Here is a 57,205-nt window from a genome sequence, read left to right on the forward strand (position 1 = left end):
AGCTTAACTCCCGGGGTCTGCTAGGGCCGGCGCGGGCGGGGGGGGGGGGGCGGCGCCCCCCCCCCCCCCCACCACCCGTCTGCATGTCCCGGCCTCCTGCGCCGGACGTACGACTTCAGGTGATGCAGCACCGCGAGGACCCGGCGGCTCTACTCCGTGGTGCGCGGCAGCTCCAGCGTGTCGAAGACGGAGCCGAGGTGCTTCTCGAGCGAGCTCGGCGACAGGTGCAGCCGCTGCGTGATGGCGTGCGCCGGCTCCTGCAGGACCGTGTTCCCGGGGGGTCAGCCCGGCAGGCGGATCGCTGTGACAACCTCGCTCGGCAGCGGCGGAAAGAGGTTCTCCAGGGTTCTCCAGGGCGACGGCGATGCCCGCGCCTGGAGCACCCAGGGTGTCCACGAGATCGGCCGCCCAGCCGGCGATACCGTCCGCGGGCTCCTGAGAAGGGCGAGTGGTGCGTGATCCATGAGCGGTCTCCTGGCCGGTGGCACGAGACGCGCGAGGTCCGCCACGCCTCTCCAGGAACGCCAGGGAGCGCGTTGCGGCGCCGGTACGAGGGTCGCCGTCGCGGCCGTTGGGGTCCACCGCACGGGGACACTGCGGTTCCCGCAGGGTGGGGACGAGAGCCGGGCAGCGGATCGGCCCCGGAGCCGGGCAGGTACGTGCGCCGCGTGGCTCCGGCGGTCGGGCGGGGCGCCGGGCGGGGCGCATTCCGGCAGGGGCGCGTCCGCGCCGGCTGGACCGCTGTGACTGGTCTCGTACAGGTTCGTCGTCCATACTGCCCGCCGTGGAGCAGCGCATAGATTCGAACACGAAGCCCGAGTTCGCCGCGGGAACAGACCCGGCGTACATCCCCGGCCTGACGGCCCCTGCCCCCGCGCGGACGGAGGGGGATGCGGAGAAGGAGCCGGAGGAGTCCGACGTGCTCGAGGAGGTCGACGGCGAGGACGATTCCACGGCTGTCGCCGACGAGGCGGAGACGCCGCAGGACGCGGAGCCGAAGCCTGACAGCCGGGGAAAGGCGGGGGAGCCCGCCGAGTCCTCGGACAAGGCGACGTCCGCGGACGAGGCGGAACCGTCGGACGAGGCGGACGGTCCGGTCTTCGAGGTCAGCGACCGGCGCGGATCCATCAGGGTGGCCCGCGAGGGTGTCCGGTTCCGGCTGGACGACCAGGAGGCGGAGTTCGACTGGGCGGAGATCGGCGCGGTCGAGGTCAAGACCGGCCGCTTCGGACGCCGGTTCACCGTCACGGTCCACCTGTCCAGCCGCCGGTGGTTCAACGCCGAGGTCGAGGCCGGAGCCAGGAGCAGCCTCAAGGAGTGGACGGCGGAACTCGACGCCGTCCTGGACGCCTACTTCGAAGAGGCCTGACCGCTTCCTTCGGCCGTGCGCCGGACCGTGCGCCGGGTGGAACACCCGCCCGCCGCACGGTCCGTCGGCATGCCGGTCAGGCTCCGGCGGCCCAGTAGAGGACCACCGACCGGGTCAGGTGGCGGGGAAGGTCGGGGTCGAGGAAGCAGTCCAGTATCCCTTCGGGCAACACGCACGCGAGCGGTGGACCAAGGACCAGTGGTCCAACTGTTTTCGGCCATGCTCAGTGGGTAGTCGGCTCAATCGGGTTCCGTTGCAACCGGCTGGGTATCTGCCGCGCGGTGCGAGGTTGAAGGGTGAAATTCCGGGGAAAGGCCGGAAAATCCTCCGTGTATCAGGGGTCGGGCGACCCCGGACGGTCACCACGGTGAGATGTGCGTCCGGGTGGAGGGGCGATTTTGCGTCATTGAGCTCCCCAGTTGGCCGAGTTCGAACACGCGGCCGGATCCCTGTCGGCATAATCGCCCCATGTCGATCACGGGTGGGGACGTCGCCGACCTCGGCAGGGGCCTGTATGCCTGGCTGCCGCCGAAGCGGGGCTGGGGGCTGGCCAACTGCGGCCTTCTTGTGTCGCCGCGCGGAGCGCTCTGGATCGATACCCCGTACGACCCCGTGCTGGGCGGACAGTTCCTGGCGGAGAGCGAGAAGCGGCTGCCCGACGGGGTGACCATCGACCGCGTGATCGTCACGCACGCCAACGGGGACCACTTCTGGGGCGCCGGAGTGCTCCCGGACGCCGAGATCATCGCGACGCGCGAGGCGCGGGAGCACATCCACTACGAGCCCACCCCCAAGCAGCAGCACGCACTCGTGGCCGGCAGCGATCCGGGCACACCCCTCGGCGCCTACCTCGGCCGCCACTTCGGCGGCTTCGACTGGTCGGCCACCGAACCGGTGCAGCCGACCACGTACTTCACCGGCGAGCTCGAACTGACCCTGGGGGAGTACCCGGTCCAGCTGACGGCCCTGCCGCCCGCCCACACCACCGGTGACCTGATCGTCCATCTGCCCGCGCAGCGCGCCGTGTTCAGCGGCGACATCATCTTCTCCTCCACCGCGCAGCAGCCGGGCGACCACCCGATCCACTGGGCCGGCCCCCTGAGCAATGTGATCGCGGCCTGCGAACAGGTACTGGCCACGGGCGCCGAGGTGATCGTGCCCGGCCACGGGCCGGTGCTCGATCCGGCCGGCGTGCGCGAGCACATCGGCTACCTCTCGTACGTACGCGAACGCGCCCACGCCTTCCACGCGGCGGGAGTGCCCGCGATCGAGGCCGCACGCCGTGTGATCGGTGAGGGCCGCTACCCCGCACTGGGCCTGGCCGAGCGGCTGGTGGTGACCATCGGAAGCGAGTACCGGCACCTGGACGGCTCCGAACTCCCCGGCGTACTGCAGGTGATGTCCGATGTGGCGACGCTCGCGCACGAGACCGGGCGGGGACCGTCCGGCGGCGAGCCGGAGTGACCGCGGGCCGGAGCGACAGCCTGGAGTCCCGCCGCCCCACGGGGTTCGGCCCCAGCCCGACAAGAGAGACACGGTGACGCTGTGGTGGCTTGGATCGTGGCGCTGATCGCCGTCATCACGGCGATGGCAGCCGTCGTGCGGGCCCATCAGGCCGGCCTCGCCGCGTACGGGGCCTCCGCGCGCGCCGAACTGGCCGACCGTCAGGCGCGGGCGGCAGAGGCCCGCACGCTGGCCCTCACCGAGGAGATACGCCAGCTGGCCGAGAAACGGATACCCGCCGCGGCGACCGCCCTCTCCCACCCGACCGCACCGGTTCCCGGACTGCGGGAGGCCGCCGGGATCGAGGGCGACGCCGCGCGCCTGCTGACCGAGACCGTCCAGGCCGCGCGCGACGCGGTCATGGAGGAGCGGGGGCGCGTCGACGCCGCCGCCCGGTCGGCCATGCGCGGTACGTCCGCCAAGATCCAGTCGCTGCTCAACCAGTCGCAGCACCTGCTGCAGGAGCTCCAGCACGAGTACGACGATCCGCGGATCCTGCAGCTCGACTTCCGCAACGAACTGGCGCTGCGCCGCACCCAGGCCACCGCCGTGCTCTGCGACGCCTGGCCGGGCCTCGCCCGGCAGAACTCCTCGCTCGTCGAGGTCGTGCTCGGAGCCCAGTCCCGGGTCCCGGGATACGAGCGGATCAAGGTCGCCAACCATCTGCGCCAGGAGCGGCTCGCACTGGTCGCCCGGGCAGCCGAGCCCTACGCGATCGCCCTCGCCGAACTGCTGGCCAACGCGACGGCGTACTCCCACCCGGACACCGAAGTACCCGTGACGGTCCAGCAGACGGCGGGGCGCGGTGCCCTGGTCCTCGTCGACGACGCCGGGATCGGCATGGACGAGGACGCGCTGAAGCGGGCCCGCGCGCTGCTGGCCGGGCCCTCGGAAGTACTGCTGACCGAGCTCGGGGATCCTCCGCAGACCGGGTTCGCCGTGGTCGGGCGGCTCGTCGCGCGGTACGGCTTCAGCTGCCACATCGAGTCGTCGCCGTACGGGGGCATGCGCACGATGCTGCGTATTCCGGCGCATCTGCTGACCGTGATCGACGACGACCGCACCCTGTCCGTGCTCGCTCCGAAGCCGGTGCAGACGCGTGCGGTCGCGGCCGGTGCGGGTGCCGGTCACACGGCCGGCAGCGCGGACCCCGGCTCGGCCGACGAGGAGGCCGGTACGGAGGACGGTTCCGCAACCCCCGTCATCCCCGCGGCCTCACCGGACGAGCACCCCTCCGCACTGCCCAGCCGGCGCCGTAGGAACCGCCGGGCGGCCGCCCCGGACGCCGCCACGGCCGTGCCGGGCGCGGCGGCGGACGAGCCCGTGCTCCGTACGCCCGAACAGGCAGGAGCGTCCTGGACCGCCCTCCAGCAGGGCACCGTCAGCGGCAGGAACGCTCCGGCCGGCGCAGAGCCCCCCGCCGCCCCGGCGCCCTCAACAGGTACGGCAGTATCCACAGCCCCGGCGGCCTCGGCCGCCCCGCCCCCCTCCGCAGGGCCGGCCTCCTCACCACTCTCAGCATCCTCATCGGACGACCAAGGAGACGACGAGACGTGAGCACCACTCCCACCACCGGTGATCTCGCCTGGGTGCTGACCCCGCTGCTGGAACTGCCCGGTGTGCAGCACGCCGTGGTCGCCACCGGCGACGGGCTCGTCGAGGGCGCGTCGCCCGGTCTGGACCGTGCGTCCGCCGAGCGGGTCGCCGCGATGACAGCCACTCTGCACGCCTCCGCCCGTGCCTTCACGACCGCCTTCACCGAGGCGGAGTCCCCACGCCTCGCGCAGACGGTCGTGGAGTCCGAACTGGGCTTCGCCATCGTCGTACCCGCGGGCAGGAACACCACCCTTGCCCTGTTCGCGGCCCCCGACGCGCACCTGGGCAACATCGCGTACCAGATGCAGGTCCAGGTAACCGCGCTGACCCGGGCGATGCACGCCCCCACCCGCCTGCCGGACGCTGCCACCCGGCCATGACCCCCGGCCCAGGACGCCGCCTGATTCCCGCATATCTGGTCACCGGTGGCCGTTCCGCGCCCACCGGTCCCGCGCTCGACCGGCTCGCCGTGCTCGTCCGTACGGATGAGGATCTGCCGCCGGGCTCGGGTTCCGAGCAGCGCCGACTGTGTGAACTCCTGGAGCCGGGAGCCCTCACCGTCGTCGAGTGCGCCGCACATCTGGAACTCCCGGTCAGCGCCACCGTCTTCCTGGCCACGGATCTCGTGGCCGCCGGACATCTGCACGCTCGACCACCGATCCCCAGTGCCGGTGAGATCGACCGGTCGCTCGTCGAGAGGCTGCTCGTTGGACTCCGTTCCCTCCACTGACCGGGGCGGCATCGGCTATCTGCCGAATGCCGCCGAGACCCTGATGAAGCTCGTCGTCACAGGTCCGTTCGGCGTGGGCAAGACGACCCTGATCCGTACCCTGTCGGAGATTCCGACCCTGCACACGGAAGAGGTGATGACGCAGTCCAGCACCGGACTCGACGACACCGCCGGGCTTCCCGACAAGACCACGACCACGGTCGCCATCGACTTCGGCCGGCTGACCGTCCAGGACGATCTGGTGCTCTACATGTTCGGCACGCCGGGCCAGGAGCGCTTCATCCCGCTCTGGGAGGACATCGCGCGCGGTGCCCTCGGCGCCCTCGTGATGGTCGACACCCGCCGCCTCGAGGACTCGTTCGCCGTCATGGACATGGTGGAGGAGCAGGGGCTGCCGTACGCCGTGGCCGTGAACCGCTTCCCCGACGCCCCCGCCCACACCGACGAGGTCCTGCGCAAGCACCTCGACCTCGCCCCGGGCACCCCGCTCATACAGTGCGACGCCCGTGAACGACGCGGCAGCATCAACGCCCTGATCTCCCTCGCCGAGCATGCGCTGACCTGCCTGCCCAAGTCCCAGGACCCGTCATGACCGCGTACACACCGGGCACCGTGCCCGCAGCCCGCACCTCTCCCTACGAGCCGCTCGAGCTCTACGGGCCGGGATTCGCGGCCGATCCGCACGGCCACTACCGCGAACTGCGCGCCCAGGGGCCGCTGGCCCGGGTCCGTATCGCTCCCGGTATCGACGCACTCCTGGTCACGGACTACCAGGCCGCCGTCGACCTGCTGCGCGACACCGACACCTTCACCAAGGACCCGCGCACCTGGCAGGCGGGCGTGCCGGCCGACTCGCCGGTCCTGCCCGTGCTCGGTTACCGGCCCACCGCGCTCTTCACCGACGGCGCCGTCCACGCCCGGTATCGCGACGCCATCAACGACACCCTCGCGCTGATCGAGCCGCATCTGCTGAGGACGGAGGTCGCCCGGGTCGCCCAGCAGCTCATCGGCGCCTTCTCGGCAACCGGCAGCGCCGATCTCATCGCCCAGTACGCCAGGCTCCTCCCCCTGCACGTCTTCACCGCCGCCTTCGGAGTACCGCCGGAGGCCAGCGAGCGGATCGTCCGCGGCATTGCCGGAATGATGGACTCCGCCGAGGGTGCGGCAGCGGCGTACGCCGACCTCGTCGGCGTCGTGACCGGCCTCGTCGCCGACCGGCGTGCGCGGCCGGGACGTGACCTGACCACGTATCTGCTCGCGCATCCCGCAGCACTGGACGACGACGAGGCCGTGCGGCAGATCACACTGATCATGAGCGCCGGGCACGATCCGACGACCAATCTGATCGGCAACGCACTGCTTCACATGCTCAGCGGCACCGGACACACGGGATCCCTGCACGGTGGCGCGACGACCGCACACGAAGCGATCGACGAAGTGCTTTGGCGGGACCCGCCGATGGCGAATCTCGGGGCCCACTACCCCCGGCACGACACCGAGTTCCACGGCGTACCGCTCCGCGCGGGGCAACTGCTCCTGGTCTCCTTCGCAGCCGCCAACACGCAGTCGCTGCCCGGCCTTTCGGATCCCACGGTGCGTTCCGGAACCGGTGCCCATCTCGCCTGGTCGGCGGGTCCGCACCGATGCCCGGCGAAACAGCCGGCGCTGCTGATGGCGATGAGCGCGATCGAACAGCTCACCAGCCAGCTCTGCGACCTCGAACTGTCCTGCGACGCGGCGGAGCTGATCTGGCGCCCCGGGCCCTTCCATCGTGCGCCTGCCCGCATTCCGGTCCGTTTCACCCCTCTCGACACCCTCCCCGAAGCGGACACCCGTACCGTCCATGACGGTGTCGATCACGCCGCGACCCGTGTCGGTGGTACGCCGAACGGGTGAGGGGCGAGAGAATTGCCCGATGAACAGCGAGCGCAGCCGGCGCACAGCCAACCGGCTTACGGACGGGGTGGTTCTGTGAGCAGGTACGACAGGTACGACAGATACGACGCCACCGACGAACAGTGGGAAGGGCTCGCCCAGGTCGTACCGCTGAGGGGGCGCAACGAATGGCCCTCCCGCGTCGACCACCGCACGGTCCCCGACGAACGGGATTCGGCCGAACAGCGCCGGCTCGTCGTGCTGAGGGTCCAGGTCTTCGCGGACGCGCGCGAGGTGGCCGAGTACCTGGTGGCCCAGATTCCGGTGCTGCTCGATCTGACGGGCGCCGAGACCGACGTGGCCAAGCGGATCCTGGACTTCAGCAGCGGTGTGGTCTTCGGACTGGGCAGCGGGATGCACCGCGTCGACCGCAATGTCTTTCTGCTCGCGCCGGTCGGCATGGAGGTCGAGGGGGTCACGGCGGCGGGCGTACCCCAATCGTAGGAAGGTCGTGCGGGCGGAACGGTTCGCCGGCCGACGGCGTGCGTACGGTCCGCTCATGACTGTGATCACCACGGGGGCCACGCCGACGCGCACCGGTGCCCAGGCCCGTCCCGCCCGCCCCTTCGTCAGCGAACTGAGGCTTTCGGCCTTCGCCTCGTACCGCCGTGCGGCGATTCCCCTCGGCCCGTTCACCCTCCTGGCCGGGGCGAGCGGCAGCGGGAAGACGACCGCCCTTCGCGCGTACGAGGCGCTGGCCCGGCTCGCTTCCGGCGACCCGCTGGAAGCGGTCTTCCCGGACCCCGGGGCCTGGGTACCCGAACGGGCCGGGGCGGATGCGCAGGGGCGGCGGGGGTTCAGGCTCGGCTGCACCGTGGAGGGCCCGGCCGGTCCGGTGGGACTGGATCTCGCCGTCCAGGCCGAGCCCACCCTCCGCATCGTCGGCGAACGGCTCGCGGACGGCGGGGAGACGCTGCTGACCACGGCCCTGCGGGATCCGAGGCGCTCCGCCGTCCAGGCGGCCTGGCACACCGCAGGCACGGTCCCCGTGACGCGGGCCCCGTTCCCCGACGACCGGCTCGGTACGGCGCTGTTGCCGCTGCGGGTCGCGGGAACCACCCAGGGGCAGTTACGGGTGCTGGCGGCCGCCGAGCAGGTGGTGGTGGCGTTGCGGTCGGCCTTCGCCTGCGATCCGCAGCCGCAGCGGATGCGTGCGGCGGTACCGGTCGGGGAAGGGCGACTGAGGACCGCGTGCGACAACCTCGCCGACGTACTGAACCGCACACACGACCAGTGCGCCCGGCGGCACGCCCGGCTGGTCGCCATCGCGGACGCCGGGTGCGCGGGACCCGTGACGGGACTGACCGTAGAACAGCTCGCGGGCGGAGCCGTACAGGCCAGGGCGGGTCGCGGGGCCGGTTACAGCACGCCCCTGCGCCGTCTCGGCGACGGCGAGCTCAGGTATCTGGCGTTCGCCCTCGTGCTGCTGACCGGCCCTCATGCACTGGTGGTGGACCCGGCCACGGAGGTGCCGCCGGCGATGCAGGGGCTCACGGTCCTGGCCGACGGGCTCGACCGGAGCCTGGACGCGCGGCAGACGCGTGAGCTGCTGGCGCTGGCGTCCTCGATCTGCGCGGACGGACACATCCGGCTGCTGGGCACCGTCACCGAGGCGACCGGGGCACTGGCCCGCGGGACGGCGGGTGTGACAGTGGTAGACCTGGCACCGTGACGGAATTCGATGTAGCTCAACTGCAGCGGCGGCTGGCCGACTTCGCGGCGGCACGGGCCTGGGAGCAGTACCACACCCCGAAGAACCTGGCGGTCGCGCTGAGCGTCGAGGCATCCGAACTCCTCGAGATCTTCCAGTGGCTGACACCGGAGCAGTCGGCGCGGGTGATGGAGGACCCCGGTACGGCGCACAGGGTCGCGGACGAGGTCGCCGACGTACTCGCGTATCTGCTGCAGTTCTGCGAAGTGCTCGGTATCGACGTGCTGGCGGCGCTGGCGGCCAAGATCGACCGGAACGAGGTGCGCTTCCCTGCGCCGGAACCCACTGAACTTCACGATCGTCACTCTTCGGAGTGATCGACTTCTCCACAATCGACTTCCTGTCCACAGATTTCCGATTTCCTCTGGCTTTCCGGTGCCGCTGACCTCACTGTGGGTAATGAAAGAGGTGAGCGGGTTTTCGCGACGACGGGGGAATCACATGGAAGCGGAGCGGCTTATCGAAGCCGGACGACGAGCTCTCGCGGCGAGCCGGGGGACCCCGGCCATCATGGCGGAGGCCTGGCAGGCGCAGGCCCTCGCCCGGACGGTCGGCGGACAGCTGGTGCGATGCGGACCGGCGGAGTTACGGACCGACGCGCGCGGGCTCAGCGAGATCGGCGGCCGGGGCGCCGCAGTGCTCGACCACCCGATGATGCCGGTCGGCGCCGCACGGGCGGCACAGCTCTCCGAAGTGGCTGATGTGCCCAGAACGTTGGGCGCACTCGGGCTGCTCCTCGGCGATGTGGGCATCGCGCTCGTCGGCGTTGCCTGCGATACGGAGGAGGACGGGCTCTACTGGCAGTGCATCGAGGCGATAGATGCCGTCGACGAGTCGATCGACAGGGTGTACGGGATGCTCAGACGGCTCGCCGAACAGGAGCGGGAACAGGAGCAGAGCCGGGAGCGTGACGGTCCGTACGGAGTGATCCGTGGGCCGGCAGGCTTCGTGGCCGGGCAGTCATGAGCCCCGCCCGAAGGTGCAGGATGGAGGCATGGATCTTCGAATCTTCACCGAGCCCCAGCAAGGGGCCGACTACGACACCCTGCTGACTGTCGCCAAGGCCGCCGAAGACCTCGGCTTCGACGCCTTCTACCGCTCGGACCACTATCTCCGCATGGGCTCCGGGGACGGACTGCCGGGACCGACCGACGCCTGGATCACCCTGGCCGGTCTGGCCCGCGAAACCAAGCGGATCCGGCTCGGCACGCTGATGACGGCGGGCACCTTCCGGCTGCCCGGAGTGCTGGCCATCCAGGTGGCCCAGGTCGATCAGATGTCCGGCGGCCGGGTCGAGCTGGGCCTGGGTGCGGGCTGGTTCGAGGCGGAGCACAAGGCGTACGGCATTCCGTTCCCGAAGGAGAAGTTCGGCCGCCTGGAGGAGCAGCTGGCGATCATCACCGGCCTGTGGGAGACCGAGGTCGGCAAGACCTTCACCTACGACGGCACGTACTACCAGCTCACCGACTCACCGGCGCTTCCCAAGCCGGCCCAGTCCAAGGTGCCTGTCCTGATCGGCGGACACGGTGCGGTCCGCACCCCGCGGCTGGCCGCACAGTACGCGGACGAGTTCAACATCCCCTTCGCATCGCTCGAGGACAGTGAGAAGCAGTTCGGCCGCGTCCGGGAGGCGGCCAAGGCGGCCGGCCGCGCCCCGGAGGACCTGGTGTACTCCAACGCCCTGGTGGTCTGCGCCGGGAAGAACGACGCGGAAGTGGCCCGGCGGGCTTCCGCGATCGGCAGGGACGTCGAGGACCTCAAGGCGAACGGCCTGGCGGGCTCACCCGGCGAGGTGGTCGACAAGATCGGCCAGTACGCCGCGATCGGAGCGTCCCGGATCTACCTGCAGATCCTCGACCTGAACGACCTGGAACACCTGGAACTGATCTCGTCGCAGGTCCAGGCCCAACTGAGCTGACGGCAAGGAGCAGCTGTGCAATCCGCCCGGACTCCTCACGAGCCGACCGGCCGCACCCTCGGCGACGCGCTCGCCGAAGGCACCGTCCTGCTGGACGGAGGGCTCTCCAACCAACTGGGGGCGCAGGGGTGCGATCTGTCCGACGCGCTGTGGTCGGCCCGGCTCCTGGCCGATGCGCCCCAGCAGATCGAAGCGGCCCACGCGGCCTATGCGCGGGCGGGGGCGCAGGTACTCATCACGGCCAGCTACCAGGCGACGTTCGAAGGGTTCGAGCGGCGCGGGATCGGGCGGGACCGGGCCGCGGAGCTGATGGCCGGCAGCGTGGAGCTGGCACGCCGGGCCGGGGCGGGGACCGGGCGGGAGTTCTGGGTCGCGGCCTCCGTCGGACCGTACGGGGCGATGCTCGCGGACGGCAGCGAGTACCGCGGCCGGTACGGGCTGAGCGTCCGCGCCCTGGAGCGCTTCCACCGCCCCAGGGCGGAGACACTGGCTGCGGCGGGCCCCGATGTGCTGGCCCTGGAGACGGTGCCGGACCTCGACGAGGCCGAGGCGCTGCTGCGGGCGGTTCAGGACACCGCCGTCCCTGTCTGGCTCTCCTACAGCGTGGCGGGTGACCGGACCAGGGCGGGCCAGCCGCTCGACGAGGCCTTCGGGATCGCTGCGGGCAACGACCAGGTGATGGCCGTCGGGGTCAACTGCTGCGACCCGGCGGACGCGGAGCGTGCGGTGGAGGTGGCGGCGGCCGTCACCGGGAAGCCCGTCGTCGTCTACCCGAACAGTGGCGAGGTGTGGGACGCCGTGGGCCGGAGATGGACCGGGGAAGGCTCCTTCGACCCCGGGCGGGTGCGGGACTGGCAGCGGGCCGGGGCCCGGCTCATCGGGGGCTGCTGCCGGGTCGGCCCGTCCGAGATCGCAGAGCTGGCCGCTCTGCCAGGGCGGACCGGAAGTGAAAATGCCTGGTAGGAGGTGGGGTGCAGGGCCATACTCGGACGGGTGTTCCTGACTATCAGCACGACCGGCACCCTTGAGCGTCCCGCCACCGATCTCGGCTTTCTGCTGCACAAGCATCCCGAGAAGGCGCAGACGTTCTCCACCTCGCACGGCACCGCGCATGTCTTCTACTCCGAGGCATCCGCGGAGCGCTGCACGGCCGCGCTCCTGCTGGAGGTGGATCCGGTGGCGCTGGTGCGGCGCGGCAAGGGCAAGGGCAGGGGCGGCGCCCCCGATGCGGCGCTCGCGCAGTATGTCAACGACCGGCCGTACGCCGCCTCGTCCCTCCTCTCCGTCGCGATGACGACGGTCTTCAAGTCCGCGCTGAACGGGGTGTGCCGCGCCATGCCCGAGCGGGTCCAGGAGCCCCTGCCGCTGCGTATCGAGGTGCCCGCCCTGCCGGCCCGCGGCGGTGTCGACCTGGTGGAGAAGCTTTTCGGGCCGCTCGGCTGGAGGAGTGTGGACGCCGTAGCCGTACCGCTGGACGAGAAGTTCCCCGAGTGGGGCGACTCGCGCTACGTACGGCTCGTACTGGAGGGGGAGTTGCGGCTCGCCGACGCGCTGCGCCAGCTCTATGTGCTGTTGCCGGTGCTCGACGACGCCAAGCACTACTGGGTCGCGCCCGACGAAGTGGACAAGCTGCTGCGGGCGGGCGAGGGCTGGCTGGCCGATCACCCCGAGCAGCGGCTCATCACCAGCCGCTACCTCTCCCGCCGCTGGGGTCTGACCCGGCAGGCGATGGAACGGCTCGAACTGGTGCGGCTCGCCGAGTCCGACGACCTGCAGGTGGAGAGCGTCGACAACGCCGTGGACGAGACCACCGACACCGAGGAGAAGCCGGTGCCGCTCGCCGAGCAGCGCCGTGCGGCGATCCTGGAGGCGCTGCGCGCCGCCGGGGCGAACCGGGTGCTGGACCTGGGCTGTGGGCAGGGTCAGTTGGTGCAGGCGCTGCTCAAGGACGCGCGGTTCACGGAGATCGTCGGGGTCGACGTGTCGATGCGGGCCCTGACGATCGCCTCGCGCAGGCTGAAGCTGGACCGGATGGGGGAGCGACAGGCCGGCCGGGTCACGCTCCGGCAGGGCGCACTCACGTACACCGACAAGCAGCTCAAGGGGTACGACGCCGCGGTGCTCAGTGAGGTGATCGAGCACCTCGACCTGCCGCGGCTGCCCGCGCTGGAGTACGCGGTGTTCGGTTCGGCGCGGCCGCACACGGTGCTCGTGACCACGCCGAACGTCGAGTACAACGTCCGCTGGGAAACGCTCCCGGCCGGACACGTGCGCCACGGCGACCACCGTTTCGAATGGACCAGGGAGGAGTTCCGCTCCTGGGCGCGGCAGGTGTGCGAGCGGCACGGCTACGGGGTCGCGTTCGTACCCGTGGGGCCGGACGATCCCGACGTGGGTCCGCCCACCCAGATGGCCGTGTTCACGATGTCCACGGAGAAGGCCGCGAGCGCCGAGAAGGCCGCTGCGGAGACCGACCGGATGACCGAAGAGAAGACGAAGGAGGCGAAGGCCGCATGACCAGTACCTCTCGCACGCTGCCGGTGACCGACCTCTCCCTCGTCGTGCTCATCGGCGCCAGCGGATCGGGCAAGTCCACCTTCGCCCGCAAGCACTTCAAACCCACCGAGATCGTCTCCTCGGACTTCTGCCGCGGCCTCGTCGCCGACGACGAGAACGACCAGAGCGCGAGCCGCGACGCCTTCGACGTCCTGCACTACATCGCGGGCAAGCGCCTCGCCGCCGGCAGGCTCACCGTCGTCGACGCCACCAACGTGCAGTCCGAGAGCCGCAAGCAGCTCGTGCAGCTGGCCAGGGAGCACGACGTGCTGCCCATCGCCGTCGTGCTCGACCTGCCCGAGGAGGTCTGCCTCGCGCGCAACGCGAAGCGGCCCGACCGCGCGGACATGCCCCGCCATGTCGTCCAGCGCCACCGGCGCGAGCTGCGCCGTTCGTTGCGCGGACTCGAGCGCGAGGGCTTCCGCAAGGTGCACGTCCTGCGCACCGAGGAGGAGGCCGACAGCGCCGAAGTCGTCCTGGAGCGCCGCTACAACGACCTCCGCCACCTCACCGGCCCCTTCGACATCATCGGTGACATCCACGGCTGCAGCTCCGAGCTGGAGTCCCTGCTCGACAAGCTCGGATACACCGACGGTGCGCACCCCGACGGGCGCACCGCCGTGTTCGTCGGCGACCTCGTCGACCGCGGGCCGGACAGCCCCGGTGTGCTGCGCCGCGTCATGTCCATGGTGTCGGCGGGCAACGCCCTGTGTGTCCCGGGCAACCACGAGAACAAGCTGGGCCGGTATCTCAAGGGGCGGCAGGTCCAGGTCAGATACGGCCTCGCCGAGACCATCGAGCAGCTGGAGCGGGAGGACGCCAGGGACCCGGAGTTCCGGGAGCAGGTGAAGGAGTTCATCGACGGGCTCGTCAGCCACTACGTCCTGGACGGCGGCAAGCTGGTCGTCTGCCACGCGGGCCTGCCCGAGAAGTACCACGGGCGCACCTCGGGGCGGGTCCGTTCGCACGCGCTGTACGGGGACACGACCGGCGAGACCGACGAATTCGGCCTGCCCGTGCGCTACCCGTGGGCGGAGGACTACCGCGGGCGCGCGGCGGTGGTCTACGGCCACACCCCGGTGCCCACCACCTCCTGGGTCAACAACACCCTCTGCCTGGACACCGGAGCGGTCTTCGGGGGGAAGATGACCGCGCTGCGCTGGCCGGAGCGCGACATCGTCGACGTACCGGCCGAGCAGGTCTGGTACGAGCCCGTGAAGCCGCTGACCACCGAGGCTCCCGGGGGCCGTGAGGGGCGCCCGCTCGACCTCGCCGACGTGCAGGGCCGCCGCATCGTGGAGACCCGCCACATGGGCCGGATCGCGGTGCGCGAGGAGAACGCGGCGGCGGCCCTCGAGGTGATGAGCCGGTTCGCCGTCGACCCGAGGCTGCTGGCCTACCTCCCGCCGACCATGGCCCCGACCGCGACCTCCCAGGAGGAGGGCTTCCTGGAGCATCCGGCCGAGGCCTTCGCCCAGTACGGGGCGGACGGCGTCACCAAGGTCGTCTGCGAGGAGAAGCACATGGGCTCGCGTGCGGTGGCGCTGGTCTGCCGCGACGAGGGCGCGGCCCGTGAGCGCTTCGGTGCCGAGGGCCCCACCGGGGCGCTGCACACCCGAACCGGCCGGCCGTTCCTGGACGACGTGGCGCTCACCGAAGTGATCCTCGGCAGGCTCCGCACGGCCGTCACCGCCGCCGGACTCTGGGAGGAGTGGGACACGGACTGGGTGCTGCTGGACGCCGAGCTGATGCCCTGGTCCTTCAAGGCTGCCGGGCTGCTGCGCTCGCAGTACGCGGCGGTGGGCGCCGCGTCGGGTGCGGTCCTTCCCGTGGCGGGCGATGCCCTGGCCGCGGCGGCTGCCCGCGGTGTGGACGTCGGGGCTCTCGCCGGACGCCAGCAGGAGCGTGCCGAAGACGCTGCGGCCTTCACCGAGGCCTACCGCCGCTACTGCTGGAGCACGGAGGGACTCGACGGGGTCCGCCTGGCGCCGTTCCAGATCCTTGCCGTGCAGGGCCGCTCACTCGCCTCCGTACCGCACGACGAGCAGCTGGCCTGGCTGGACCGCATGGTGGAGCACGACCCGACCGGGCTGCTCCAGGTCACCCGGCGCCTGGTCGTCGACACCGGGGACGAGGACTCCGTGCGCTCCGGCATCGACTGGTGGCTGGAGATGACCGGGCGCGGCGGTGAGGGCATGGTCGTCAAGCCGCTCGGCGCTCTCGTCAGGGACGCGAAGGGCAGGCTGGTCCAGCCGGGCATCAAGGTGCGCGGCCGGGAGTACCTGCGGATCATCTACGGACCCGAGTACACGCGTCCGGAGAATCTGGACCGGCTGCGTTCGCGGTTCCTCGGCCACAAGCGGTCGCTGGCCCTGCGGGAGTACGCCCTCGGCCTGGAGGCCCTGGACAGGCTGGCCGACGGAGAGCCCCTGTGGAGGATCCACGAAGCGGTCTTCGCGGTACTGGCCCTGGAGTCCGAGCCGGTCGACCCCCGGCTCTGAAGGCAGCCCGGAGGTGTTCTAGGCGTGGCCTCTCCCACCGGACACCGGTGCGGAGAGGCCGCCGTGCCTCACAGCGCGGACGGCTCCCCGGCGTTTCGGGTGCCCGGGGGAAGGTCCAGCAGGAGGCGTTCGGAGGGGTGCAGCAGCCGGCCGAGGAACAGGCCGATACCTGCGCCCCCCACCGCGTAGTCGTCGGAGACGCGGTCCAGCCACCTGCCGGGCCGGACGATATCTTCGCAATGCCCGCCATGCCTTTGAAGAGCCCGGGAATCGCCGTGCACTTGACGTACGAGTCGTCCGCGATCCGGTGAGCCACGCTCAAGTAGTTCCGGCCGCCGACGTGTTCGCCGACCGGTGGAAGTCGCCGCGTTCGTCTCCCTTGTTCGTACCCTTGCCGCCGCTGCGGGGGCCGTCCTGCCCGCGCTCGCACCCGCGAACTGAAGCGTCTCCCGCTCCGTCCGCTCCATGTCCCGGGCGAGGGGCCGGGGTAGCGGAGAGGGCGGGAAAACAGTGGGCGGTTCGCAGGGTGAACGGTGCTCCGCGTGGTGAGGATGAAGACATGGGATTCCATGTCGATTCCGAGGCCGGGCGGCTGCGCCGCGTCATCCTGCACCGCCCCGATCTGGAGCTGAAGCGGCTCACCCCCAGCAACAAGGACGCGCTCCTGTTCGACGACGTGCTGTGGGTGCGCCGTGCCAGGGAGGAGCACGACGGCTTCGCCGATGTCCTGCGCGACCGCGGTGTGGAGGTCCACCTGTTCGGTGACCTGCTCCGTGAATCCCTGGACATCCCGGTGGCGCGGCGGCTCGTGCTCGACCGGGTGTTCGAGGAGAAGGAGTACGGGCCGCTCGCCACCGAGCATCTGCGTGCTGTCTTCGAGGAGCTGCCGGCCGCCGAACTGACCGAGGCGCTGGTCGGCGGGATGACGAAGCGGGAGTTCCTGGAGCGGCACGCCGAGCCGACGTCGGTCCGCTTCCATGTGATGGACCTGGACGACTTCCTCCTCAACCCGCTGCCCAACCACCTCTTCACCCGCGACACCTCGGCATGGATCTACGACGGCGTGTCCATCAACGCGATGCGCTGGCCGGCCAGGCAGCGCGAGACCGTGCACTTCGAGGCCATCTACCGGCACCATCCGCTGTTCACCGGGCCGGAAGCGGGCGTCTTCCACCACTGGTCCGAGGGGCAGCACGACTACCCGTCCACCATCGAGGGCGGCGACGTCCTCGTGATCGGCCGGGGTGCCGTCCTCATCGGGATGAGCGAGCGCACCACTCCGCAGGCTGTGGAGATGCTCGCCAGGGGTCTCTTCGACGCCGGGTCGGCCCGGACGATCGTGGCGCTCGACATGCCCAAGCGCCGCGCGTTCATGCACCTGGACACGGTGATGACGATGATCGACGGGGACACGTTCACGCAGTACGCCGGGCTGGGGATGCTCCGTTCCTACACGATCGAGCCGGGCAGCGGCCCCCGGGAGCTGAAGGTCACCGACCACCCGCCCGAGCACATGCACCGGGCCGTCGCCGCCGCGCTGGGCCTGGATGCGATCCGGGTCCTCACCGCGACCCAGGACGTCCACGCGGCCGAGCGTGAGCAGTGGGACGACGGCTGCAACGTGCTGGCAGTGGAACCCGGGGTCGTCGTCGCGTACGAGCGCAACGCCACCACCAACACCTTTTTGCGCAAGGAGGGCATCGAGGTCATCGAGATCCGCGGCAGTGAGCTGGGTCGGGGCAGAGGCGGTCCGCGCTGTATGAGCTGCCCGGTGGTGCGCGACCCGGTGTGAGCGTGGGCTGTCCGTGCGGGTGGGCTCCCCGGTGGCGCGTGACGCAGGCTTCCACGGGCGGCCGGGCGCCCCACCACCTCTGTATAGCAATGCGGAGTCTCGTATAGACTTCCAGGGTCACTGTATGCGTGTCCTCAGCCCGACCCAGGAGCAGTCACCATGGCCATAGACCTCGCAGGCCGCCACTTCATCAAGGAGCTGGATTTCACGGCCGAGGAGTTCCGCGGCCTGATCGCCCTGGCTGCCGAGCTCAAGGCCGCCAAGAAGGCGGGCGAGGAGGTGCAGCGACTGCGTGGGAAGAACATCGCGCTGATCTTCGAGAAGACCTCGACCCGCACGCGGTGCGCCTTCGAGGTGGCCGCTGCCGACCAGGGTGCCTCCACGACGTACCTCGATCCCTCCGGCTCCCAGATGGGCCACAAGGAGTCGGTCATGGACACCGCTCGCGTGCTCGGCCGGATGTTCGACGGCATCGAGTACCGCGGTGACAGCCAGGAGTCGGTCGAGCAGCTGGCGGCATACAGCGGCGTCCCCGTCTTCAACGGCCTCACCGACGACTGGCACCCCACCCAGATGCTCGCCGACATCCTCACGATGACCGAGCACAGCGAGAAGCCGCTGGAGCGGCTGGGCTTCGCCTACCTCGGTGACGCCCGCTTCAACATGGGCAACTCCTACCTGATCACCGGTGCCCTGCTCGGTATGGACGTCCGGATCGTCGCACCCGAGGCCTACTGGCCGGCCCAGGAGATCGTGGCGCAGGCCCACAAGCTCGCGGAGTCCAGCGGCGCGCGCATCACCCTCACCGAGGACATCGCCGAAGGCGTCCGCGGCACCGACTTCGTCGCCACAGACGTCTGGGTCTCCATGGGGGAACCCAAGGAGGTCTGGGACGAGCGGATCGCCGCGCTCGCCCCCTACGCCGTGACCATGGACGTCCTGCGCGCCAGCGGCAACGACGGCGTCAAGTTTCTGCACTGCCTCCCCGCCTACCACGACCTCGGTACGAAAGTGGCCCGGGAAATCCACGAGCGCCACGGCCTCACCGAGCTGGAGGTCACCGACGAGGTCTTCGAGTCCGGGCACTCCGTCGTCTTCGACGAGGCCGAGAACCGGATGCACACGATCAAGGCCGTCCTCGTGGCCACCATGGCAGGCCAGGGGCAGTACGCATGAGCATGCGCCCGATTGGGTGAACATGCGTGGTGGCGCCTACGATGGTGCGACTTGGTGGGGTTCGGGCTCGCACGCTCGAACCCCATTTCTGTGCGCTCGGTGCGAGGCCTCCCCACGGGTTCCTCGGCTGTCCCGCCCACGGCCCCCAGGTCCTCCCCGCAGCTTTCCGCGGGCGCCCCACCACCCCCACGCTCCACCAGAGAAGAGAACGTCCCCCCATGAGTTCCGTCCCCTCCCCCCGGACACCGGTGAGCCCGCCGGTGAGCCGGTCGCGCGTCAAGAGCCCCGACCTGCTGGTCGCCGAGTCCGGTGCCGACCTGGAGGGCCACGGTCTCCGGCGCACCATGGGGCTGTTCCAGCTGGTGTGCTTCGGAGTCGGCGCGATCGTCGGCACGGGGATCTTCGTAGGCCTGTCCGACAGCGTCGCCGAAGGGGGCCCCGCGGTCGTGGTCTCCTTCGTCCTCGCCGCGGTCACCTGCATCTTCACCGCCTTCTCCTTCGCCGAGCTCGGCGGTGCCATCCCGGTCTCCGGCAGTTCGTACTCGTTCGCCTACGCCACGCTCGGCGAGCGCGTCGCGTTCCTCGTGGGCTGGTGCCTGCTGCTGGAGTACGGCGTCTCGGTCTCCGCGGTCGCGGTCGGCTGGAGCCAGTACGTCAACGAGCTGCTGGACAGCATCTTCGGCTGGGAACTGCCGGCCGCCCTGTCCTCGGGACCCGCGGACGGGGGAGTGATCAACCTGCCCGCGGTCGTCGTGATCATGATGGCCGCCACTCTGCTGGTGCGCGGCATCCGGGAGAGCGCGGGGGCCACGGCTGCGATGGCGGTCCTCAAGATCGGCATCCTGATCGCGTTCTGCGTGATCGCTTTCACCGCGTTCGAGGACGGAAACCTCTCCCCGTTCGCTCCCGAGGGCGTGGCCGGGGTCACCGCCGGTGCGTCGCTGGCGTTCTTCTCGTACATCGGGTTCGACGCCATCACCACTGCGGGCGAGGAGGTCAAGAACCCCCGGCGGAACATCCCGATCGCGATCATGATCTGTATCGGCCTCGTCACGCTGCTCTACTGCGCGGTCGCCCTCGGGGCCATCGGCGCGCTGGGCGCGGACGCGGTGTCCGACAAGCCGGCCGCGCTCTCGCTGGTCGTCGACCAGGTCACCGACTCCGCGGTCGGCGGCGGGATCATCGCCTTCGGCGCGGTCGTCGCGATCGCGTCCGTCGTGCTCGCGGTGATGTACGGGCAGACCCGGATCCTGATGTCGATGTCCCGCGACGGCCTGATCCCCCGGGTCTTCGAGCGGGTCTCGCCCCGGACGCACACGCCGGTGGCCAACACGTGGATCGTGGCGCTCCTCTTCGCGATCCCGGCGGCCTTCTCGTCGCTCGACGTCGTGGTGAACCTGACGACCATCGGCACCCTCGCGATCATGGCGGTGGTGAACATCGCGGTGATCGCGCTGCGCCGCCGCAATCCGGAGCTGAGGCGCTCCTTCCGGGTGCCGCTCTACCCGCTCAGCCCGGTCCTGGGCGTCGCCTTCTGCCTGTACCTGATGTACGGGACGGGCTGGTCGACCTGGGTGCAGTTCGTGGTCTTCCTGGTGGTCGGTTCGCTCGTGTACGCCGGCTACGGCCGCAGCCGGTCCCGGCTGGTCAACCCCGGGGGCCGGGCGGCGGCACCGACGGAAGGGTGAACCAGACGGCCTTGCCGTGCTCGGTGGCGCGATGACCGCAGGCGGAGCTGAGGGTGCGGATCAGGACCAGTCCGCGGCCGTGCTCCTGCCAGGGGTCCGGCTCGCTGCCGGGCGCGGGGCGTGACAGGTCTCCGGGCGGGCCGGGGTCGTGGTCGTGCACCTCGACCTGGCAGCCGGTCGCCATGAGCTCCACGACCAGTTCGATGGGCCCCGCGCCGTCGGTGTGCTCGACGGCGTTGGCGACCAGTTCGGCCGTGAGGAGCTCGGCCGTGTCGCTGTCCGCCGGTGCGTCGATGTCCGCCAGCGCCGTACGGATGAGGGCGCGGGCGATCGGCACGGCGGCCGTGGAGTGCGGCAGTGCGACGCGCCAGGAGGTGGGCACGGGGGCGGGGGCGTCGGGCGGCAAGGCGGGTTTCCGTTCGGGAGCGGGACATCCTGCACCGGGCTTCCCTGCCGAGCTGTGCCGGAGGGTCGTACCGGACGTCTGTACGGAGAGTTCTGTACGCGACTTCGGTACCGAAGGTTCTGAACCGAAGTTCTGTACGCAGGCTCTGTACAGAAGTTCTGCACCGAAAGTTCTGTACCAGGACTTCCTGGGTCCAACCTTACGAACTGCACCGCCTCAGACATAGGGGCGGTCGACCGGCACAAAAGGGACCTTCGCCACACCGGCGCGATGGATCAGTTATTGCGTACTCATGACGGAAGTCACGTATGAGTGATAACTTCGAAGCGGATCACAGCAGCCCGACGGCTGAAGGGGACCCCGTCCATGAGCCCGTTCACCGGCTCCGTCCCGCGCACGGAGCGATGGGAACATCTGCGCCTGACGAGGCACGACGGGGTGGCGACCGTCACCCTCGCCCGGCCCGAGAAGCTCAACGCGCTCACCTTCGGCGCCTATGCCGACCTGCGCGACCTCCTTGCCGAGCTCTCCCGTGAACGCTCCGTGCGCGCGCTCGTGCTCGCAGGTGAGGGGCGCGGATTCTGCTCCGGCGGAGATGTCGACGAGATCATCGGCGCCACGCTCGCCATGGACACCGCACAGCTGCTCGACTTCAACCGGATGACCGGACAGGTCGTACGCGCCCTGCGGGAGTGCCCCTTCCCGGTCATCGCCGCCGTGCACGGGGTCGCCGCCGGGGCCGGGGCGGTCATCGCGCTCGCCGCCGACTTCCGGGTCGCGGACCCCTCCGCCCGCTTCGCCTTCCTTTTCACCAAGGTCGGTCTCTCCGGCGGCGACATGGGGGCCGCCTACCTCTTGCCGCGCGTCGTCGGCCTCGGTCATGCCACCCGGCTCCTGATGCTCGGCGAACCCGTGCGCGCCCCCGAGGCCGAGCGCATCGGAATGATCAGCGAGATGGCCGAGGAGGGCGGGGCCGACACACGGGCCGCACAGCTCGCCCGCCGGCTGGCCGACGGCCCCGCACTCGCTCTCGCCCAGACCAAGGCCCTCCTCACCGCCGAGCTCGACATGCCGCTCGCGGCCTCCGTCGAACTGGACGCCGCCACCCAGGCGCTTCTCATGAACGGCTCGGACTACGCAGAGTTCCACGCCGCCTTCACCGAGAAGCGGCCGCCGAAGTGGCAGGGCCGGTAGCGCGATGCCCTCCTCCGCTGCGGACACTCCGCGCACCGGACGGATCGCGGTCATCGGCGGCGGCCCCGGCGGGCTCTACGCCGCGGCCCTCCTCAAGCGGCTCGACCCCCGGCGCGAGATCACCGTCTGGGAGCGCAACGCACCCGACGACACGTTCGGTTTCGGCGTGGTCCTCTCCGACGAGACGCTCGGCGGCATCGAGCACGCCGACCCCGTCGTGTACGCGGCGCTGCGGGACGAGTTCGTCCGCTGGGACACCATCGACGTCGTCCACCGGGGCACCACCCAGACCTCGGACGGCCACGGCTTCGCCGCGCTGGGCCGCCGGCGCCTCCTGCAGATCCTGCACGAGCGCTGCGCATCCCTGGGGGTACGACTCCGCTTCGGGGCCGAGGCCCCGCCCGCCGCCGAGCTCGCCGCCCACCACGACCTGGTGATCGCCGCGGACGGCGTCCACAGCGCCACCCGCGAGGCCCACGCCGCCCACTTCGGCCCGCGGACCGCCACCCACCGCAACCGCTACATCTGGCTCGCCGCCGACTTCGCGTTCGGCGCCTTCCGCTTCGAGATCGCCGAGACCGAGTACGGCGTGATACAGCTGCACGCCTACCCCTTCTCGCCCGACGCCTCCACCGTCATCGTCGAGATGCGCGAGGAGGTCTGGCGGGCGGCCGGTCTCGACACCTGTGATGCCACCGAGTCGACCGAACGCTGCGCCAAGGTCTTCGCCGAGGCCCTCGGCGGCCGGCCGCTGCGCTCCAACAACTCCTCCTGGCTCACCTTCGCCACCGTCACCAACTCCCACTGGGCGCACGGAAACACGGTCCTCATCGGCGACGCCGCCCACACCGCCCACTTCTCCATCGGATCGGGCACCAAACTCGCCGTCGAGGACGCCCTCGCGCTGGCCGCCTGCATCGAGGAACAGCCCGACCTGCCCACCGCCCTCGCCGCGTACGAGGCCGAGCGGCGTCCGGTCGTCCTGTCCACCCAGCGCGCCGCGGCGGCGAGCCTGCGCTGGTTCGAGGAACTCCCGCTGTACGTGGACCAGCCGCCCCGCCGGTTCGCCTTCAACCTCCTCACCCGCAGCCGCCGCGTCACCCACGGCAATCTGCGGCTGCGCGACTCCGACTTCACCGGAGCCGTCGAGGCGGAGTTCGGCTGTCCGCCGGGAACCCCGCCGATGTTCACCCCGCTGCGGCTGCGCGGCCTCGAACTCCGCAACCGCGTCGTCGTCTCGCCCATGGACATGTACTCCGCCGTGGACGGGATGCCCGGCGACTTCCACCTCGTCCACCTGGGAGCCCGCGCGCTCGGCGGCGCCGGACTCACCATGACCGAGATGGTGTGCGTGAGCCCCGAAGGCCGCATCACGCCCGGCTGCACCGGCCTGTGGACCGACGAACAGGCCACCGCCTGGAGCAGGATCACCCGTTTCGTCCACGACTCCTCCCCAGGCGCCGCGATCGGCGTCCAGCTCGGGCACTCCGGCCGCAAGGGCTCCACGAAACTGATGTGGGACGGCATCGACCAGCCACTGGACGAAGGCAACTGGCCGGTGAGCGCCGCCTCCCCGATCCCGTACGTGCCGGGCGTCAGCCGGCTCCCGCACGCCCTGGACCGGGCCGGGCTCGACACCGTCCGCACCCAGTTCACCGATGCCGCCCGGCGGGCCGCCCGCTGCGGGTTCGACCTCCTCGAACTGCACTGCGCGCACGGCTATCTGCTCTCCGGATTCCTCTCCCCGCTCACCAACCGGCGCACCGACGCCTGCGGCGGGCGGCTGGAGAACCGCCTCCGCTTCCCCCTGGAGGTCTTCGACGCGGTGCGCGAGGTGTGGCCCGAGGACCGGCCCATGACCGTCCGGATCTCCGCCACCGACTGGGCCGAAGGCGGTACGAGCCCCGGGGACGCCCTCGGGATCGCCCGCGCCTTCGCCGCACACGGTGCCGACGCCATCGACGTCTCCACCGGCCAGGTCGTCCCGGACGAACGCCCCGAGTACGGCCGCTCCTACCAGACCCCCTACGCCGACCGGATCCGCAACACCCTGGACGTTCCTGTCATCGCGGTGGGCGCCATCTCCTCCTGGGACGACGTCAATTCGCTGCTCCTCGCGGGCCGCGCCGACCTCTGCGCCCTGGCCCGCCCGCATCTGTACGACCCGCACTGGACCCTGCACGCCGCCGCCGAACAGGGCTACGAGGGGCCGGGCGCCCCCTGGCCCCTCCCGTACCGTGCGGGCAGCCGCATCCCGCCGACGGGCCGCACCGACGCACCCAAGCCCCGGCTCACCCTGGGCTGAGCGTCAGACACTCGTGGCAGCGGCACGGGGTGGGGTGGGGCTCTCCCTCCCACCGGGTGCGGCGTCCTTCGGCCGCCAGCCGTTCGAGCCGGGCGGCGACCTCTTCCGCTTCCGCCCGGCCGCCCCAGACCCTGCCCACGCTGCTCCCGGCGTCTCGCCGGAGTACCTCCGGACTGCGGATCAACGAGGCCCGGAAGGTGTGCAGGTGGCGCGTCGCCATGTCGAGGGTGATGAAGGTGCCGGTGTGCCGCCCGCGCCCGACGGTGGTCAGGTGCTCGTGCTCGCCGGGACGAGAGCCGATCACGTGCACCTTCGAGCCGCCCCGGTACGACTTGGTGCCCGGCCGCAACTCCTGACCGCCCACCCCGTACCGCCGCCAGCGCACCACATTCGCGGCGATCATCCAGACCGGTTCCAGCTCCGGCGGCGCCTCGTGGTCGTCGTTCGTCACTTCGGCTCCGCGGTGACCAGCAGCCGGTCGGCGAGGGCCTCGTAGCCGATGCGCCGGTACACCCCGTTGCTCGTCGGATTCGCGAGGTCCGTGAAGAGCAGCACCTCCTCGGCGCCCGCCTCCCGTGCCGCCCGGCTCACCTCCGCCGTCACCGCCGCCGCGTACCCCCGGCCGCGGTGTTCCGGCGGTGTGTAGACCGTCGCCACCCGCACCGTGCCGGCGATCATGCGCGAGACGCCCGCCATCGACACCGGGACACCCTCGTTCTCCCAGACGGTCAGCCCGCCGTGCGAAGTCCGGTCGTCCACGATCCGTTCGGCCCGGGCGCCCGACTGCCCCGTCTCCTCGCCGAAGGCCCGGAACCAGTCGATGAGCAGCGTGCGGTCGGCACAGGTCGCGGTACGCGGGCTTCCGGCGGGCGCGGGGGAGGGCGGAACCAACTCGCCCAGACGGTACAGCCGGTGCTCCTCGTCGATACGGTGGCCGGGCCAGCGGGAGGCCAGCGCCTCGGCGGTGGCGCGGTCCGCGTTGATGCCGGGCAGCGGGAGCGCCTCGGCCAGCGGACCGATCGCGTCCGGAGCCACCGTGCCCAGGATCGGCACGTACGGCGGCGTCCGTACGAACGTCCCGGCGACCTCTCCGTCCGCCCCGCGCCACCACCCCAGCAGCGGGGTGCCCTCGCCGTAGGCGTGCGGACCGCTGTGCCGCAGGGTCGCGGTGACGGTCAGCACCAGGGTGTTCTCCGCCGGCCGGGCGGCCAGCGACGCGCCTGCCGCGTCCAGGAAGACGTCGACGTCATCAGTGAGGGTCCAGGTCATGCCTCATCCTGCCGGGTCAGCAGTCGCCGGGGCACACCGATTTCATCCCGCGTCGGCTGTCACGTCCACGAAATCGGCCCCTGCGTCCCGCAGTTGTGCGTGCAGGCGCCCGAACACCTCCGCCGAACGGCCGCCGGGCCAGTCCTTGGGAAGCAGCTCCTCGGGCAGCCCGGGATCCGCGTACGGCAGCTGCCGCCAGGAATCCAGGGCGAGGAGGTAGTCCCGGTAGGCGTCCTCCGGGTCCGGCGCACTCCCGCCGGGCCGCGCCTCCCAGCCCCGCAGCACGGGCTCCTGCTGCTCCAGGAAGTCCAGATGGAGCCGTGCGATCCCGTCCAGGTCCCACCAGCGGGTCACCGACTCCTTCGTCGCGGCGAAACCCAGGTGTTTCCCGCGGAACAGCTCGACGTACGGGGCGAGTTCCAGTCGCTCCAGGGTGTGCCGCGTCTCTTCGTACAGTCCGGCGGGTGCGATCCACACCCCGGGGGCAGCCGCGCCGAAGCCGAGGTTGCCGAGGCGGGAGCGCAGCAGGTGACGCTTGTGGCGCTCCGCCTCCGGTACGGAGAAGACGGCGAGTACCCAGCCCTCCCGGAGCCCGGGCGACGGGTGCCTGTAGATCCTCCGGTCGCCGTCGTCGAGCAGCTGACGAGCGTCGGCGGACAGGGCGTATCCGGCCGCCCCGTCCGCCGTCCGGGCGGGGACGAGCAGCTCGCGGCGCTTGAGCCGGGAGACGGAGGAGCGTACGGACGGTGCGTCGACGCCGACCGCGTGCAGCAGTCGGATCAGCTCGGACACCGCCATCGGGGCGTTGTCCGGGGAGCGACCGTAGGCGCCGTAGAGGGTGACGATCAGGGAACGGGGAGAGTGCTCGGCCACGTGATCACTCTAGAGCGGCTCGGTCGTGCGGGTCCGGGGAGGTGCGCAGGAGGAAGCGCTGGAGTTTGCCGGTCGCGGTCCGCGGGAGCGAGGGCAGGAACTCGATGGCACGGGGGCATTTGTGCGGCGCGAGCTCCGACTTCACATGCGTGCGCAGGGAGTCGGCGGACTGCTCGGCACCCTCGCGGAGCACCACGTACGCCGCCACGATCTGACCGCGCAGCTCGTCCGCCCGGCCCACCACCGCCGCCTCCACGACGTCGGGGTGGCGCAGGAGGGCTTCCTCGACCTCGGGGCCGGCGATGTTGTAGCCGGAGGAGATGATCATGTCGTCGGCGCGGGCGACGTAGCGGAAGTAGCCGTCCGGCTCGCGTACGTAGGTGTCGCCGGTGATGTTCCAGCCGTGGCGTACGTACTGGTTCTGGCGCTCGTCGGCGAGGTAGCGGCAGCCGACCGGTCCGCGCACCGCCAGCAGGCCTGGTTCGCCGTCGGGCAGTTCCACGCCGTCGCCGTCGACCACCCGTGCCTGCCAGCCGGGCACGGGTGTGCCCGTGGTGCCGGGGCGGATCGCCTCGTCGGCCGCGGAGATGAAGATGTGCAGCAGCTCGGTCGCCCCGATGCCGTTGATGATGCGCAGTCCCGTCCGCTCGTGCCAGGACTGCCAGGTGGCCGCGGGCAGGTTCTCCCCGGCGGAGACGCAGCGCCGCAGCGCGGAGAGGTCATGGCCGTCGAGCTCATCGAGCATCAGACGGTAGGCCGTCGGCGCCGTGAACAGGACCGAGACCCGGTGGGCGGCGAGCGCGGGCAGGAGCTGCTTGGGGCCGGCCTGCTCCAGCAGCAGGGACGAGGCCCCGGCCCGCAGGGGGAAGATCACCAGCCCGCCGAGCCCGAAGGTGAAACCGAGCGGGGGGCTGCCGGTGAACACGTCGTCCGGGCCGGGCCGCAGGATGTGGTGGGCGAAGGTGTCCGCGACGGCCAGTACGTCGCGGTGGACGTGCATACAGCCCTTGGGCCGCCCCGTGGTCCCCGAAGTGAACGCGATGAGTGCGACGTCGTCGGCGGCCGTGTCCACCGCCCGGTAGGGCCCCGGCCTGGTCGACGCGAGCTGCGTCAGGTCGTCGAGGGCTTCGCCGCCGAACGCCGTGACCCGCAGCCCGGGTACCTGCGCCTTCAACAGGTCGTCGACCGACCTGACGTCGCACAGGGCATGACCGACCCTGGCGAGGAGACAGATCGTGGCGAGTTCCGTCGGCCGTTGCTGGGCCAGTACGGTCACGGCGACCGCGCCCGCTTTCATCACGGCGAGCCAGCAGGCGGCGAGCCACGGGGTGGTGGGGCCGCGCAGCAGCACCCGGTTGCCGGGGACGACGCCCAGGTCGTCGGTCAGTACGTGGGCGATCCGGTCCACCCGGTCCCGCAGCTCCCCGTAGCTCCAGACGCCGCCGTCCGGGCTGCGGAAGGCGGGGCGGTCCTTCCCGAAGCGCTCCGCGGTCCGGTCGAGCAGCTCGTACCCGCAGTTCAGCCGGTCGGGGTAGAGCAGTTCGGGGAGGTCGAAGACCAGCTCGGGCCACTGTCCGGCGGGCGGGAGATGGTCGCGCGCGAACGTGTCGGAGTGAGCACTTGCGGTACCTGACGGCTTCATGAAGCATCGCCCCCTTGTCGCCCTTGGAGCGTATCGTTTGAGTGACGGCAGTCAACAGTCCGCGATAGGTCCGCGAAGAGTCGTGACAAGAGAGGCGCCGGTATGACGGCATTCTCCCTCGATCCCGGTCAAACCGCATGGTGCGACGAGCTGTACACCCTCGCGGGTGAACAGCTGCGCCCACTCGCGGAGAAGGGCACCCCCGGCCGTGTCAACCGCCCGTTGGTCGCCGCCCTCGGCGAAATGGGGCTCCTCGGCCGGATGCTGGGATCCGGCGCTCTGGACCTCTGCCTGCTGCGCGAGTCCCTGGCCCGCGGCTGTACCGAGGCGGAGACCGCGCTCGCACTCCAGGGCCTCGGCACGTATCCCGTAGCCCAGGCGGGCACCCCGCTGCAGCGCGAGCGCTGGCTCCCCGAGGTGAGCGCGGGCCGCGCCGTGGCCGCCTTCGCGCTCAGCGAGCCGGGCGCGGGATCCGACGCGGCGGCACTCGCCCTCGATGCCCGGCGCTGCGCGGAGGGCTGGCGGCTGACCGGGGAGAAATGCTGGATCTCCAACGCCCCGGAGGCCGACTTCTACACCGTCTTCGCCCGGACGGCGGAGGGCGAGGGGGCCCGCGGGGTCACCGCGTTCCTCGTCCCGGCCGACCGCCCCGGACTCACCGGGACGGCCCTGGACATGCTCTCCCCGCACCCCATCGGCACCCTCGACTTCGACGGCGTACCCGTCACGCACCACGACGTCCTCGGGGAGCCCGGCCGGGGATTCCGCGTCGCCATGAACACCCTGAACCTCTTCAGGCCGAGCGTCGGCGCGTTCGCCGTCGGCATGGCGCGCGCCGCGCTGGACGCCACCCTGGAACACACGGCGCACCGCACCGCGTTCGGCGGACCGCTCAAGGACCTCCAGGCCGTCTCCCACCAGGTCGCCGAAATGGCCACCCGCACCGAGGCCGCCCGGCTCCTCGTGTACGCGGCCGCCGCGGCGTACGACGCGGGTGAACCCGGAGTCCCCGGGCGAGCCGCCATGGCGAAGCTGTACGCCACCGAGACCGCGCAGTTCGTCGTCGACGCGGCTGTCCAGCTGCACGGCGCACGCGCGCTGCGCCGCGGCCATCTGCTCGAACACCTCTACCGGGAGGTGCGCGCGCCCCGGATCTACGAGGGTGCCACCGAAGTACAGCGCACCATCATCGCCAAGGAGCTGTACGCGACACAGGAGACGCCCGCATGAACCCGCTCACCCGGATCAACCCGACCGAGCTCGCCCCGGCCACCGGCTTCTCGCACGCCGTCGCGGTCAGCGGCGGCCGGCTGGTCTTCCTGGCCGGCCAGACCGCCCTCGACGGAGACGGGAAGGTCCTCGGGGCCACCCTGCCCGAACAGTTCGAGACGGCGCTCGGCAATCTGCTCACCGCTCTGCGCGCGGCGGGCGGCTCCCCGGCCGCCCTGGCCCGGGTCACCGTGTACGCCACCGATGTCGCCGACTACCGCTCCCACGCCCACGAACTGGGCAGGATCTGGCGCAGGCTGGCAGGGCGCGAATACCCGGCCATGGCTGTCATCGGGGTGGCCAGGCTCTGGGACGAACAGGCACTGGTCGAGCTGGACGGCATCGCGGTGCTGGACTGAGAGGGCACGGACAGCAGTGCCCCGGAACGCGGCCGGGGCGGCCGGAGGAACGGCTGCCCCGGCCGCATCGGCTCAGTACGGCTCGACCAGCACGTGTGCGGCGCCCGGTATGCCGACCTCGAGGAGCTCGTCCTCCTCGGGGGTCGTCGCGCCGCCCGTCTCCTGCTTCAGGATCGCGCGCGACAGGTTCTGCACGAACATGGCACGCGGACGGCGGCGGGCCTCCCAGGCCGCGAGCGCCGCAGGCACGTCGTCCTCGGCGTCCAGCGACTCGGCGAGCACCAGGGCGTCCTCCACCGCCATGGCCGCACCCTGCGCGAGATGCGGGGTGCTCGCATGCGCTGCGTCACCGGCGATGACGACCCGGCCGACGTACCAGGGCTCCTCCACCGCGACCTGTGAGATCCGCGCATACACGACGGCATCCGGGTCCGTGACGTGCGTGAGCGCCTCGGCGACCGGACCGGAGAACGCGGCCAGCCGCTCCGCGAGCTGCTCGTGGGCGCGCGTGGGATCCGGCCGGAAGTCCGCCCTCTCGGCGAACACCGCCCCCAGGTACATGAGTTCGTCCGTGATCGGGGTGAGCAGTGCCTTCGCCGCCTGATTGCCCGTGCTCATCACGACGCCCTGGACGCCGGGCGGCCGCGGCACGGTGACCCGCCAGTTGGCGAAGCCGGTGTACTCGGGCGAGAAGCGGTCGCCGTACAGCCGGGTCCGCAGCGGGGAGCCGATGCCGTCGAAGCCGACGACCAGGTCCCAGCGGCCCGTCGAGCCGTCGGACAGGGTCACATCGACGCCGGAACCGTCGTCGGCCAGCTCGTCGATCGTCGTACCGAAGCGGATCACGGCCCCGGCGGCCGCGGCGGCGCCACCGAGCACCCCGGCCAGGGCGGGGCGCGGGATGCCGTTGCCGGAGGGGACGTCGCCCATCCTGGGCTGCGGGATCTTGGCGAGCGTGGCTCCGGCCGGATCGCAGATGGTCAGCACGTCCCACTCGAAGCCGGCCGCGATGCAGGCGTCGAGCACACCGATCTCACGCATGACGTGGAGGGCGTTGGACGGCTGGATGATGCCGACGCCCAGTGCGTCCAGCTCGTCGCGGAGCTCGGCGACCTCGACCGTGTGACCGCGCCGGGCGAGCGCGACGGCGAGCGTCAGCCCGCCGATTCCGCCGCCATGTATCAGTATGCGCAGGGGTGTTGGCATCGCAGATCTCTCCAGAGCGAGAAGAATGAGGACAAGGGGCCTCAGGCTCGCACGTGCGTCGGTGGGCGCCCGCACGATCTCCCCGTGTCCGTCGAAGTCTCGGGATGCCCGCACCGCCCGGGTAGCGGAGCGCCCACGCCGGAGCGACGCTGGAAACGTCGGTATCCCGTATACAGCCCGACGCCCGCGACGGGAGGCCAGCGGTGACCAGCGAACCGCCTCCGCACCCTGCGGCCAGGTCGTACGACGGTGAAGGCATCACCGTGAGCTACGACGCGCACCGCTGCCTGCACGCCGCCGAATGCGTGCGCGGGCTGCCCGACGTCTTCCAGGTCGGGCGCAGGCCCTGGATCATGCTTGAAGGCGCTTCCGCCGACGAGGTCGCGGATGTCATCCGGTGCTGCCCGAGCGGAGCCCTGCAGTACCACCGCACCGACGGGCTGCCGGACGAGGTTCCGGACGTGCCGACGCATGTCTCCCTGCACGGCGACGGGGTCTTCCATGTGCGGGGCGACCTGGAGGTGGCCACGCCGGAGGGCCCTCGGCAGGAGACCCGGGTCATGCTGTGTGGCTGCGGGCGAACCGGGAACACGCCGTTCTGTGACCACAGTGGAGCGTGTGCCGACCACGTCCGAGCGCGGCCGGGAGCGGGACCGGGCCCGTGCGGCGCGCCGGACGGGTGAATGCGGCCGGGGGATATATCTGTATTCGGTGCCCTTTGCTCCGGACCCCAGCCCGTGATCGCGCTCATCGTCTGCCACTTCGTCCTGGCTGCCTGCGCGGGCCCGCTGGTGCGCCGGCTCGGCAGGCGTGCGTTCGTGGTACTCGCACTGCCCCCCGCTGCCGCCACGGTCTGGGCGGCCACCGAGTGGGACACCGCGGCGGCCGGGCGGACGGTCAACCGGTCCTGGGAGTGGATTCCCGCCTACGGCGTCTCGTTCGATCTGCGCCTGGACGCACTCGCCGAGCTCATGGTGCTGCTCGCCGCCGGAGTCGGCACGCTCGTCCTGCTGTACTGCGCCTCCTACTTCACCGACGACACCCCGCAACTGGCCGCCTTCGCGGGGAACCTGCTGGCCTTCGCCGGCGCGATGCTCGCCCTCGTCCTCGCCGACGACCTGATCACCCTCTACGTGTTCTGGGAGCTGACCACGGTCTTCTCCTACCTGCTGATCGGCCACAGCAGCGAGCGCAAACAGAACCGCCGCTCGGCACTCCAGGCACTCGTCGTCACCACCCTCGGCGGCCTCGCCATGCTGGTCGGCTTCCTGATCCTCGGTCAGGCGGCCGGTACGTACCGGATCTCCGCGATCGTCGCCGATCCACCTGAGACGACCCTCGCCGTATCGGTGGCCGTCGTCCTGGTCCTGTGCGGTGCCCTGTCGAAGTCCGCGATCTGGCCCTTCAGCCTGTGGCTGCCGAACGCCATGGCCGCCCCCACCCCCGTCAGCGCCTACCTGCACGCGGCGGCCATGGTCAAGGCCGGCGTCTACCTCGTGGCGAGGCTCGCCCCCGCCTTCGCCGACGTCCCCGTCTGGCGGCCCGTCGTCCTCGTACTCGGCGCCGCGACCATGCTGCTCGGCGGCTGGCGCGCACTGCGCCTCCACGACCTGAAGCTCGTCCTTGCCTACGGCACCGTCAGCCAGCTCGGTTTCCTGACAGTCCTCGCCGGGGCCGGCAACTGGGACGCCGCGCTCGCCGCTGTCGCGATGATCCTGGGCCACGCCCTGTTCAAGGCCGCGCTGTTCCTCGTCATCGGCGTCGTCGACCGCGCGGCGGGCACCCGTGACCTGCGCAGACTTTCCGGGGTCGGCCGCTCGCTGCCGTACGTCAGTACGGTCGCCGTGCTGGCCGCCGCCTCCATGGCAGCCCTGCCGCCGTTCCTCGGCTTCGCCGCCAAGGAGGCCGCCTTCTACGCACTGCTGCACGGGGACGCCTCGGACCGCTGGGTACTGGCCGCCACCGTCGTCGGGTCGGTGCTGACGGTCGCGTACACCCTCCGCTTCGTGTGGGGCGCGTTCTGGCGCAAGCCCGGCGTCGCCGACACCCCCGTGCGCCGCGTCGGCGCCGCCTTCCTGGCCCCGCCCGCGCTGCTCGCCGCGGCCGGTCTGGTACTCGGCCCCGGCGTCGGGTGGACGGACCGGCTCTTCGGTGCGTACGCCGACGCCTTCCCGGTCCCCGCCCACCCCTACCACCTCGCGCTCTGGCACGGCTTCGGGACGGTCCTGTACCTGTCCGCCCTCACCTGGGCGGGCGGTGCCGTGCTCTTCGCGGGGCGCACCGCCGTCACCCGGATCTCCCGGCGGATCGCCTGGCCGACCGCCGACAGCGTCTTCGGCCATCTGCTGCTCGGGCTGGAACGTCTCGCCCTGCAGGTCACGGGCTTCGTCCAACGGGGCTCGCTCTCCGTCTACCTGGCCACCACCCTGCTGGTCATGCTGGCCGGGCAGCTCGCGGTCCTGTTCACCGACCGCCCCTGGCAGGGAGCCGTCGCCCCCAGACTGTGGGACGCGCCGCTCCAGGGCGCCCTGGCCGTGCTGACCTGCGCGGCCGCCCTGTTCTGCCTGACCGTCAGCCGCCGGATGAAGGCCGTGGTGCTGGCAGGGCTGACCGGGTACGGAGCCGCTCTGCTCTTCGTCGTCCAGGGCGCCCCCGATCTGGCGCTCACCCAGTTCTGCGTCGAGACCGTGTCGATGATCGTGTTCGTGCTGGTGCTGCGCCGGATGCCGGTGCACTTCCAGGAGTCCGTCAGCACCTGGCGGCGGGCCGTGCGCATTCCCGTGGCACTCGGCGCGGCGGCGACTCTCGGCGTGGTCGTGTGGGTGTCCGCCGCCGCACGCGTCGCCGAGCCGGCGGGCGCCGCGATGGTCGAGGAGGTCGCCCACCACGGCCTCAAGGACGTCGTGGCCACCATCCTGGTCGATCTGCGGGCCTGGGACACGATGGGGGAGTCCGCCGTACTGGCAGCGGCCGCGATCGGGGTGACCAGCCTCATCTATCTGCACCGCCGCAGCGAAGCACCCCCCACCAGACAGGAACTGCGGGGCCGGACGGCCTGGTCGCTGAACGCGTCACGGCTGACCGGGATGCCGCAGGGCGACGACACCGCACCCGAACGCAGCTGGCTGGCCGCCGGTTCGACGCTGGCGCCGGAACACCGGTCCGTCGTCTTCGAGGTGGTGGCGCGGTTGCTCTTCCACCCGATCCTGGTGCTCTCGCTGTACCTGCTGTTCTGTGCGGAGAACATGCCGGGCGGCGGATTCGTCGCCGGACTCGTCGCCGGACTGGCCTTCATCACCCGCTACCTGGCCGGCGGCAGGTTCGAACTCGCCGAGGCCGCACCGCTGCAGCCCGGCCTCTTCACCGGCCTGGGCCTGTTCCTCTCCACCGGGGTCGGACTCTTCGGCCTCGCGGAGGGCACCGTGCTGCACGCCTGGACGTACCACGGACATCTGCCCGTGATCGGCAGCTACCACCTGGGCACACCCGTCGTCTTCGACTTCGGGGTCTATCTCCTGGTCCTGGGCGTGGTCCTGGACATCGTGCGGGCGCTGGGCGCGAAGGTCGACCGGCAGATCGAACGGGCGGCGGGCGCACTCGCCCCCGTACCGGGCACCGGGACGGAGGGCCGGGGATGACAGTCAGCGTCTCGCTCCTCGCCACCGCCGTGGTGCTCTGTGCGGTCGGCGGCATCCTCATGCTCACCCGGCCCCTCACCCGCATCCTGCTCGGCGCGGTCATCGCGGGCAACGGCATCAACCTCCTGGTCCTCTCCGCGACCGGTTCGGCGGGCGAGGCCCCGCTGCTCTACGGAGTGCCGCTGCGACAGGTCACCGACCCGCTGCCCCAGGCCATCGCACTCACCGCCATCGTCATCACGCTCGCCACGACGGCGTTCCTGCTGGCCATGGCCTACCGCAGCCACCAGCTCACCGGCACGGACGAGGTCCACGACGACCTGGAGGACCGGCGCATCGTGCTGCGTGCCGAAGTGCTGGGGGAGTGGGCCGAGTTGCGCGAGGAGTACCGGGCGGAGGCCGGCCGTACGCCGGATGAACGCGCCCGCTACCGCAAGGAGCGCCACCGGCTGCGCGCCCGGCTGCGCGCCGACCGCGCGCTGCAGGCCCGGGGCCGGGGCGCCACCGGCGATCTGTGGCACGACGTGCTGGGAGCCGATCCGGAGGACTACGTGAGCACCGACCCCGATTCCCCCGACCCCGATTCCCCCGACCCCGATTCCGGCGGGCCCGATTCCGGTGGTCCGGGGCCGACCCGTCCCGATTCCGGCGGTCCCGGTCCCGACGCCGCCGGCTCCGACCGAGGAGCCGCCGGAGCCGACCGAGGAGCCGCCGGATGAACGCCCTCGTCCCGCTGCCCGTGCTGCTGCCGCTCTGCGCCACCGGACTGAGCCTCGCCTTCGGCACCCGGCTCGCCCACTTCCAGCGCTTCATCAGCGTGGCCGTGCTCACCGCCGTCCTCGGCCTCTCCATCGCCCTGATGATCGCGGCCGACCGCGAGGGGCCCCTCTCCGTCCACCTCGGAGACTTCGCTCCGCCGCTCGGCGTCACCCTGGTCGCCGACCGGCTGTCCGGGCTGATGCTGACCGTCTCCTCGGCCGTCACCCTGGCCGTCCTGGTCTACTCGCTCGGCCAGGGCATGGCCGACCGGGACAAGGAGACCCCGGTCGCCGTCTTCCACCCGGCCTACCTCATCCTCGTGGCAGGGGTGTCCTGCACCTTCCTGGCGGGTGACCTCGTCAATCTCTACGTCGGCTTCGAGATCATGCTGGTCGCCAGCTTCGTGCTGCTCACCCTCGGCGGCACCGGGCCGCGGATCAGGGCGGGTTCCACCTACGTGATCATCTCGCTGTTCTCCTCGATGCTGTTCCTGACCGCGATCGCCATGGCGTACGCGGCGGCCGGCACCGCCAACTTCGCCCAGCTGTCGCTCCGGTTGCCCGACCTGCCGCTCGGCGTACAGACGCTGCTCCAGGCGATGCTGCTCACCGTCTTCGCCATCAAGGCCGCGGTGTTCCCCCTCGCCGCCTGGCTCCCCGACTCCTACCCGACCGCGCCCGCGCCCGTCACCGCTGTCTTCGCCGGCCTGCTGACCAAGGTCGGCATCTACTGCATGCTGCGCACGGAGACTCTGCTCTTCCCCGGAAACCGGCTCGGCGACCTCCTGATGGCCGCCGCGCTCGCCTCCATGGCCGTGGGCATCCTCGGGGCGGTCGCCCAGACCGACCTGAAGCGGCTGCTCTCCTTCACCCTCATCAGCCACATCGGCTACATGGTCTTCGGGATCGGCCTCGCCACCCGCGACGCCTACGGCGGGGCGATCTTCTACGTCGTCCACCACATCACCGTCCAGACCACGCTCTTCCTCGTCGCGGGGCTCATCGAACGCCGGGGCGGCACCAACGAACTCACCCGGCTCGGCGGACTGGCCAAGGCGGCGCCGGCACTCGCGGTCCTCTTCTTCGTGCCGGCCATGAACCTCGCCGGGATCCCCCCGCTGTCCGGCTTCATCGGCAAACTCGGACTGATGCGAGCCGGTGTCGCCGAAGGCGGTGTCTGGGCCTGGATCCTGGTCGCCGGTTCGACGGTGACCAGTCTGCTCACGCTGTATGTGATGGCCAAGGTCTGGAACCTTGCCTTCTGGCGTGCCGAACCGCCCGGTCAGACCGCCTATGGCACCGTTCTCGAGTCCGCCGACGACACCGACGACGACGATGTCGACCCCGGTCCCGACCGGATCCCCGGCACCGGCGACGAGCCGGTCGGAGGCACTCCGATGCCGGCGGGTCAGGCCGTCGCCGCCAGTCTGCAGGGGCGGGCCGTCATCACGACGACCCGCCCGCCGGCAGCGATGCCCGCCGCCACCGCGGCGGCGGTCGCACTCGGTCTCGCCTTCACCGTGCTGGCAGGTCCGCTCACTGCCTTCACCGACCGCGCGGCCGACGAACTCGTCGAACGGACCCCCTACACCGAGGAGGTGCTCGGCCGATGAAACGCCTGATCACCCTGTCCTACCGGAACCCCGAACTGCCACCTTTCAGCTGCGAGTTCGCAGGCCGCCGCCGACGTGTCCTCGACCTGCCGCTGATCGCCTGGCTGACCCTCATCTGGGTGCTGCTGTGGTCCACCCTGACCTGGGCCAACGTGGTCACCGGACTGGTCGTCGCGGTGGTCGTCTGCCTGGCCTTCCCGCTGCCGAGGGTCGATCTGGGTCTGCGGTTGCACCCCTGGGGCATCCTTCTGCTCGCCGGCTACCTGCTCTACGACATGTACACCTCGGGCGTGAAAGTGACCCGGCAGATCTTCGCCGGCCGTCCGCACCGGCCCGCGGTCATCGCCGTACCACTGCGTTGCCGCAGCGACCTGATGCTCGCCGCCACCGCAGTCGCCGTGTCCAACGTTCCGGGCGGATCGATCGTCGAGGTGCGCAGGGACACCGCCACGGTCTTCCTGCATGTGCTCGACGCCGACCTGCCTGCGGCGCTGGACGCGGCCAAGCGCTCCGTGTGGCGGCTGGAGGAGCTGACGGTACGGGCCTTCGGCACCCGCGACGAGATCGCGAGGGTCGCCCAGCCGCCTCCCTCGACCACACAGTCCGGCGACGGGAGGGAGGGGGCATGAGTGCAGTCGAGACCGTCGACCGTGTGCTGCTGACCGCCGCCGTGGTGGTCCTCGTCCTCGCGGGGGCGCTGCTGCTCGTACGGATCCGGCGCGGCCCGTCCATGCTCGACCGGGCGATCGCCCTCGACGTCTGTGCCGCCCTGATCATCGCGGGCCTCGGTGCCAAGTCGGCGCTCGCCCGGGACCCGTTCTACTTCCCGATCATGCTGGTGCTGGCGTTCCTGGGCTTCACCGGATCCGTGGGCATCGCCCGCTTCATCGCCGTACGCGACCGCCCGCTGTCACGCCGGACGTCCGAAGGCAAGGAGGAGCGGGAATGAGCGTCTGGCTGCAGATCACCGACACGGCCGGTGCCGTCCTGGTGTTCATCGGCGCGGCGATCTGCCTGCTCGGTGTGATCGGCATGCTGAGGCTGCCCGACGTGCTGTCGCGCAGCCACGCCGCGACCAAGCCGCAGGCCCTCGGCCTGCTGCTGGTGCTGGCCGGCGTCGCTTTGCGGCTGCGCAGCGGCATGGACCTGGCGACGCTCGCCCTCATCGCCTTCTTCCAGCTGATGACCGGCCCGGTGGCGGCCCATCTGGTGGCCCGTAGCGCGTACCGGACCGGTCAGATCGAGCACGGTGAGCTGCTCTTCGACGAGCTGGACGAGCAGCTCACCGAGCGGGATCCGGGCCCGGGACCGGGGCCGGGAAGGGAATGACTCCCCACCCCCTCACGCCCCCGGCAGCCGGTCCAGGAAGCCGCTGACCGAGCTGATCCTGCCGTCCTCCGCCAGGGTGATCACATCGGATCCGGCGGCGGGCGCCGAGCCGTCGGCCCGGGAGACGAGGTCCCAGGTGAAGCGAACCAGGCCGTGGTGCCCGTCCGGCGTCCCGGTGGGTACGAAGTCGAAGCCGGGGAACTGTGCCTGCGCCCCGCTGATCGCCGCGGTCAGTCCGTCGTGGCCGCGCACGTCGGCCATCGGGTCGGTGTAGGTGGCGTCCTCGGTGAACGCGGCGGCCACCGCCTTCTCGATCTCCTCGGTGCTGCCGGCGTTCCAGGCGGCGAAGTAGCGCTGGACGGCGTCCTCGTGAACGGTCACTGTGAGTCCCTTCCCAGGGTGCTGAGGCTGCCGTTCCGTGGTCCGGAGCGGCAGCAACAGCTTGTCCCGGGGAGGCCGGGGGCGTCGATTACCTGGCAGGTCATGCCACCGTCACGAATCCCGGGCGTCCGGGGTTCCTGCGTGCCATGATGCAGCGGGGAACAGGCCGGACGCTGGGGGGCGTATGGAAAGCACGGGTACGGTGCTGCGCGAATTGCGCGGCGCACAGAAGTCGTCCAAGGGTGTCTCGCTCTACTCGCGGTACGTGAACCGGCCGGCCGGACGCCTGCTGGCGGCAGGTGCGTACCGTGCGGGGCTGACGCCCAATCAGGTGACGCTGGTCAGTGCGGCTTTCACGTTCACCGCTCTTGCGGCGGTGGCGCTGGCCGAGCCGTCCTGGTGGCTCGGGATCGCCGTGTACGCGGCCCTGGCCGTCGGATTCGCCTTCGACTCGGCCGATGGGCAGCTCGCCCGGCTGACCGGCCGGGGCGGCCCGGACGGGGAATGGCTCGACCATGTCGTGGACTGCGCGAAGATGATCCTCGTCCACACCGCCGTACTGATCTCGTTCTACCGTTTTGTCGAACTGCCAACGGAGGCCTGGCTCCTGCTGCCGCTCGGCTTCCTGTTCGTCGCCGTGCTCTCCTTCTGCGCAGGGCTCCTGCGGGAACAGCTGGGCAAGGCGGCCGCCCGCACCGCACCGCCCGCCGCGGGCGCCACGGCTCCGGTGTCCCGGGTGCGGGCCGTGGCGTTGCTTCCCGCGGACTACGGGGTGTTCGTCCTGGTCTTCCTGCTGCTGGGCGCACCCGTGGTCTTCCGGGCCGGCTACGCCGTACTCGCCGCCGTGCACGCGCTGTTCCTGGTGGCGTTCCTGGCCAAGTGGTTCAGGGAGCTGAGAGCGCTCCGGGCCGGCTGACGAGGACGTCGAGGGCGCGGCGCAGCTGGGTGCTGGACGTGTGGACGGTGTACGGGAAGTAGACGACCTCCACCCCGACTTCGGCGAAGTCGCGCTCCAGGCGCTTCCCCTTCTCCGTGCCGCGCCAGTCGTCGCCCTTGAAGATGACGTCGAACCGGACCTGCTGCCAGGTCTCGACCTTGTCGGGGACGGTCTCCACGAACGCCGCGTCCACGTAACGCACGCTGCGGACGATCTCCAGCCGCTCGGTCAGCGGGATCACCGGCTTGTGGCCCTTGGCCAGTGCGGCCATCTCGTCGGAGACGACCCCGGCGACCAGGTAGTCGCACTGACTGCGGGCATGCCGCAGGATGTTGAGGTGGCCGACGTGGAACAGGTCGTACACCCCCGGCGCATAGCCGACTCTGTGCTGCACCATCCGTTCTCTCCCCCCACGGTGGAACTGGTTCAACGACCTTACTGTGAAGAACACTTGTGCATCCCGTGAACGGATAAGCTCGAGAAGAGGCTGTTCCGGGGGGAAGGCGATCGTCCGATGTCCGCAGATGAGCACCACAGACCGTTCGAAAACCGCAGGCTACTGGTGGTCTCCACCAACTACGCGCCGGAGCTCACGGGCATCGGTCCGTACGCCACCCAGCTCGCCGAACACTGGGCGGCATCCGGTGCCCGCACCGATGTCCTGACCGGAATGCCGCACTACCCCGCGTGGCGCGTCGACGAGCAGTACCGCGGCAGGTGGCGCGGGCAGGAGAGCCGGGAGGGCGTGACCGTCCACCGGCGGCGGCACTATGTACCGCCCCGGCAGAGTGCCCTGCGCAGGGCGTGGTTCGAGGCATCCGTGCTCGTCCACGGGACCCTGGCGCCACCGCCGGGACGCCCCGACGCGGTGATCTCCCAGATGCCGAGCCTCGCAGGCGGCGTCATAGGGGCCCGCATCGCGCGCCGCCACGGAGTCCCCCACATACCCGTCGTCCAGGACCTGATGGGCGCCGCCGCGGCACAGAGCGGCATACGCGGCGGTGGCAGGGCGGCCGCCGTCGCCGGGGCGGCAGAACGGTACGCCCTGCGGGACGCCGCCGTCGTCGGTGTCATCCACGAGAGCTTCGTACCCGGTGTCTCCGCCCTGGGCGTCGACCCCGCACGCATCCGGGTGGTGCCCAACTGGACGCACGTGGAACGCCCTTCGGCGGACCGGGCCGCCACCAGGGCCCGGCTCGGCTGGCGCGAGGGGACCCAGGTGCTGCTGCACTCGGGGAACATGGGCCTCAAACAGGGCCTCGACGTCCTGATCGAACTGGCCCGGCTGGCCCCCGACATCCGCGTGGTGCTCATGGGCGACGGGAACCAGCGCGAGGCACTGCGCGACCGCGCGGGCGGCCTGCCGAACATCGACTTCCTGCCGCCGGCCGGAGCGGACGACTTCACCGAAGTGCTCGCCGCCGCCGACGTCCTGGCAGTGACGCAGCGTGCGTCCGTGCTCGACATGAGCGTGCCGTCCAAACTCACCTCGTACTTCGTCTCGGGGCGGCCCGTCGTCGCCTCCGTGGCCGACGAGGGCGGCACCGCCGACGAGGTGCGCCGCTCGGGCGCCGGGGTTCTCGTGGCACCCGAGGACCCGGCCGCGCTCCTCGACGCCGTGCGGAAGCTCGCCGGTGACCCGGAGGCCGCTGACGCGCTCGGCGCACACGGTCCGGAATACGTCGCACAGCACCTGAGCAGGGAAGCGGGCCTCGCACGCTTCGACGCGCTGCTCACCGAGGTCCTCGGGGACGCACCAAGGAGGCCAAGCCGATGACGCATCCGATCCGCGCCCTGGAGGACCAGGACGAACCGGCGCTGCTGCGCGACCAGTTCCGCCAGCTCCTGCGCTACCGGGCCCTCCTCGCCGGCGGTGTCGTCGTCGGACTCCTGGGCGGCGGCTTCCTCGCCCTCAGTGGCGAGGACACGTACACGGCCGCGGGGGAGGTGCAGGTGCGCTCCGCGACCGCCGACCCCTTCGCCACAGGTGCGTCGGCGGACAAGGGCATCAACATCGGCTCCGAGCGGCAGACCGCGGTCAGCGACACCGTGGGCGAGCTGGCCGCCGGCACCCTCCTCAAGAAGGGGGACGACGTCACGGCCAGGAAACTGCTCACCGGCCTCCAGGTCACCAACCCGCCCAACACGCTCACCCTCCGCTTCTCCTACACCGGGGCCACACCCGAGCAGGCCCGCTCCCGCGCCGAAGCCCTGGCCAACGCCTACCTGGCGCACCGCAAGGCGCGCACCGAGGAGAGCATCGACAACATGGCGGCCGGCTACCGCGCCCAGCTCGAACCACTGGAGGAGAAGCGCGACCTCCTGGAGGAGCGGGCCGGGGCCGACGCCGACGACGTCAGCAGCGCCCGCGCCAACATCATCGTCTCCATCTCGGAGCTGAGCCGGAAGATCTCCGAACTCAAGGCGCTCGACACCACCCCCGGCTACCTCAACAAGAAGCCCGTCGCCCCCACCGAGCCGGCCGGGGCGGGTCTGCCGCTGCTCCTGGGGCTCGGCGCTGTCGTCGGTCTCGCCCTCGGGCTGCTGTTGTCCTGGGTGCGGCTCGTCTTCGACCCCGCCGTACGCTCCCCGCGCGAGCTCGTGCGCTCCCTCGGGGCCCCGCTGCTCGGTACCCTGCCCAGGGAGCGCGCCGCCGCGGGCACCCTGCTCGCGATCGGGCGCAGCGGTTCCCGGCTGGCCGAGGAGTACCGCGCGGTCGCCTTCCGGCTCGCCTACGACCCGTCGTTCGCGGAGCGGCGCCGACTCCTGGTCACCGCGCCGCGCGGGGACAACGCCGCGGCGGCCGCCGCCGCGGTCAACCTGGCCGCCGCCTTCGCCGAGATGGGCCGTGACGTCCTGCTTGTCGAGGCCGATCTGCGCACCCCGTCGCTGGCCCGGGACCTGGGACCGGCGGCCCACGAGGTGCGGCCCCCGCGCTGGGCCGCCGACGAGGGGGACCGCAGCTGGCCCGCGGGCGGCAGGTCCAACGTGGACGTCCCCGGCTCCGGCGCCTTCGCCCTGGTGGCCGGGGCGACCGCGGACAACGTGCCGCGCGCCCTGACCTCCGCGTCCGTCGGGCGCATCGTCGCCGAGGCCGACCGCCCCGGCGCCGTCGTCATCGTCCTGGCCCCGCCGGTGCTCTCCTACGCCGACGCCGTCGCTCTCGTGGACCGGGTCGAGGGCGTCATGATCGTCTGCGACCCGCGTGAGGTGCACCGCAGCGACCTGGAGCGCATCCGCGAGATCATCGGGGCCTCCGGCGGCCAGGTGCTCGGGGCCCTGCTCCACCCCGGCCGTGGCCGGCTGCGCCGCGCGGAACGCCGGCCGAAGTCGGCCCGGCGCCGCAGCGACGGGGGGCCCCAGGGCCCGGCCGTCGACGAGGACGCCCCGGAGGTCACCGGGGACCCCGCCGAGACGATGGGCCTGCGCTCCTTCACCCTGCCGGGGGCGCGCCGGTGAGAGCCCGTACCGCGATCCTCTGCTCGGTCGCGGACCAGGGCGTGGCCGCGCTCACCAACATCCTGGTGCTCGTGGCCGCCGCCCGGCTCTCCACCGTGGCCGACTTCGCCCGCTTCTCCGCCGTCTACCTCGTCTTCACGGTGCTGCTGGGCGTCTCCGGGGCCTACAGCGGACAGCCCTTGGTCCTGCGGCGCGGCGACGGCGAGGAGACGCGGGGGGCCTGCCGCTCGGCCGTCGTGTTCACCGCGGCAGCCTCGGCCGCGCTCGGGGCGCTGCTGGCCGCCGTCTGTCTGCTCGTCCCCGGGGACACCGCACGCGCTCTGACGATGCTCGGCCTCGTCCTGCCGGTCGTGCTCGGCCAGGACGCCCTGCGCTACGCCTTCTCCGCCCTCCAACAGCCCCATCTCGCCCTGGGCGCGGACGTGGTGAGGCTGGCCTGCGTACTGGGCGCCCTGTCCGTCCAGGAATACGGGGCGAGCCCCGCCCGGCTGATCGCGGTCTGGGGACTGTCCGCCCTGCCGGCCCTCCTGCTGTCCGCCGTGCTGCTGCGCCGCAGGACCGCCGGGGCCGTGACGCGGTTGCGTCCGATGCTCGGGCGCGGCCACCTCGGGAAGCGCTTCGTCGTCGAGTTCGGCGTCGGCAACGCGACCGGCCAGCTCTCCGTCCTCGGTCTCGGTGCCGTCGGCAACCCGCTGCTGGTCGGCGCGCTGCGCGGGGCGACGACCCTGTTCGGGCCGCTCAACGTGCTGTTCACCTCCGCCACCTCCTTCGGCCCCCCGCTGCTCGGCCGCGTCGGCGACGAGGGACGCCGGGTGCGGGCCACCGCGGGACTCGCCGCCGTCCTCGCCGCCACCGCCGCCCTCTGGGCCACCGCCCTCGCCCTGCTCCCCGACGAGGCGGGGCGTGAGCTGCTCGGTGACACCTGGCCGACGGCCGCCGCCCTCCTCCCGGCGACCGGCAGCCAGTACGCGGCGATGGCCGTGGGCACGTGCGGACTGCTCGCCCTGCGCATGCTCGACCCGCGTACGACGCTGAGCATCCAGGTGGTCTTCTCGCTCACCGCCGTGGCGTTCATGGCGGGGGGCTACGTCCTCGGAGGCGTCCCGGGGGCCGCCTGGGGGCTGTGCCTCGGCTCGCTCTGCAAGGCCGCCGCCACCTGGACCAGGGTGGCCCGGATCCGACGCGGGAAGCCGGAGCCCGACGCGGCCGTCACCGCCGACGCGCTGCCCTCTGCTCCTTGAAGGTGCTGATCAGCAGCAGACACAGCGCGGCGATGGCCAGCTTCCCCGCCGCCTGCAGGAGCGGGCCGCGCAGCAGGATGAAGGTGTATCCGGCGATCAGCGGCGCGGCGATGGCCAGCACACTCCCGGGGCCGGGACCCGCCCGGGTGACGGCCAGCGCGTAACGGCGGTCGGTGCGCGCCACCGCGTAACCGATCAGTGCGAGCCCGCCGATCACCCCGGACGCGCCGAAGTCGACCCAGAACTCGGTCCACAGCGGTGCCGAGAGGTTGGTCATCCGCAGCCCCATCCACTGCCCGACCCGGACCCCGGTGTCCTCCGGCTTCCCGCTCCACACCGCGCGCGGCACGAAGAACAGCGCGGAGCCCGTCAGTTGGCGGCCGTAGGTGTGGCCCCGGGTGTCGACCCACGAGATGCTGTTGGCGAACATCACCATCTGGTCGTAGTCCTTGGTCACCAGCGGCTCGAAGACCGAGGCCGACTGCGCGGGCCGCTGCCCTGCGTCGTCGTACCGGAACTTGTCGGCGTACGGGAACACCACCAGTGCCCCCACCACCCCCGTCGCCAGCACGATGCGGTAGATCGCCGCACTGCTCGGGAACGCGGTGAACACGAAGGCCATCAGCACCGTCAGGAACCAGTAACGGGCGTTGGAGATCGGGTTGTTCACCACGAGGTTCAGTGCCACCAGCGCCACCCACACCAGTGCCGTCGACGGGGAGCGCCGGGCCCGGTAGGAGGTGGCAAGACGGCGGGTGTAGAAGAGCAGCGCCAGCAGCGCCGGGACCTGACCGAAGCCCTTGACGAACGCCGAGCCGACATTGGACCCCTCCGAGACCACCCCGCTCGCCGCGACGGTCTCGTTGATCTCCTGCCGGCTGGAGAAGAAGACCGAGGGCCCGCCCAGCTTCATCACGTAGAACGCGCTCGCCGCGAACGCCAGCAGCACCAGCAGTCGCAGCCGCACCGGATGCGCCACGGCCGGTCCTCCGCCCGGGCTCCGCGTGGAGGGCGTACGGCGCCGCAGCGGGCGCCGCGAGGCCAGCAGAGCCCCCAGGTCGAAGGCGGCACACCCCACCAGGACCATCGCGATGGCCGTGACCAGGTCCTGGCGCGGTCCCACCATCGGCGTCGGTGTCTGCCCGATCACCACCTGGGCGAACGGCGCCACGCCCATCGCGATGTACACGAACATCCAGAAGACGCCCTGGAGCAGCCGCCGCCGGGTGGAGAGGATCATCGTCGCCAGCCGGGCCCCCGCATAGCAGGTCAGCACCAACTGGAGCCAGTACGCGGTGTCCCGGACACCGCTGCCGGGCTGGGCGGCGATCACCGCGGGCAGGAAGCACACCAGGCCGAGGATGAGCGGCACGGACAGGGCCCGCGACAGCATCGACCAGGCGATCGGCTGCTCGGGCGGCTCCGGGACGCCGCCCCGGCCCCGTGCCCACTCCGGACGCGCGACCCCGCGGGCGGCCTGCTCCTGCGCCGATGTGTGCACCGACGTCATGCGCCCCCCCGGGATCAGTGAACCACTGAACACTCTAACGAATCGGCCCACGTGGGGAGATGCGATGACTACTCTGTGGAGTATTGGCCGCAGTTGAGGGGAACTCTGGTGAAGATCCTGCACGTTGTCACGCTCCACACTCCGGACCATGCCTTCGGCGGGCCGACCCGGGTGGCGTTCAACCTCTCCAAGGTCCAGCGGGCGAACGGCGACGACGCACGCGTCATGGCCCTCGGCGACGGCTTCCCCGACGGTGAACTGCCCAGCCACGTGGAGGGTGTTCCCGTCCACCTCTTCCAAGCACGGCACCTGCTCCCGATGTTCGAGGTCAGTGGCATCACGTCCGCCGCTCTGCTGCGCACCGCACACCGTATGATGCGCGGCGCCGACCTCGTCCACGTCCATCTGATGCGGGACCTGGTGACCCTGCCGGCGGCGCTCCTCGCGCTCGCGACCCGCACACCCCTGGTCGTCCAGACCCACGGCATGATCGACCCCACCGAGAAGAAGGTCGCCCAGCTCACCGACGTCCTCGGAGTCCGCAAGGTGCTGCGCGAGGCCGACGCCGTCCTGCACCTCACCGAGATGGAGCGGGTCGACGTGAACGCCGTCGCAGCTCCCGTACAGCTCACCCGTACCGTACGGCTGGTCAACGGTGTACGCCCGCAGGAGCTCAAGCCCGCCCGCGACCCCGGCCGCCCGCCGACCGTGCTGTACCTCGCCCGTATCCAGGAGCGCAAGCGGCCCGAGGACTTCATCGCCGCGATGCCGCACGTCCTCGCCCACCACCCGGACGCCCGCTTCGTGCTGGCCGGCCCGGACACCGGCGCGCTGGCCGGCACCCTCGCCCTCGCCCGGAAGCTGGGTGTCACGGACTCCCTCGACCATGTGGGCCCGCTGGAGCACGACGCGGTCCTCGCCGCCGGGCGCGAGGCCGATGTGTATGTGCTGCCGGCGATCGAGGAGCCGTTCCCGGTCTCGGTCCTGGAGGCGATGTCGGTCGGCACCCCGGTCGTCATCACCCGCACCTGCGGGCAGGGCCCCGATGTGTCGGGGGCCGGTGCGGGCCGGGTCATCGACAGCCGGGTCGGAGAGGACGCGGTCAACGCCCGCAAGGTCGCCGACGCGATCCTGGAGCTGCTGGAGCCGGAGGCCGCCGAGCAGGCGGGCAAGGCCGCCTGGCAGCTGGTCAACGACCAGTTCACCATCGAGGCCGTCACCGCCACCCTCCGGCGGACCTACGAGGACGTGGTCCGCCGGAGGCGAGGGTGAGGGCTCGGCCCGTCAACGTACAGGCGTCTCACGGGACTTGAGTGCGATCTGCCAGCGGTAGAAGCTCATGGCCAGCGCGAAGTCCAGCCCGGCGCGCCCGTCCAGGAACCCCCGCCGGTAGACGTACATGTAGGCGAAGGAGACCAGCGGCTTGAACGGCGCCTTGTGGAAGAGCTGCCCCTGACGGGACTTCACCTTCCGTACCTGCTCCTTGACGTCGGGGTGGTGCTCCAGCCACGCCTCCCAGTCCGAGTAGCGGTTGTGCCGCTCGAACCATGCGGTGACGGGGTCCAGGTCCTGGTGCTCGATGGGATTGCGCAGCGAACCCGCCGTCTCCGCGACCGGCTGGTAGTGCCCTTCGACCTCCCCGATCCCCGGTGCGTCGAGGTCCCCGACCTCCGGGTAGTGGCAGCGGGTGCGGTCGGTCAGTGAGCGCTTGCGGATCGTGTAGCCGTGGCGCAGCCGCTTCCCGGAGAACCAGTACCCCAGCGGTATGTCGTACGCGGCGGGCTTCGGGGTGTCGGGGTCGGCGAATATCTGCCGCAGCTCCGCCAGCAGACCGGGGCTGAGGCGCTCGTCTCCGTCCAGCACCAGGATCCAGTCCAGATCGGTGCGGACGTGTTCCAGGCACCACTGCTTCTTGCGCGGATGGCCCCCGTCCCAGGTGTACGAGACCACCTCGGCCCCGCACTCCTCGGCGATCTTCGCCGTGTCGTCCGTGCTGTGGGAGTCCACGACGACGACCGCCTCGAAGTGGCCGAGCACCGACTTCACCGCCTCGGCGATGTTCAGGCCCTCGTTCTTCGTGGGAATCGCCACGGCGATGGGCAGCTTGCTCAACTCTTGTCTCCTTCTGGCAGCCAGGCGTAGCAGCCTGTGGAGGTGAACGTGCGGGCAGCCGCCGGGACGGTGATCTCCACCCGTCCGCCGGTGTCCGAGGAACCGGAGCCCAGCACCTTGCCGTTCGCCCCGGTCAGCTGCCAGCTGCAGTCCTTGGTCGGGGAGGCGGCCCGGTAGCGGCCGGGCCGGAGCTTCGCGCCCCGGTGCGTGCCGTCGGCGTAGCCGAGCGCGGCCTCGTCCACCAGGTCCTGCTGCTGCGGGCACAGATGGGCGACGGCCGGCTTCGCGTCGGCGACCTCGCCGGTGACGATCGCGCCGACGGCGATGTCCCGGTCGGCCTTCACCAGGTAGCGGAGCCTGTCGCAGGTCTCCTGACCGGTCTGGAGCACCGCGGCCGGGTCCATCCCCTTGGGGACGCGGTCGGTCAGGTACTCCTTCTGTTTCTTGGTGAACGAGCCGGTGGCCGGGGTGATCCCGTCGGCGGGCACCTTCGGTGTGTCGCTCGTCGGGGTGGCCTGCGGCCCGGCCGGGCCGGCGGACGGCCCGGAGACGGAGGGCGCGGGCGGGGCCGCCGCGGACGGCTTGCTGCCCGCGGCGGCCTCCTTGCTCCCGTCGGCGGACGAGCCGCAGGCGGCCAGCGCCGCCGTCGCGATGACGACGACGGCGCCGGCCAGGAACGGATACCTCATCAACCCGTCCTCAGGGCGTAGTGGGCGCTGACCTGCGAAGCGGTGAGCGCGGTCGGATACACGGCGGTCTCGTCGATCTGCCCGGCGAAGAAGTTGCTGGTCGGGCGGTTGGGCCAGTTGTTCAGGTTGTCCCCGCCGATCCGCCAGTAGCCGGGGTAGTTCTCGTTGGTGGTGTAGAGGAAGTTCGACGCGCGCAGCTGCCCGTCGACGTACAGCGCCATGCCGCCGGGGCCCTGGGTGGCCACGACGTGGTGCCAGGCGCCGTTGTTGTAGGCGCCGGAGGTCGTGACGGTGCGGGTACTGCCGTTGTGGATGCCGAAGACCAGCCGGCCGTCGTTCGTCATGTACACGTGCTTGTCGTAGCGGGAGCTGTTCTGCATCGTCAGGTTGCCGAACCCGATGATCTTGCCGCCCCGGACCGTGGTGGTCTTGATCCAGGTCTCCACGGAGAACCGGGTGGGCTGCGCATGACGCTTGTTGCTGTACGCGTACTCGTCGGAGCCGTTGAAACCGATCGCGGTCGAGGCACCCGCGACGGCGGCCGGGGTCTGACGGTAGGCGGGCGCGTTGCGCAGGAAGCCGCTGTTCAGCCCGCCCGTGGTGTCGGCGGCGAAGGTGGATGTGCCCTCGTCGTAGCGCCAGTAGAGCGAGGCGCCGTCGGCCAGCACACGCGCCGGATAGCTCTCCGCCGTCGCCGCCACGGTCGCGGACTGTGCCGGGGACTTGGCGCTGGTGTTGGTGCCGTCGCTCGCGGTGATGCGGTACGAGTGGGTCTCGCCCACCGCCACATCGGTGTCCCTCCACTTCAGCTGGGGCCGGTCCCAGAAGAGCGAGTACCCGGTCGTCGTGTGTACGGGTGTGCTCGCCCCGTCCTTGTAGATCCGGTAGGTCAGCTCACCGTCGTCCGTGTCGAAACTGGTCTGCCAGTTGACGTCGATCTGCCCCGGAGCGCCCGTGGAGAGACTGACGTTGGGCACCCACGGCACCCCGGTGTCCGGGCCGTCGGCGAACCGGGTCAGCCCCTGCTGCGCGGAGCCGTTGACGGTGGTGAACTCCCCGCCCACCCACAGGTAGTGGCTGCCGCCCTTGTCGGTCTGGGCCATCACCCGCGGCCCGACGGGCTCACCGATGCCGTCGTTCGTGTCCGGGAACCAGGGCAGCAGCTCCGGATCGTCGACGGACTGGGCCAGCAGATGCCTGCGCGGCTGGTCGGGGAACCCGCCCATGCTGGCGCAGTCATGGGCGTGGCTACCGCTGTACAGCACGCCCGAGTGCACCAGGACGGCCTGGGTGGCTCCCAGGCAGGTGTCCCGCCACCGCTGCTGGAAGTCGTCGAGGTCGATGGCGATCCGGCCGTCGAAGACACCGCCCCCGGTGCCCTCGTTGGCGGTGTACAGGCCGGTCGCGTCCGCCGTGAGGTCCTGCACCGTGGAGGTGTTCGGGATGAACCCGGGGAAACTCCTGGTGAGTGCCCCCGTGGTGGCGTCCACGACGGCCAGTGCGTGCGACGTGGTGCCGTTGACGGTGAAGAAGTCCCCGCCGAGCACCACGTGCTGTCCATCGGGTGTCACCTGGACGGCGCGGGCGACCTCGTCGGCGTCGGCCGCCCACGGCAGAAGGTCGGCATCCGTGGAGACTGCGGCGAAACTGTTCCTGGTCTGCCCGCCCACACTGGTGAAGTCACCGCCCAGATAGACGGTGTCCGCGGTGACGTCCAGGGCCCGCACCGTCGCCGAGACGGCGATCTTGAAGTCCTGCCGCGGGGTGCAGGTCGCGGTGTCGATGGCGGCGACATTGCTGACGCCCTCACCGTTCACCGCCCCGAACTGCCCGCCCGCGTACAGGGTCTGTCCGTCCGGCGACAGAGCCAGCGCGCGAACGGTGGCCGTACCCGACGAGAGCGTGAACGACAGGCTGCATCCCGTCGGTGCGCCGGTCGCCGCGTCGAAGGCGGCGAAGTTGACCGCGGGCTGCTCCGAGGTGCCCGCCGCGGCGTCCGGCGGCCGGATGGTGGAGAAGGTGCCGCCGGCGTACACGACGCCGTCGGTCGCGGCCATCGACCAGACGATGCCGTTGGTCTGCCAGGTGGTGAGGTCGTCCGCGGTGAGAGACACCGGAGGTGTCAGTGCCGCCGTCGGGGATGCCCCGGCCGCCGCAGCGGTCAGGGCGCCGGCGAACAGGCAGAGAGCGGTGGAGACGGCCCGCACACGGCCGCGTCCCCCGGGTCTGTGCCCCGTGCTTGCGTTCATCATTCAGCTCCGAAGGTGAGAACGAGCTGCGGCCGGTAGGCCGCGGTTCCTGCCTCGCTCGACCAGACGCGGAGACTGTCCGTCCCGCTGCTGGTGAGGGCGAGTGAGTAGACGGAGCCCAGGGCCCCGCCCAGTGCGGACGCGTTCAGTTCCACCGTGTCGTCGGTGGAGACCGAGGTCGCGCCGGTGATGGTCCCCAGCACGGTCGCGGCGAGCGCCGGCCGGGTGTTGTAGGTGACCGTCGACTCGGTCCACGTGCCGGTGACCGGCACGACGTTGTGGCTGTCCAGGGATCCCGCCGTCGAGTCCGACGAGGTACGAAAGGCGAGGCGGGCGCTCTTGAGCACCTGGCCGGACGGAGCCGGCGGAACGGTGAACCGCAGATAGCTCAGATAGGCCGTGGTGCCCCTGGAGGCGAGCTGGCTGTCGTTGTAGTTCGTGTTCGCAGACACGCTGTTGACGTACGCGTCCTCGTCCGGTGTGACGCTCAGCGTGGTGTCGCCGGGGCCGGGAGGGGTGCCCGCGAGCGCGTGGTGCGCGGTGACCTGGGCGGCGGTGAGCGCCGTCGGATAGACCGCGGTCTCGTCCACCTGTCCGGCGAAGTAGGTGCTCGTGGGCCGGTTCGGCCAGGCGTTGTTCATGGCGTCCCCGCCCACCCGCCAGTACCCGTTGTACGAGCGGTTGCCGGTGGCCGCGTTCGTGCCGACGGCCGCGCCGTCCACGTACAGGACCATGCCGGCCGGCCCTTGGGTCGCGACGGCGTGGTGCCAGGATCCGTCGTTGTACGTGCCTGCCGTGGTGATGGTGGGCCGGGTGTTGCCGGACTGGACGCCGAACGCGAGGCGCCCGTTGTCCGTCAGGTACAGCAGCTTGTCGGAGATGCTGCTGGTGTGGCCCTGAGCGGTACCGATGTTGCTGCCGTAGCCGATGATCCGTCCGCCCGTCGCCGAGGTCGTCCGGAACCATGTCTCGATCGAGTACGGAGTGGGCGAGGTGTACCGGTGCAGGCGGTCGCTGTACACGTACTCGTCGACGCCGTTGAGGGAGAGCGCCGCCGAGCCGGCGACCGCGGACGGTGTGGAGCGGTACGTGGGGGCGTTCGCGTACACCCCCGAGTTGTCGTCGGCCGAGGCGTCCGCCGCGAAGGCACCGCCCGCCTCGTCGTAGCGCCAGTACAGGCCGGCGCCGTCGGCGAGCACCTTCTCCTGGTACGGGGAGGCCGAGGCGGCGGCCGTCACCGAGGCGGCGGCGGACAGCCCGCTGGTATTGGTCCCGTCGCTCGCGGTGATCCGGTACGAGTACGTCCGGCCCGCCACCACGTTCGTGTCGGTGAACGTCAGCTGCGGCCGGCTGTAGAAGAGCGAGGAGCCGGTCGTGGTGTGTACGGGAGTCGCGCCGCCGTCGCGGTAGACCCGGTAGGTCAGCAGGCTGTCGTCCAGGTCCAGACTCGAACGCCAGCTGACCTTCACCTCGCCGGCCCGCGGTGCGGACACGCTCACGGCAGGAGCGGCGGGCGCACCCGTGTCGGGAGTGTTGGCGAACCGCGTCAGCGCCTGCTGGGACACCCCGTTGACCGTGGTGAACTCGCCGCCCACCCAGAGGAAGTCGCGGCCGCCGCGCGAGGCGACGGTCAGGGCACGCGGACCGACCGGCTCACCGATGCCGTCGTTGGTGTCCGGGAGCCAGCCCAGCAGCGCCGGGTCGTCGACGGACTGGGCGGTGAGGTGCTTGCGGACCTGGTTGGGGAAGCCGCCCATGGACGAGCAGTCGTGGACATGGCTGCCCGCGTACAGCACACCCTGGTAGACCCGCAGCGCCTGGGTCGCACCCTGGCAGGTGTCACGCCAGCGCTGGTCGAAGCCGTCGAGGTCCATGGCGAGCCTGCCGTCGAACGACGACCCCCCGGCCCCCTCGCCCGCGACGTACCAGCCGCCGGAGGCGGCGTCCGTGACGATGTCCTTGATCACCGCGGACGACGGGATGAAGTTGCCGGTGTAGGCACGGGTCAGCGCACCCGACGATGCGCTCGTCACCGCGAGCGCGTGCGAGGCGGCGCCGCCGACGGTGAAGAATTCGCCGCCGATGAGCACACTCGCTCCGTCGGGGGTCACCTTCAGTGTCCGGCCGGGCTCGTCCGCGTCGGGGTTCCACGCGGTCAGGGCGCCCGTGGAGGTGACCGCGCCGAAGAAGCGCCGCGTCTGGCCGTTGACCGTCTGGAAGTCACCGCCCGCGTAGACGGTGCCGTTCGCGGCGACGTCCAGGGCGCGCACCGTCGCGCCGAAGTCGGGTGAGAAGCCCGGACGCAGCTGACAGGTCGCGGTGTTGATCGCGACCAGGCCGTTCGCGGCCGTCCCGTTGACGGCGTTGAAGTAGCCACCCGCGTACAGGGTGGACCTGTCCGCGGACACCGCGAGGGCCCGGACCGTGGCGGTCCCGCTGCTGCGGGTGAAGGAGAGCGAGCAGCCGGTGGGTGCTCCGGTGGCCGCGTCGAACGCGGCGAAGTTCACGGCGGGTCTCGTGTTGCTGCCCGCGGGGGAGCCGGCCGGGCGCACGTTGGAGAACGTACCGCCGGCGTAGACCACGCCGTTCGCCTCGGCGAGCGACCAGACGATGCCGTTGGTCTGGTACGTGGAGAGGTGGTCGGCCGTGAAGCCGACCGGCGGGGTCAGCGCGGCGGCCGGGGGAGCGGTGCCCGCGCCGAGCGCGCCCGCACCGAGGGCGAGAACCGCGGCGAACACGGCGCTCCGGGTGCGTCCGAGGCCTCTTGGCCCTCTCATCGGTCCACCCGCACGGCCGCACCCGTGAGCTGGTCGGAAAGCAGCCGGATGTCCGCGTCGACCATGATCCTCGCCAGCTCCTGCGACGTCACCTCGGGCTTCCAGCCCAGCAGTTCTTCGGCCTTGGAGGCGTCACCGATCAGTGCGTCGACCTCGCTGGGGCGCTCGTACTTGGGGTCGTAGCGCACGTACTCGGCCCAGTCGAGGCCCGCGTGCTCGAAGGCGTACTCGAGGAACTGCCGGACGCTGACGCCCACGCCGGTGGCCACCACGTAGTCGTCCGGGGTGTCGCACTGCAGCATCCGCCACATCGCCTCCACGTACTCGGGGGCGTACCCCCAGTCCCGTACGGCGTCGAGGTTGCCCAGATGCAGCCGGTCCTGGAGCCCGGCCTTGATGCGCGCCACCCCGCGGGTGATCTTGCGGGTCACGAAGGTCTCGCCGCGGCGCGGTGACTCGTGGTTGAACAGGATCCCGTTGACGGCAAACATGTCGTACGCCTCGCGGTAGTTGACCGTCGCCCAGTAGCCGTACACCTTGGCCACGCTGTACGGGCTGCGCGGGTGGAAGGGCGTGCTCTCGTTCTGCGGGGGCGGGCTGGCGCCGAACATCTCGGACGACGAGGCCTGGTAGATACGGGTGTCGATTCCGCTGGCGCGGACCGCCTCCAGAAGCCGCATGGTGCCGAGACCCGTGACGTCCCCGGTGTACAGGGGCGCGTCGAAGGAGACCCGGACGTGCGACTGCGCGCCCAGGTTGTAGACCTCGTCGGGGCGGATGTCACGGAGCAGGTTCACCAGGGCGACGCCGTCCGACAGATCGGCGTGATGGAGGACGAACGAACGATTCGCCTCCTCGGGGCCCTGGTAGATGTGGTCTATTCGCTCCGTGTTGAAGCTCGACGATCTGCGTATCAGACCGTGGACCGTGTAGCCCTTCTCGAGCAACAGTTCCGCCAGGTACGAACCGTCCTGACCGGTCACGCCGGTGATGAGTGCGGACTTCGCCATGACTCCCCCTCCTGTGGTCGCCCGATGGGCGGTTTGTTCACCGAAATATCAACATCTGAGCGCATTGGGCAAAAGCTCACCCGGACGCTGTGCTGCTGGCACAATCCGAGCCATGACGACCGATATCCCCGGCCCGCCCCAGGAATCCGTCCGCCCCCTCCTACGCCCCGGCTCCTGCATATTCGTCGCGGGCCACCGCGGTCTCGTCGGCTCGGCGCTGGTGCGCCGCCTCGCCGCCGACGGCCACGAGGTGATCACCCGTGACCGCGGCGACCTCGATCTGCGTGACGCGACACCGACCGAGGCGTTCCTGCGCGACGCCCGCCCGGACGTCGTCGTACTGGCCGCCGCCAAAGTGGGCGGGATCATGGCCAACAGCACCTGGCCGGTGCAGTTCCTGGAGGACAATCTGCGCATCCAGCTGAGCGTGATCGCCGGGGCACACGCAGCGGGGACGGAGCGGCTGCTCTTCCTCGGCTCGTCGTGCATCTACCCCAAGCACGCCCCGCAGCCGATCCGCGAGGATTCGCTGCTCACCGGCCCGCTCGAGCCGACCAACGAGGCGTACGCGCTGGCCAAGATCGCCGGAATCGTGCAGGTCCAGTCCTACCGCCGGCAGTACGGCGCCTCGTTCATCAGCGCCATGCCCACCAACCTCTACGGCCCCGGCGACAACTTCGCCCTGGAGACCTCGCACGTCCTGCCCGCCCTGATCCGCCGGTTCCACGAGGCGAAGAGGGACGGCGCACCCGAGGTCACCCTGTGGGGCTCCGGCACCCCCCGCCGTGAGTTCCTGCACGTCGACGACCTCGCCGCGGCCTGTGTGCGGCTGCTGGAGTCCTACGACGGGGACGAGCCGGTCAACATCGGCTGCGGCGAGGACCTGACCATCAGAGAACTCGCCGAGACCGTACGTGAGGTGACGGAGTATCAGGGCGGCATCGGCTGGGACACCTCGAAGCCGGACGGCACCCCGCGCAAGCTCCTCGACGTGTCCCGGCTCTCCTCCCTCGGCTTCAAACCGCAGATCCCCCTGCGCGACGGCATCGCCCGCACCTACGCGTGGTGGCTCGGGCAGGGCTGACCGCCCCGCCCGGCACCCTTGGGCTCCTCGTCCGAGTACCTCCATCGCGATCAGTACGCCCCGCGGCCGTCGGTGACGGCGCGGACGGTACGGGCGAGGAGCCCCATGTCCGTGACCACCGACCAGTTGTCGACGTACCAGAGGTCCAGCGACACGGTCTCCTGCCACGACAGATCCGAGCGCCCGCTGACCTGCCACAGGCCGGTCAGCCCCGGCTTCACCGCGAGCCGGCGCCGCTCACGCTCGTCGTAGCGCGACACCTCCTCGGGCAGCGGCGGACGTGGACCTACCAGGGACATGTCACCCCGTAGCACGTTGAGGAGCTGCGGGAGTTCATCGATGGAGGTCCGGCGCAGCGCCTGGCCGATCCGGGTCACCCTCGGGTCGCGGCGCATCTTGAACATCGGGCCTTCGCTCTCGTTCGCCCCGGTGAGCTGCGACTTACGTGTCTCCGCATCCGCCACCATCGTGCGGAACTTCCACATGGTGAAGGGCCTGCTGTGCCGTCCGTGCCGGATCTGGCGGTGGAACACCGGGCCGGGTGACGAGAACCGGACCGCCAGGGCCACCACGAACAGCAGTGGGGCCAGTACGAGCAGCCCGAGCGCAGCTCCGCTCCGGTCCACCACGGTCTTGAGCCAGGGTTGGGGACCGTGCCGCAGGGGCGCTGCGACGTGCAGCAGGGTCAGCCCGGCGGCGTCGGAGGGCCGCACGCGGCTCGCCGAGACGCCCGACAGCTCCGAGAGCACGCAGAGTGCGAGCCCGCTGTCGTGCAGGCCCCACGACAGCGGGCGCAGCCTCTCGTCGCCGAACTGCGGCCCGGGCACCACGAGTACGAGATCCGCATCATGGGCGAAGGCGCCGCCGAGCACCGTGGACACGTCGTCGTCCGCCGGCTCCGGGGCGAGCCGCCCCGGTACGGGTGTGTCGCAGCTGAGTTGCGCCGGTCCCACGGGCACGGCGGCCGCCACCGTGTACAGGTGGTCCGTACGGGAGTTGAGCACGGTCACCGCCCGGTCCACCCCCGCAGCCGCGCCGACCACCAGCACCCGGCGTGGTGCCTGCCGGTGGCGTGCGGAACCGGGACCGCTCCGCAGTCCCGAGGCGAGCACGGTCACGGCAAGGCCGGGTACCAGCGCCAGGACCGCGGTCCCCGGGTCGAGGGATCCGCCCGCCGCCGCGCACAGCACGGCAAGCAGTCCGACGAGCACCAGCCAGTCGCCGACGGCGCCGGTCGCCCCACCGGAGTCCGCCGGCAGCCGGTCCGTGTACCGGCCGCGCGCCAGGCGCACCCCGGTCCAGACGAGTGTCGTCAGGGCGCCGATGATCAGTGGTCGCGGCTGATCATCGGCGCTCAGGACGAGCCACGCCGGAATACCGAGCCCCAGCGCATCGGTCAGGGCCAGGAACGGCAGGCGCC

The 57,205-nt window shown here is 71.2% G+C and carries 49 protein-coding genes and 1 pseudogene (1 of these 50 cut by a window edge); 35 read left to right on the top strand and 15 right to left on the bottom strand.

The features are described from left to right. Positions 1-784 precede the first annotated feature (784 nt). The 18 genes from ABZS61_RS31620 (at position 785) to ABZS61_RS31705 (ending at position 20,475) form a co-directional block, all read left to right on the top strand. On the top strand, positions 785-1,369 hold the full coding sequence (locus tag ABZS61_RS31620) for a hypothetical protein (RefSeq protein ID WP_356428886.1): 585 nt from the start codon (positions 785-787) through the stop codon (positions 1,367-1,369). A 468-nt stretch (positions 1,370-1,837) separates the two neighbouring features. Beyond that, complete coding sequence (locus ABZS61_RS31625) at positions 1,838-2,833, top strand: MBL fold metallo-hydrolase (RefSeq protein ID WP_356428888.1); 996 nt, start codon at positions 1,838-1,840, stop codon at positions 2,831-2,833. An 81-nt stretch (positions 2,834-2,914) separates the two neighbouring features. After that, a complete protein-coding gene (locus tag ABZS61_RS31630) occupies positions 2,915-4,429 on the top strand; it encodes an ATP-binding protein (RefSeq protein ID WP_356428891.1) in 1,515 nt (504 codons plus the stop codon). Next, positions 4,426-4,848 (top strand): roadblock/LC7 domain-containing protein, encoded by a 423-nt coding sequence (locus ABZS61_RS31635; RefSeq protein WP_356428894.1) that lies wholly within the window; start codon positions 4,426-4,428, stop codon positions 4,846-4,848. The genes ABZS61_RS31630 and ABZS61_RS31635 overlap by 4 nt, the downstream gene beginning before the upstream one ends. Continuing rightward, positions 4,845-5,198, top strand: coding sequence for a DUF742 domain-containing protein (locus ABZS61_RS31640; protein ID WP_356428897.1), 354 nt, complete (start codon positions 4,845-4,847; stop codon positions 5,196-5,198). The genes ABZS61_RS31635 and ABZS61_RS31640 overlap by 4 nt, the downstream gene beginning before the upstream one ends. Then, positions 5,176-5,790 (top strand): ATP/GTP-binding protein, encoded by a 615-nt coding sequence (locus ABZS61_RS31645; RefSeq protein WP_356428900.1) that lies wholly within the window; start codon positions 5,176-5,178, stop codon positions 5,788-5,790. Before ABZS61_RS31640 ends, ABZS61_RS31645 begins: the two co-directional genes overlap by 23 nt. Beyond that, the gene (locus ABZS61_RS31650) at positions 5,787-7,094 is read left to right on the top strand and encodes a cytochrome P450 (protein ID WP_356428903.1); all 1,308 of its coding nucleotides are present in this window, start codon (positions 5,787-5,789) and stop codon (positions 7,092-7,094) included. The genes ABZS61_RS31645 and ABZS61_RS31650 overlap by 4 nt, the downstream gene beginning before the upstream one ends. A gap of 75 nt (positions 7,095-7,169) precedes the next feature. Continuing rightward, entirely contained in the window at positions 7,170-7,577 is a 408-nt protein-coding gene (locus ABZS61_RS31655; protein WP_351167616.1) for a cell division protein SepF, read from the top strand. Between the two features lie 55 nt (positions 7,578-7,632). Continuing rightward, on the top strand, positions 7,633-8,805 hold the full coding sequence (locus ABZS61_RS31660) for an ATP-binding protein (protein WP_356428907.1): 1,173 nt from the start codon (positions 7,633-7,635) through the stop codon (positions 8,803-8,805). Beyond that, positions 8,802-9,161 (top strand): nucleotide pyrophosphohydrolase, encoded by a 360-nt coding sequence (locus tag ABZS61_RS31665; protein WP_356428910.1) that lies wholly within the window; start codon positions 8,802-8,804, stop codon positions 9,159-9,161. Before ABZS61_RS31660 ends, ABZS61_RS31665 begins: the two co-directional genes overlap by 4 nt. 124 nt (positions 9,162-9,285) lie before the next feature. After that, positions 9,286-9,810 (top strand): DUF6099 family protein, encoded by a 525-nt coding sequence (locus ABZS61_RS31670; RefSeq protein ID WP_356428913.1) that lies wholly within the window; start codon positions 9,286-9,288, stop codon positions 9,808-9,810. 28 nt (positions 9,811-9,838) lie between these two features. Continuing rightward, positions 9,839-10,762, top strand: coding sequence for an LLM class F420-dependent oxidoreductase (locus ABZS61_RS31675; RefSeq protein WP_356428916.1), 924 nt, complete (start codon positions 9,839-9,841; stop codon positions 10,760-10,762). A gap of 15 nt (positions 10,763-10,777) precedes the next feature. After that, positions 10,778-11,725, top strand: coding sequence for a homocysteine S-methyltransferase (gene mmuM, locus ABZS61_RS31680; protein WP_356428919.1), 948 nt, complete (start codon positions 10,778-10,780; stop codon positions 11,723-11,725). A 30-nt stretch (positions 11,726-11,755) separates the two neighbouring features. After that, positions 11,756-13,279, top strand: coding sequence for a 3' terminal RNA ribose 2'-O-methyltransferase Hen1 (locus tag ABZS61_RS31685; RefSeq protein ID WP_356428922.1), 1,524 nt, complete (start codon positions 11,756-11,758; stop codon positions 13,277-13,279). After that, the gene (locus ABZS61_RS31690; protein WP_356428925.1) at positions 13,276-15,819 is read left to right on the top strand and encodes a polynucleotide kinase-phosphatase; all 2,544 of its coding nucleotides are present in this window, start codon (positions 13,276-13,278) and stop codon (positions 15,817-15,819) included. The genes ABZS61_RS31685 and ABZS61_RS31690 overlap by 4 nt, the downstream gene beginning before the upstream one ends. Positions 15,820-16,378: 559 nt before the next feature. Continuing rightward, the gene (locus ABZS61_RS31695) at positions 16,379-17,611 is read left to right on the top strand and encodes an arginine deiminase (RefSeq protein ID WP_356428928.1); all 1,233 of its coding nucleotides are present in this window, start codon (positions 16,379-16,381) and stop codon (positions 17,609-17,611) included. A 159-nt stretch (positions 17,612-17,770) separates the two neighbouring features. Next, on the top strand, positions 17,771-18,787 hold the full coding sequence (argF, locus tag ABZS61_RS31700; RefSeq protein WP_356428931.1) for an ornithine carbamoyltransferase: 1,017 nt from the start codon (positions 17,771-17,773) through the stop codon (positions 18,785-18,787). A 218-nt stretch (positions 18,788-19,005) separates the two neighbouring features. Then, on the top strand, positions 19,006-20,475 hold the full coding sequence (locus ABZS61_RS31705) for an amino acid permease (RefSeq protein WP_356428935.1): 1,470 nt from the start codon (positions 19,006-19,008) through the stop codon (positions 20,473-20,475). On the opposite strand, the gene ABZS61_RS31710 is transcribed toward ABZS61_RS31705, so the two are convergent. Further along, positions 20,435-20,881 (bottom strand): ATP-binding protein, encoded by a 447-nt coding sequence (locus tag ABZS61_RS31710; RefSeq protein WP_356428938.1) that lies wholly within the window; start codon positions 20,879-20,881, stop codon positions 20,435-20,437. The two genes, ABZS61_RS31705 and ABZS61_RS31710, sit on opposite strands and share 41 nt — an antisense overlap. Positions 20,882-21,247: 366 nt before the next feature. On the opposite strand from ABZS61_RS31710, the gene ABZS61_RS31715 reads away from it, so the two are divergent. Continuing rightward, positions 21,248-22,075, top strand: coding sequence for an enoyl-CoA hydratase family protein (locus ABZS61_RS31715; RefSeq protein WP_356428941.1), 828 nt, complete (start codon positions 21,248-21,250; stop codon positions 22,073-22,075). A gap of 4 nt (positions 22,076-22,079) precedes the next feature. After that, the gene (locus ABZS61_RS31720) at positions 22,080-24,380 is read left to right on the top strand and encodes a bifunctional salicylyl-CoA 5-hydroxylase/oxidoreductase (protein WP_356428944.1); all 2,301 of its coding nucleotides are present in this window, start codon (positions 22,080-22,082) and stop codon (positions 24,378-24,380) included. Here the strand turns inward: ABZS61_RS31720 and ABZS61_RS31725 are convergent. The 4 genes from ABZS61_RS31725 to ABZS61_RS31740 are packed head-to-tail and all read right to left on the bottom strand — an operon-like array spanning position 24,367 to position 28,164. Beyond that, entirely contained in the window at positions 24,367-24,783 is a 417-nt protein-coding gene (locus ABZS61_RS31725; protein WP_356429065.1) for a hypothetical protein, read from the bottom strand. The genes ABZS61_RS31720 and ABZS61_RS31725 overlap by 14 nt on opposite strands. Positions 24,784-24,827: 44 nt before the next feature. Further along, complete coding sequence (locus ABZS61_RS31730) at positions 24,828-25,649, bottom strand: GNAT family N-acetyltransferase (protein ID WP_356428947.1); 822 nt, start codon at positions 25,647-25,649, stop codon at positions 24,828-24,830. A 42-nt stretch (positions 25,650-25,691) separates the two neighbouring features. Next, on the bottom strand, positions 25,692-26,522 hold the full coding sequence (locus tag ABZS61_RS31735) for a PaaX family transcriptional regulator C-terminal domain-containing protein (RefSeq protein WP_356428950.1): 831 nt from the start codon (positions 26,520-26,522) through the stop codon (positions 25,692-25,694). Positions 26,523-26,526: 4 nt separating this feature from the next. Then, the gene (locus ABZS61_RS31740; protein WP_356428953.1) at positions 26,527-28,164 is read right to left on the bottom strand and encodes an AMP-binding protein; all 1,638 of its coding nucleotides are present in this window, start codon (positions 28,162-28,164) and stop codon (positions 26,527-26,529) included. Between the two features lie 102 nt (positions 28,165-28,266). Here ABZS61_RS31740 and ABZS61_RS31745 point away from each other — a divergent pair, with 102 nt between their 5' ends. Continuing rightward, positions 28,267-29,394, top strand: coding sequence for an acyl-CoA dehydrogenase family protein (locus tag ABZS61_RS31745; RefSeq protein WP_356428956.1), 1,128 nt, complete (start codon positions 28,267-28,269; stop codon positions 29,392-29,394). After that, positions 29,391-29,792 (top strand): RidA family protein, encoded by a 402-nt coding sequence (locus tag ABZS61_RS31750; RefSeq protein ID WP_351167580.1) that lies wholly within the window; start codon positions 29,391-29,393, stop codon positions 29,790-29,792. Before ABZS61_RS31745 ends, ABZS61_RS31750 begins: the two co-directional genes overlap by 4 nt. 72 nt (positions 29,793-29,864) lie before the next feature. On the opposite strand, the gene ABZS61_RS31755 is transcribed toward ABZS61_RS31750, so the two are convergent. After that, positions 29,865-30,998, bottom strand: coding sequence for an FAD-dependent monooxygenase (locus ABZS61_RS31755; RefSeq protein ID WP_356428960.1), 1,134 nt, complete (start codon positions 30,996-30,998; stop codon positions 29,865-29,867). Between the two features lie 203 nt (positions 30,999-31,201). Here ABZS61_RS31755 and ABZS61_RS31760 point away from each other — a divergent pair, with 203 nt between their 5' ends. From ABZS61_RS31760 to mnhG, 7 genes are read left to right on the top strand one after another with little or no spacing between them, the layout of a single operon-like run. Beyond that, on the top strand, positions 31,202-31,681 hold the full coding sequence (locus ABZS61_RS31760; protein WP_356428963.1) for a (4Fe-4S)-binding protein: 480 nt from the start codon (positions 31,202-31,204) through the stop codon (positions 31,679-31,681). A gap of 54 nt (positions 31,682-31,735) precedes the next feature. Then, a complete protein-coding gene (locus ABZS61_RS31765) occupies positions 31,736-34,636 on the top strand; it encodes a Na+/H+ antiporter subunit A (RefSeq protein ID WP_356428966.1) in 2,901 nt (966 codons plus the stop codon). After that, positions 34,633-35,355 carry a Na(+)/H(+) antiporter subunit C gene (locus ABZS61_RS31770; RefSeq protein WP_356428969.1) on the top strand — a complete coding sequence of 241 codons (723 nt, stop codon included), beginning with the start codon at positions 34,633-34,635 and terminating at the stop codon, positions 35,353-35,355. The genes ABZS61_RS31765 and ABZS61_RS31770 overlap by 4 nt, the downstream gene beginning before the upstream one ends. After that, positions 35,352-37,007, top strand: coding sequence for a Na+/H+ antiporter subunit D (locus ABZS61_RS31775; protein ID WP_356428972.1), 1,656 nt, complete (start codon positions 35,352-35,354; stop codon positions 37,005-37,007). The genes ABZS61_RS31770 and ABZS61_RS31775 overlap by 4 nt, the downstream gene beginning before the upstream one ends. Continuing rightward, entirely contained in the window at positions 37,004-37,636 is a 633-nt protein-coding gene (locus ABZS61_RS31780) for a Na+/H+ antiporter subunit E (RefSeq protein ID WP_356428975.1), read from the top strand. Before ABZS61_RS31775 ends, ABZS61_RS31780 begins: the two co-directional genes overlap by 4 nt. Next, positions 37,633-37,956 (top strand): MrpF/PhaF family protein, encoded by a 324-nt coding sequence (locus ABZS61_RS31785; protein ID WP_356428978.1) that lies wholly within the window; start codon positions 37,633-37,635, stop codon positions 37,954-37,956. Before ABZS61_RS31780 ends, ABZS61_RS31785 begins: the two co-directional genes overlap by 4 nt. Beyond that, entirely contained in the window at positions 37,953-38,336 is a 384-nt protein-coding gene (mnhG, locus tag ABZS61_RS31790; RefSeq protein WP_356428981.1) for a monovalent cation/H(+) antiporter subunit G, read from the top strand. The genes ABZS61_RS31785 and mnhG overlap by 4 nt, the downstream gene beginning before the upstream one ends. 12 nt (positions 38,337-38,348) lie before the next feature. Here the strand turns inward: mnhG and ABZS61_RS31795 are convergent, their stop codons facing one another. Next, positions 38,349-38,717, bottom strand: coding sequence for a nuclear transport factor 2 family protein (locus ABZS61_RS31795; protein ID WP_356428984.1), 369 nt, complete (start codon positions 38,715-38,717; stop codon positions 38,349-38,351). Positions 38,718-38,901: 184 nt separating this feature from the next. On the opposite strand from ABZS61_RS31795, the gene ABZS61_RS31800 reads away from it, so the two are divergent. After that, on the top strand, positions 38,902-39,633 hold the full coding sequence (locus tag ABZS61_RS31800) for a CDP-alcohol phosphatidyltransferase family protein (protein WP_356428988.1): 732 nt from the start codon (positions 38,902-38,904) through the stop codon (positions 39,631-39,633). Here ABZS61_RS31800 and ABZS61_RS31805 read toward each other — a convergent pair. Further along, positions 39,602-40,051, bottom strand: a complete 450-nt coding sequence (locus ABZS61_RS31805; RefSeq protein ID WP_329206491.1) for an adenylyltransferase/cytidyltransferase family protein — start codon at positions 40,049-40,051, stop codon at positions 39,602-39,604. The two genes, ABZS61_RS31800 and ABZS61_RS31805, sit on opposite strands and share 32 nt — an antisense overlap. Positions 40,052-40,168: 117 nt before the next feature. On the opposite strand from ABZS61_RS31805, the gene ABZS61_RS31810 reads away from it, so the two are divergent. The 3 genes from ABZS61_RS31810 to ABZS61_RS31820 are packed head-to-tail and all read left to right on the top strand — an operon-like array spanning position 40,169 to position 44,354. Further along, positions 40,169-41,431, top strand: coding sequence for a glycosyltransferase (locus tag ABZS61_RS31810; protein ID WP_356428991.1), 1,263 nt, complete (start codon positions 40,169-40,171; stop codon positions 41,429-41,431). Next, a complete protein-coding gene (locus tag ABZS61_RS31815) occupies positions 41,428-43,113 on the top strand; it encodes a lipopolysaccharide biosynthesis protein (protein WP_356428994.1) in 1,686 nt (561 codons plus the stop codon). Before ABZS61_RS31810 ends, ABZS61_RS31815 begins: the two co-directional genes overlap by 4 nt. Further along, a complete protein-coding gene (locus tag ABZS61_RS31820; RefSeq protein WP_356428997.1) occupies positions 43,110-44,354 on the top strand; it encodes a hypothetical protein in 1,245 nt (414 codons plus the stop codon). The genes ABZS61_RS31815 and ABZS61_RS31820 overlap by 4 nt, the downstream gene beginning before the upstream one ends. Here the strand turns inward: ABZS61_RS31820 and ABZS61_RS31825 are convergent. After that, entirely contained in the window at positions 44,323-45,864 is a 1,542-nt protein-coding gene (locus ABZS61_RS31825; protein WP_356429000.1) for a hypothetical protein, read from the bottom strand. The two genes, ABZS61_RS31820 and ABZS61_RS31825, sit on opposite strands and share 32 nt — an antisense overlap. 108 nt (positions 45,865-45,972) lie before the next feature. On the opposite strand from ABZS61_RS31825, the gene ABZS61_RS31830 reads away from it, so the two are divergent. Further along, positions 45,973-47,136, top strand: a complete 1,164-nt coding sequence (locus ABZS61_RS31830) for a glycosyltransferase (protein ID WP_356429003.1) — start codon at positions 45,973-45,975, stop codon at positions 47,134-47,136. On the opposite strand, the pseudogene ABZS61_RS31835 reads toward ABZS61_RS31830, so the two are convergent. The 5 genes and pseudogenes from ABZS61_RS31835 to gmd all read right to left on the bottom strand — a co-directional run bounded on the left by ABZS61_RS31835 (position 47,081) and on the right by gmd (position 54,701). Then, positions 47,081-47,976 (bottom strand): annotated as a pseudogene (locus ABZS61_RS31835) (glycosyltransferase family 2 protein). The gene ABZS61_RS31830 and the pseudogene ABZS61_RS31835 overlap by 56 nt on opposite strands. Beyond that, positions 47,973-48,665: a hypothetical protein gene (locus ABZS61_RS31840; protein ID WP_356429006.1), complete on the bottom strand. Its 693-nt coding sequence runs from the start codon at positions 48,663-48,665 to the stop codon at positions 47,973-47,975. The pseudogene ABZS61_RS31835 and the gene ABZS61_RS31840 overlap by 4 nt, the downstream one beginning before the upstream one ends. Beyond that, positions 48,665-50,917 (bottom strand): LamG domain-containing protein, encoded by a 2,253-nt coding sequence (locus ABZS61_RS31845; RefSeq protein ID WP_356429009.1) that lies wholly within the window; start codon positions 50,915-50,917, stop codon positions 48,665-48,667. Before ABZS61_RS31845 ends, ABZS61_RS31840 begins: the two co-directional genes overlap by 1 nt. After that, positions 50,914-53,691 (bottom strand): DNRLRE domain-containing protein, encoded by a 2,778-nt coding sequence (locus ABZS61_RS31850; RefSeq protein WP_356429012.1) that lies wholly within the window; start codon positions 53,689-53,691, stop codon positions 50,914-50,916. Before ABZS61_RS31850 ends, ABZS61_RS31845 begins: the two co-directional genes overlap by 4 nt. Continuing rightward, the gene (gmd, locus tag ABZS61_RS31855; RefSeq protein WP_356429015.1) at positions 53,688-54,701 is read right to left on the bottom strand and encodes a GDP-mannose 4,6-dehydratase; all 1,014 of its coding nucleotides are present in this window, start codon (positions 54,699-54,701) and stop codon (positions 53,688-53,690) included. Before gmd ends, ABZS61_RS31850 begins: the two co-directional genes overlap by 4 nt. A 112-nt stretch (positions 54,702-54,813) precedes the next feature. Here gmd and ABZS61_RS31860 point away from each other — a divergent pair, with 112 nt between their 5' ends. After that, on the top strand, positions 54,814-55,785 hold the full coding sequence (locus tag ABZS61_RS31860) for a GDP-L-fucose synthase (protein ID WP_356429018.1): 972 nt from the start codon (positions 54,814-54,816) through the stop codon (positions 55,783-55,785). A 50-nt stretch (positions 55,786-55,835) separates the two neighbouring features. On the opposite strand, the gene ABZS61_RS31865 is transcribed toward ABZS61_RS31860, so the two are convergent. Beyond that, positions 55,836-57,205, bottom strand: partial view of a sugar transferase gene (locus ABZS61_RS31865; protein ID WP_356429020.1) — the 3' portion only. Its footprint extends 136 nt past the window's final position; 1,370 of the gene's 1,506 nt are visible here — the last part of the coding sequence; the start codon falls outside the window, past its right edge; it ends in the stop codon at positions 55,836-55,838.

Origin of the sequence: Streptomyces sp. NPDC005566 (assembly GCF_040605575.1) — a bacterium.
Classification (GTDB): domain Bacteria; phylum Actinomycetota; class Actinomycetes; order Streptomycetales; family Streptomycetaceae; genus Streptomyces.

What these genes read in the sequence shown, in the direction of transcription:
- ABZS61_RS31720 (WP_356428944.1), top strand. Translation starts at nt 22,080, where the DNA reads ATGCCCTCCTCCGCTGCGGACACTCCGCGCACCGGACGGATCGCGGTC.
- ABZS61_RS31785 (WP_356428978.1), top strand. Translation starts at nt 37,633, where the DNA reads ATGAGTGCAGTCGAGACCGTCGACCGTGTGCTGCTGACCGCCGCCGTG.
- ABZS61_RS31815 (WP_356428994.1), top strand. Translation starts at nt 41,428, where the DNA reads ATGACGCATCCGATCCGCGCCCTGGAGGACCAGGACGAACCGGCGCTG.
- ABZS61_RS31860 (WP_356429018.1), top strand. Translation starts at nt 54,814, where the DNA reads ATGACGACCGATATCCCCGGCCCGCCCCAGGAATCCGTCCGCCCCCTC.
- ABZS61_RS31770 (WP_356428969.1), top strand. Translation starts at nt 34,633, where the DNA reads ATGACAGTCAGCGTCTCGCTCCTCGCCACCGCCGTGGTGCTCTGTGCG.
- ABZS61_RS31840 (WP_356429006.1), bottom strand. Translation starts at nt 48,665, where the DNA reads ATGAGGTATCCGTTCCTGGCCGGCGCCGTCGTCGTCATCGCGACGGCG.
- ABZS61_RS31705 (WP_356428935.1), top strand. Translation starts at nt 19,006, where the DNA reads ATGAGTTCCGTCCCCTCCCCCCGGACACCGGTGAGCCCGCCGGTGAGC.
- ABZS61_RS31695 (WP_356428928.1), top strand. Translation starts at nt 16,379, where the DNA reads ATGGGATTCCATGTCGATTCCGAGGCCGGGCGGCTGCGCCGCGTCATC.
- ABZS61_RS31845 (WP_356429009.1), bottom strand. Translation starts at nt 50,917, where the DNA reads ATGATGAACGCAAGCACGGGGCACAGACCCGGGGGACGCGGCCGTGTG.
- mnhG (WP_356428981.1), top strand. Translation starts at nt 37,953, where the DNA reads ATGAGCGTCTGGCTGCAGATCACCGACACGGCCGGTGCCGTCCTGGTG.
- ABZS61_RS31690 (WP_356428925.1), top strand. Translation starts at nt 13,276, where the DNA reads ATGACCAGTACCTCTCGCACGCTGCCGGTGACCGACCTCTCCCTCGTC.
- ABZS61_RS31825 (WP_356429000.1), bottom strand. Translation starts at nt 45,864, where the DNA reads ATGACGTCGGTGCACACATCGGCGCAGGAGCAGGCCGCCCGCGGGGTC.
- ABZS61_RS31725 (WP_356429065.1), bottom strand. Translation starts at nt 24,783, where the DNA reads ATGATCGCCGCGAATGTGGTGCGCTGGCGGCGGTACGGGGTGGGCGGT.
- ABZS61_RS31805 (WP_329206491.1), bottom strand. Translation starts at nt 40,051, where the DNA reads ATGGTGCAGCACAGAGTCGGCTATGCGCCGGGGGTGTACGACCTGTTC.
- ABZS61_RS31625 (WP_356428888.1), top strand. Translation starts at nt 1,838, where the DNA reads ATGTCGATCACGGGTGGGGACGTCGCCGACCTCGGCAGGGGCCTGTAT.
- ABZS61_RS31730 (WP_356428947.1), bottom strand. Translation starts at nt 25,649, where the DNA reads ATGACCTGGACCCTCACTGATGACGTCGACGTCTTCCTGGACGCGGCA.
- ABZS61_RS31850 (WP_356429012.1), bottom strand. Translation starts at nt 53,691, where the DNA reads ATGAGAGGGCCAAGAGGCCTCGGACGCACCCGGAGCGCCGTGTTCGCC.
- ABZS61_RS31800 (WP_356428988.1), top strand. Translation starts at nt 38,902, where the DNA reads ATGGAAAGCACGGGTACGGTGCTGCGCGAATTGCGCGGCGCACAGAAG.
- ABZS61_RS31650 (WP_356428903.1), top strand. Translation starts at nt 5,787, where the DNA reads ATGACCGCGTACACACCGGGCACCGTGCCCGCAGCCCGCACCTCTCCC.
- gmd (WP_356429015.1), bottom strand. Translation starts at nt 54,701, where the DNA reads ATGGCGAAGTCCGCACTCATCACCGGCGTGACCGGTCAGGACGGTTCG.
- ABZS61_RS31670 (WP_356428913.1), top strand. Translation starts at nt 9,286, where the DNA reads ATGGAAGCGGAGCGGCTTATCGAAGCCGGACGACGAGCTCTCGCGGCG.
- ABZS61_RS31740 (WP_356428953.1), bottom strand. Translation starts at nt 28,164, where the DNA reads ATGAAGCCGTCAGGTACCGCAAGTGCTCACTCCGACACGTTCGCGCGC.
- ABZS61_RS31640 (WP_356428897.1), top strand. Translation starts at nt 4,845, where the DNA reads ATGACCCCCGGCCCAGGACGCCGCCTGATTCCCGCATATCTGGTCACC.
- ABZS61_RS31675 (WP_356428916.1), top strand. Translation starts at nt 9,839, where the DNA reads ATGGATCTTCGAATCTTCACCGAGCCCCAGCAAGGGGCCGACTACGAC.
- ABZS61_RS31750 (WP_351167580.1), top strand. Translation starts at nt 29,391, where the DNA reads ATGAACCCGCTCACCCGGATCAACCCGACCGAGCTCGCCCCGGCCACC.
- ABZS61_RS31715 (WP_356428941.1), top strand. Translation starts at nt 21,248, where the DNA reads ATGAGCCCGTTCACCGGCTCCGTCCCGCGCACGGAGCGATGGGAACAT.
- ABZS61_RS31810 (WP_356428991.1), top strand. Translation starts at nt 40,169, where the DNA reads ATGTCCGCAGATGAGCACCACAGACCGTTCGAAAACCGCAGGCTACTG.
- ABZS61_RS31745 (WP_356428956.1), top strand. Translation starts at nt 28,267, where the DNA reads ATGACGGCATTCTCCCTCGATCCCGGTCAAACCGCATGGTGCGACGAG.
- ABZS61_RS31660 (WP_356428907.1), top strand. Translation starts at nt 7,633, where the DNA reads ATGACTGTGATCACCACGGGGGCCACGCCGACGCGCACCGGTGCCCAG.
- ABZS61_RS31775 (WP_356428972.1), top strand. Translation starts at nt 35,352, where the DNA reads ATGAACGCCCTCGTCCCGCTGCCCGTGCTGCTGCCGCTCTGCGCCACC.
- ABZS61_RS31755 (WP_356428960.1), bottom strand. Translation starts at nt 30,998, where the DNA reads ATGCCAACACCCCTGCGCATACTGATACATGGCGGCGGAATCGGCGGG.
- ABZS61_RS31780 (WP_356428975.1), top strand. Translation starts at nt 37,004, where the DNA reads ATGAAACGCCTGATCACCCTGTCCTACCGGAACCCCGAACTGCCACCT.
- argF (WP_356428931.1), top strand. Translation starts at nt 17,771, where the DNA reads ATGGCCATAGACCTCGCAGGCCGCCACTTCATCAAGGAGCTGGATTTC.